Raw genomic sequence first — 57,671 nt, 5'->3', positions numbered from 1 at the left:
AGTTTTCGAGATTCATGTTGGGTTGCGCTGCGCTTAACCCAACGATCGCTTGACTTTTAAGACAGTCGCTACATCTAATGCAAAACTTTAGCCTTGCCACGTCACTACAAATTTAAGGTTTACTGTACAGTTTTGCGCTCACTCAACGCCGAATATATCCCAATAACTGTTTAATCTGGAGTTTAGACTAGTTTCGCACCAGGAACTAGTACCACAAGGCGGAAGTCAAAACTCAAAATGAAGACAGCATAAGGGTTTTGTTGATTTGGAATGGGTGGTTTATTTATGCCGTGCTGTACTAGTCTAAACTCCAGCAATAAATAATTCACAAATCAAAACCCCGTCTTCTTCAAGAAAACGGGGTTCTGCTAATATGAAATAAGTTCTACTTACAACCTAAAGACTCGCGAGTATCAACACCAGTTTTAGAATTTACACCACTAGCTTTAATACAGAGTTTTTTCACCTGCACACCATCTAAAACGGCATTCGTGAAATCTGCGCCAGTGACATCAACATTATTAAAAATAGAACGCAGCATCATGGCATCTGTTAACACTGCATCACTTAAATCAGTATTCTTAAACTGGGCTAGATAAGCAATACCATTACTGAAATCTACACCATGCAGATTTACGCCCTCCAACACAGTACCGTTAAACACCCCACCGCGTAGGTCAGCATTGCTAAAGTTAGCATTCTTTAAATCTACATTAGTAAACTCAGCACCAACTAAACTTTGACCAGTAAAATCCTTGGCTTGAAGTTCATCACCAGCCGAACGGGTAATGCTAGACGAACTAGCAGCCTCCGCCGACAGAGGACACAAAAATAAAACCATAGCTAAGACAAAACTAGCTAGCACTTGCCAATATTTCATAATTTCTTCTTAACAAAACTCAACACTCTCATTCAATATTAAACATCAGATGGGAGCGTTGAGTGTTGAGTGTTGAGTGTTGAGCGTTGAGTGTTGAGTGTTGAGTGTTGAGTGCTGTTAGCGGTAGCGCGGCGTTTAGCCGGTGCTGAGTGGGGAATGGGGAGTAACAATACAGTTTTTAGCCTCCAATTCCCAATCCCCATAGAAGTAGGATATATATTGAAGTGCGATCGCATAAGCAAAACTACCTGTGGCTAATCAACAAGAAACTGCCGAAACCTTAGCGCGAACCCCTTTATATCAACAGGGTGTAAAACTCAAAGCCCGCTTTACCAGCTTTGGTGGTTGGGAAATGCCGGTGCAATATAGCGGTATTTCGCGCGAACACGAAGCGGTGAGAAATAACGCTGGGATGTTTGATATTTCCCACATGGGTAAATTTACCCTCCAAGGTAAAAACCTGATTTCTCAACTCCAGGGTTTAGTACCTTCAGACTTGAGTCGTTTGCAACCAGGTCAAGCCCAATACACTGTATTATTAAACCCCCAAGGGGGAATCATTGATGACATCATCGTCTACTACCAAGGAGAAGATTCCACTGGTACACAACAGGTATTCATCATCGTCAATGCAGCCACCACCACCAAAGATAAAGCATGGTTATTACAGCACCTTGACCAAAACGAGGTCAAGTTTCAAGACCTTTCACCAGAAAAAGTTTTAATCGCTGTCCAAGGGCCAAAAGCCATCAAATATCTGCAACCCTTTGTCCAAGAAGACTTACAACCAATCAAAGCTTTTGGACACCTCCAAACCACAATACTAGGTAAACCCGCCTTTATTGCCCGCACAGGTTACACCGGGGAAGATGGCTTTGAAGTATTACTAGACCCAGATGTAGGGGTAGAGTTATGGCGTAGTCTCTCTAATGCTGGTGTCACCCCCTGCGGATTGGGCGCGAGAGACACCCTACGCTTAGAAGCAGCAATGGCACTTTACGGACAAGATATCGACGACACGACCACACCCCTAGAGGCTGGGTTAGGTTGGCTAGTTCATTTCGATACCAAAGGAGATTTTATTGGTCGGGCAATTTTAGAACAACAAAAAGCCGCCGGAGTGCAACGCCGACTCGTAGGTTTACAAACCCAAGGACGTAACATTGCCCGTCACGGCTATCCAGTGATTGCAGACGGTAAAGTAGTAGGAGAAGTTACTAGTGGTACTCTATCGCCTACACTGGGTTATCCCGTAGCTTTAGCTTACGTTCCCGCCCAACTCTCGAAGGTGGGACAGCAACTAGAAGTAGAAATTCGTGGTAAGGCATACCCAGCAAATGTAGTTAAACGTCCCTTTTATAAGTCGAAAAACAAGGTTTAGGGAGTGGAGACAAATCAAGTCAAAAGTCAAAATTAATTAACTGGGGGACTGGGACAAGGGAGGATGACTAATGACTATTGACTTATTTTGACCAAATTTTACAGCCGTTAAAATCCCCATACTTAAAAGTAGAGGATTTTAATTTTGAATTTTGAATTCCCCAAAGGGGTTGGCCTGCTAAATGTGTTGTAAGATACTCAAGCTTACTTGCTTAGTGTGATCTAAATTACCGTTAGAGCGATTGTTTTGATATTGCAGAGGAAGAGAGATGTCGTCGTTTGAATACCCTCAAGATTTAAAATATCTGGATACTCATGAATATGTGCGGCTAGATGGCGAAATCGCCACTATCGGCATTACAGAATTTGCCGTAGACCAATTAGGTGACGTGGTATTTTTGGAATTGCCAGAAATTGGTGATCTGATTACCAAGGGTGATACCTTTGGTTCAATTGAATCAGTCAAAGCTGTCGAAGACTTGAATGCACCAATAACCGGCACAGTTATAGAACGCAATGAAGCTTTGATTGAATCCCCCGAAGCCGTTGCAGATGATCCCTACGGTGAAGGCTGGTTCTTAAAATTGCGCGTCAATGACCCTGATGATGTAAATGATGCGTTGACTGCGGACGAGTATCGCGCTGAGGTGGAAGGGGAATAGGGGACTGGGGACTGGGAATTTTAGATTTTGCGGAAAGTTCTGTAGGCGGGTTTCCCAACCTAGGAACGCCACTTGCTACAAGCCGGGAAACCCGTCCAACGCAGTGGCTCAACTTTTCAAGACGGATTTGGGATTTTAGATTGAAACCCAATCCAAAATACTTGTACGCTAACGTAAATCCAAAATTGAATTGCCCACTCCCCACCACAAAGTGATGAAATTATCAATAAATCAATAGACTACTCCGACCTGTCAAGAGTATTTGTTGCAAAATATTAATTAGTTATATCTGGAGTATTAAGTTTGTGGTATCGTTTGCCTCTATTTCTCAGTCTAGCGATGAGCTACGCCCCACCGAAGGCGATCGCTTTCACCCTTCACTAGATAAAAAAGATAATTTTATACAAAGGCATATAGGCGTAAATTCTCAAGACATCCAGCAAATGCTTGAGGTGTTGGGATTATCTAGCCTAGATGATTTGATTGATAAAACAGTACCGACGGGAATCAGGCTGAATCAACCGCTACAGTTACCAGCCGCACAAACTGAGTACGCAGCACTGGCAAAGTTAAAACAAATTGCCGCAAAAAACCAAGTGTTTCGTTCATACATTGGTATGGGATATTACGACTGTATTACCCCCCCTGTGATTGGGCGTAATATCCTGGAAAACCCTGGTTGGTATACAGCTTACACCCCTTATCAGCCAGAAATAGCCCAAGGGCGACTTGAAGCACTGCTAAATTTCCAAACCATGATTATTGATTTAACGGGTTTGGAAATTGCCAACGCTTCATTATTAGATGAAGCTACAGCCGCCGCCGAAGCGATGACGATGAGTTACGGCGTGTGTAAAAATAAAGCCCATGCCTATTTTGTTTCCCGTGATTGTCATCCCCAAACTATCAATGTCTTGCAAACACGGGCGAAACCTTTAGGCATTGAAATTATTATCGGTGATCATCAGACCTTTGATTTTGCTCAACCAATTTTCGGGGCAGTTCTGCAATATCCCGCTAGTGATGGTACTATCTACGACTACCGCGCTTTTATAGAAAAAGCTCATGCTCAGGGTGCATTGGTCACGGTAGCAGCAGATCCCTTAAGTTTAACTCTACTCACCCCTCCCAGTGAATTTGGGGCTGATATTGCTGTCGGTAGCACCCAACGCTTCGGTGTTCCCTTGGGTTTTGGCGGCCCTCATGCGGCATACTTTGCGACTAAGGAAGAATACAAGCGGCAAGTTCCAGGGCGCATTGTGGGTGTGTCTAAAGATGTCCACGGTAAAACAGCTTTGCGTCTAGCTTTGCAAACTCGTGAACAACATATCCGCCGGGAAAAAGCCACCAGTAATATTTGTACTGCACAGGTGTTACTAGCAGTGATAGCGAGTATGTACGCCGTCTATCATGGGTCAGAGGGACTAAAAAATATTGCCGAGAATATTCATCGGCTAACTGCTATCCTGGCAGCAGGATTAAAGCGTCTGGGTTACAAGATTAATTCAGAAAATTTCTTTGATACTTTGCAGGTAGAGTTAGGAACACAAAACCTAGAAGCTATTCTTGCGGGTTGCCAAGCCAGAAATATTAATTTGCGTGTTTTCAATGATACTGCTGTCGGCATCTCTTTAGATGAAACCACCACCTTAGAAGAAGTCATTGAACTCTGGCAAATTTTTGCTTTGACTGATAACTTACCCTTCACCGCCGCAGAATTAACATCTGCGTCTCATCTCCCCTTCCCTCGTACTAGCAGCTACCTAACTCACCCCGTTTTCAACTGCTATCATTCCGAAACAGAGTTATTGCGTTATCTCCATAAGTTAGAAACTAAGGACTTATCTCTCACGACATCGATGATTCCCTTGGGTTCTTGTACCATGAAGTTAAACGCCACAGCCGAAATGATTCCGGTGACATGGGAGGAATTTGGCAAGATACACCCCTTTGCGCCAGCATATCAAACACGGGGTTATCAAATTCTGTTCCAACAATTAGAGGCGTGGTTAGGAGAAATCACAGGCTTTGCGGGAGTTTCCCTGCAACCCAATGCAGGTTCGCAAGGGGAATACACAGGACTTTTGGTGATTCGTCAATATCACGACAGCCGGGAAGAAGCGCACCGGAACGTTTGTTTAATTCCCACCTCAGCCCACGGTACAAATCCGGCTAGTGCGGTAATGTGTGGGATGAAGGTGGTAGCAGTCGCCTGTGATGCTAACGGTAATATTGACGTTGCGGACTTAAAAGCCAAAGCAGAAAAACATAGCCATGAACTGGCAGCTTTAATGGTGACTTATCCCTCAACTCACGGCGTATTTGAGGAAGCAATTCAGGAAATCTGCGCGGTAGTTCATAGTCACGGCGGCCAAGTCTATATGGATGGGGCAAATATGAACGCCCAAGTGGGTATTTGTCGCCCTGGTGATATTGGTGCAGATGTGTGTCACCTGAACTTACATAAAACCTTCTGTATTCCCCACGGTGGCGGCGGCCCAGGTATGGGGCCAATTGGTGTTGCGTCCCATCTTGTCCCATTTTTACCGGGACATCCGGTGTTGGGGACTAGGAAGAATGCAATGTCCAATTCCCAACTTGGTGCTGTGGCTGCTGCACCTTGGGGAAGTGCTAGTATTTTGGTGATTTCTTGGATGTATATTGTCATGATGGGTGCAGATGGGTTGACGGAAGCTACCAAAGTGGCAATTCTCAACGCCAACTACATCGCAAAGAAATTGGCAACCTACTATCCAGTGTTGTACAAAGGGCAGAATGGTTTAGTTGCCCATGAATGTATTTTAGATTTGCGCGCCCTCAAAAAATCTGCCAATATCGAAATTGATGATATCGCTAAACGCCTGATGGACTATGGTTTCCATGCTCCGACTGTCTCCTGGCCTGTCGCGGGGACAATCATGGTTGAACCCACAGAAAGCGAATCGAAGGCAGAATTAGACCGTTTTTGTGATGCGCTGATGGCAATTCGCCAAGAAATCGCGGAAATTGAGTCAGGTAAGATGGATGCTGAAGATAATCTCTTAAAAAACGCACCCCACACAGCCGCAAGTCTCATCGCTGGCGAGTGGAATCATTCCTATTCTCGTGAACAAGCCGCCTATCCTGCACCGTGGACACGCGAACATAAATTCTGGCCGAGTGTCGGCAGAATTGACGCGGCTTTTGGTGACAGAAATTTCGTTTGTTCTTGTCTACCAATGGATGCTTATCATTGACTTGATTGAGTGCTGAGTGCCGAGTGTTGAGTGCTGTGTGTTGAGTGCTGAGTGCTGAGTGCTGAGTGCTGAGTGCCGAGTGTTGAGTGCTGTGTGTTGAGTAAGGAGAAGAGTAAGCTGCTCAAAGCCCCGCTTCCGCTAACAGCACTGTTAACTCAGCACTTTTTCCTATTAACAATACCTTCGCCATTTTTTTGTAGCGGGGCGGAGCATTGTTGTGAATTGGTTCACAACCATTGTCCTCCTCGGAATCGTGAACGGGGAAATAAAATTCGCATGATGCTTTGAGAAGCTATAAATACTGATAACCAAACGACGCTGTAATGTAATACAAAAGCATCTAAGTCTATAGAATCTTTGGGTATAGGTGCTGGTAAAAAGCCAAAAATTTTGACTCCACAAAAAACAAATACTAATTCCCAAATACCAGCCAGGAGTTGATAGGCAGCTGGCCAGTCCCTATCCCAACGGAACTTTTGCAGATAGTTATAAAGTACATCCCACCCTAAACCGAAAATCGCAACATAGCCAAGTATCCAAAAATAGATAGAATCAGGAGGGCCGCCAATTAAACCCATTGCAAAGGGTAGAGATACTAGGACACCGACAGTAGATAGTAATAATAACCGAGTTTGCCAACGACCGAACAAAGTTGGAGTCATAAGCGTGCTGATGGCTGATTAGAGGAGATGCGATGGATCGCGTCTGTATAAGAGATGTGGGTATTGCTTTTCTAGGATAGTTCTAATTGGTACTCAAGTCGAGGGTGATAGGTTGCTAGTGCTTCCCAATTAACAACATCTTCTAACAAAGCTTGATAACCTAGGGTATTGGGATGAAGGCCATCTTCACTTAAGTGATGCTTGCACCAAGTATCACCGCGTGCCATCCAGCGATCAAAAATATCTAAATAGGGAATTTGCCGTTGGGTACAAGCTATTTTAGTGGCTTCTTTGTAGCGGTATTGATCGACATGATTGTAGTACAAACAATCTAGAAAAGGCATTTTAGCTTCATTGACGGGAACTACGCCCACAAATAATACAGGACAAAGTTGCTGTGCTTGGTCTAATAGTGTAGCGATTTCTGACTCAAATACAGCAAAGTCTGTATAGTTTTTGCCATTGGGACGGCCTAGGCGTGGTGAATCATTTACCCCTACAGAGAGGATAATTAAGTCGGGGACACGATTTCGCAGTTCACCGCGATGGCGAAATTCTACTTCTAATCTTTGTGCTACTTGCTGGGTGCGATCGCCTCTTACTCCCAAATTGTACAGGACATGACCAGAACTATTTGGCAACATCCACGATCGCCGCAATTGTTCTACCCAGCCCCCCTTTTCAGGGTCGCCAAAGCCGTATATTAAACTATCCCCCAGTGCGACAATCTTCAAAGGCTGACATTGATTTGGTGATAAAGACAGCTGCATTGAGGAAGGAACTGGTAATGTTTGCATCTTAAAAAAATTTATCTTATATCTTTACAAGATTCTATACATTTCTACACCATTAAACAGTATATTTTTTTATTTTTTCCGCCAAAATTTTACCTATATGCGGTATTGGCATTAATTAAATATGGAACTACTGCGTCTTTGCGCGGCCAATTCCGTATGAGGAAGCGCAGCAAGAAAGGTAATGAGACTGACATCAACAAGACTCCTACCCACCAACCAGAACGCAATTGTTCCAAAGTGTTGACGGCTGATGTCGTTGTTGTTTCAGCACCACCAGATAAAAATCCCATGCCCGATGCTAATAAATTATTCCAGGCATGGCAGGCAATGGGTACAATTAACGACCGGGTTTTGATGTACAAAACCCCCATGACAAGGCCAAATACAGATAATCCTAAAAAGTTGGCGTGTAAAACTCCAAATAAGATTGACGAAACTACCAAAGCGGAACGAAGACCCCATTTAGCGGCCCAACGCTGTAAGATAAAGCCGCGAAAGATAAATTCCTCGGTGATGGGGGCAATAACTACGTAAGCGATCGCTCCCAGCAGATTGTAAAATAGCGGTGCAGAGCTACGAGGCGCAGGATTGTTGGCAACTTGCTTGAGTAAGGCTTCGATGAAATTAGGTGCAACCCATGATAAAAGGGAAAACGACACTAGATAAGCACTAATGGAAAATAAAATCATCAACAAAACCAAACCTAATGTCGAGAACCATTTATAGTTCTTGGGGACACTTCCCATTAAATATTTAAGGTTAACGCCTGTGCGCTTAAAGTCTGCGAGTGTCCAGAGAGACAATGAACAAAATATCAGGATGTAGAGAACTAGTATTGAAGCTTGACTATTTAATTTTTGTCCGCTACCCTCCTGCACTAAGCCTTGTACTAAGCCAATACCAAAAGATATCAGCAAAAACTGCCAAAACAGGTAGCGAACTTTCAGTCTTTGGAATGGGTTATCTAGATTTTCATTCATCGGGATTAGGGACTGGGGACAAATCAAGTCAAAAGTTAAAAGTCAAAATTAAATGACTTCACTCACAACTCATTACTCATTACTCATTACTCAGCACTCATGATGGTGATTGATTCGACACCCACTTCAACCACTGTCCAAAAGAACTGAAGGGATTTAAACGATGGACTCCTGGCGCACGGGCGGAGGCGAGTCCATCGACGGCGACTAAGGCGGAGTATTGCAAACCGAGGAAACTATCAACGGCTGCATAGGGGCCACCGAGGGTAATTGCCCCGGCTACATACATTTGACCTTTAGCATTTCGCATTTCGGGGATTTCAAAGTTATTGGCGACAGCCAAGCGTCCCAGATAGTTTAGAGGTAGATTGTAATGCTTCACCAAATCATCTAATAGAGGATTGGCTTGCACTTTGGCATCTAAACCAGTGGCATCAACAATAAAATCAGCCACTAATTTCATTTGACCAAAGCCTTTCTCTTGGATTTGGCTGATAGTGCGGTTTTGTGCGTCCCTTTCTACTGTCAATACCTCCCCGAAGGTGATTTGATACCAACCTTCTTTTAAGCCATTTTCAGTAATTTGCTGCCAGTCTAGACGGTCGGCGGTGGTTGTACCACCCCAGTCTGAGAGTAAGCGTTTGCGTTCGTCTGGTGTGGCTTTTTCTAGCATGACTCGCAGTTCACCACTCCAACAGGATTTGGGCCAGTTGAAGGGTTGAAATTCGTAATGATTTTTGACTAGCCGTGTGGCTTTTTGGAATGTATTGCCTTGGGGTTTAGGCGATCGCATTAAATGCAAAACTGTAATATTGGGATTTTTGCGTCTGGCTTCATAAATGCGCTGCACAATCCGCGAAGCTACAATTCCCCGTCCCCGAATTAATACAGTTCCACCTTGGCGTTCTAATTGCTCATATACATGGTCGTGTACTTCATAAGCATTCACGACGGATTTAAAATCTTGATATTTTTCTCTATAAGCCTGCAAATCATCGAGAAACTGAATTGCTGGATACCCAGTAGCTAAATGTATATAACGACAAACGACAAAAGCGTGATTACCTTGTCCACGAGAATAGGCTACACAATATCTACCATCATCGGTTTTGCGAATTGCTCTGACTCGTCCATAACGATAAATTTGACTCCAGCCAATCCGTTTGGCTTCTCTGTCAATAGAATCAAAAACATTGGTTGCACGGGGAGTATAAGTTTCCGCAAAGGTTGGTTCTCCAAATACTTGCCATAAGTACCGCAATGCTGTGTTTGGCTTACCTTTAGTTAAGTCGTGCCAAGCTTCTCGCCAAGCATAGCTAGGCCAACCCCAAATATTATCAGGACACGAATCAGAATTAGACCGCAGTCTTTCATATAGAGGAATTTGGGAATTCAAACACAGCCGCTTATAACGAGCATAAGGTTCTGGTTCTAATCCCAAAGCCGCAATTTTTTCTGCACGTACACCGCTAATTCGCAGTAAATCAGACCAGATAAAACTCCCTAGTCCTCCCCCAACTGCCAAAAAATCATATTCATCTACAGGTAAACCTGTCGCGTGGAGTGCTTGGACAACAATCTGTTGTTCAGCTTGAAATGCCCGTGGGGGAAAATTACTTCCTAAAGGTGTAACAGGACGAGCTGGCGGTAAGCTCGGATCGGGGATATTAGTATGAGGATTAAATTGAATTAAAGAAGGGAGACTGGTGATTTGTGGACTGGCATTGTTACCCAAAGTCACCATCATTATATAGGGGCCAATTTGCAGCGTATCACCATTATTGAGAACACTACGCGGTTGGCGTTGACCATTAACAAGCACACCATTCACACTGCCTTGGTCAATCACTACAAATTGATTGTTTTCCCAGGTAATCAAAGCATGGTAACGAGAGATTTCATTACTATTGAACAACATTCGCGCAACGCGCTGTCCGTCCACTTCCGCAGGCAAACGAGCAAATTCTCGACCAAAAGCTATCGGCACATTTAACGTTGGTTCTCGCCGTTCCCCCGTTGTTGGGTCTTCCCAAGTCAATTGAATTTGTAGGTTAGTCACGTCGCTGCGCTCCGAATTTAAAATTCAAAATTCAAAATTCAAAATTAACTACCCCCAGATTTATCTGTGAGCTTAAATTAATGTTGTTTTATTTTTTAGTCGTTACAACACGTAATTACGAATTACGAATTACGAATTGCGAATTGATTTAATTCCCTGGTGCTACTAATACACTCACCGCCGCCGCTAAAGATGTACCACACCAATGACACCCTATGTGTAAATTTTCAATTGGGGATATTTTGTGGCATCTAGGACACTCTAAGCCGTAATTTCCTTGTGCTGGTGTTGGTGGATGGTTATGTATATGGGGTGTGACTGGCTGTTGTTGAGGCACTGGTGGCTGTTGTTGCAGAGGGGCTGTAACTTGACGATTTTGATGCACTGGTGGCTGTTGTTGTACAGGGGGTGTGAATTGGCGATTTTGATGCACTGGTGGTTGGGGTGGAGCTAAAATTGTGGCTGCAATAGTATTAATATTCACAGCAGTAACTTGGAGTTGTGCTTGTCCCAAGTAGATGATGCTACCTTGATTTAGAGGTCTTTCTCCTTGGATGAGTTGTTGTCCGTCTATAAGGGGAGGATTTTGCGATCGCAAATTTCTGATATAAAAACTTTGCTGCTGAGAATTAAAAAATACTTCTATATGCAGCCCAGATACAGTTGGGTTTGTCAAAACAATGTCACACTGGAGTGGATCTCTACCAATGCGGACAGTGCCAGGATTTTTACTTGGCTGTTGTTCGTAAATTTGCTGAGTTTTGTTTTGACCAGCATCATGCCACTGTAAAGTAAGTGCGTTCATTGTTCCAACTTGGGTAACTCGTATTTAGCTACTTCAACTACTTTCTGTGCGATTCCTAACACGATTGAGCGTTAGTAAGCAAGTTTTTAGAACAAAGTTCAACAAAATAATACGATGAGTTGTTACTATTATTACCTAGGTACTCACAAGAAAAATCAAGGTTTGGCGATCGCAAACATTAAAATAAGCCTTTTTTGCGTAACTCCTGTTTGTCACCCCTATCACCTGTAACCTGTAACCTGTCACCTATCAGATGCTAATTTATCAGCGATGCGAGTAGTTTCTGGCAACCGATATTTTGGTGTGCAACGTAATACGTAGTCAATAGCCGTGGGTAAACTGATTTTATGCCCACTGGAAACATACACAGGTTTTACTCCGGCGCGAGTTCTTAAAACTGCACCAATAGTTTCACCGTGATGTATTAATGGTTGCCAACTACCTTTGGTGTCTGGTAACTCTTCATGTTTACCAATAAGTAAGGATTTTGCGACCCCAATGGTTGGTATGTTGATGATGACTCCTAGGTGACTTGCTATACCTAACCTACGGGGATGAGCGATTCCCTGACCATCACACAAGATAATATCTGGTGTGGTTTGAATTTTTTCTAAGGCATCAAGTATTGCTGGTATTTCTCGAAATGATAAAAAACCAGGAATGTAAGGAAATGTAGTAGGACGGTATGCTAATTGGGTTTCGATGACTTGCAACTCAGGAAAACTCAGCACCGCCACTGCTGCACGGCTAATAGTACCATCGGCTTCAAAACCCATATCGACACCAGCAACGTATTTTACCTGTTGCGGCAATTCATCCTGTACAATTACTTGATTCCGTAATTCTTCTTGAATAGCGATCGCTCCTGCCAAACTCTGAGGCCAAGCATGGGGTTGATAAATCTTCATATTTTTAAGTAATAGTTAAAAGCTTTTTTCTAAAAAAGCTAATGATAACTGTGTATCTACAGTTGTCATTAATTTTAATTTGTTTGTACTTTCTGATAGAAGATGAACACGCATCCTGGTCAATTTATGAGGGAGACTCTGCGAGATATTACCCCCAAACTACTACAAATTTTTGACTTATTATTCCCAAAAGCTAAATCCCAATGATTGACAGCAATTTGTAAAAATTTGTAATGATTTGCTAGTCCGCAGTCATTGATGCTGAGATTCATCTCGATAGACAATTATTGCATAAGGAGAATAAAAATATGCGTAATATTCCAAATACCTCTAATGGTAAATTCAAATATGGTTTTTATTTAACTGGAGGGATATTCTTCTTGTTTTTAGCTATAATGCTCCGTCCATTTACAATTGTAAATGCGGGTGAACGTGGTGTATTGATGCAATTTGGTAAAGTCCAAGATCAGGTTTTAGATGAAGGACTGCATACGATTATGCCCCTTGTCACATCGGTTAAAAGAATTAGTGTGCGCGTGCAACAAAATACCTTTCAAGCTGATGCGGCTTCTAAAGACCTCCAACAACTGAAAACAGAATTGGCTATCAACTGGCACGTTGACCCCAGTAAAGTCAATAGAGTGTTTCAACAAGTCGGAGATCAACAACAAATAGTGACCAGCATCATCACTCCGGCTGTATCTGAGGTTTTAAAGGCTGCAACTGCAAAAAAAACAGCAGAAGAAATTATCACCCGCAGAACAGAATTGAAGGAGGAAATTGATAATAATTTAAAAAATAGACTTCAGGCTTACGGTTTAATAGTCGATGATGTTTCTCTAGTAAATTTTTCTTTTTCTCCAGAATTTAGTAGAGCCATTGAATCTAAACAGATTGCCGAACAAGAAGCTAAACAAGCAGAATTTATTGCCAAAAAAGCAACTCAAGAAGCTCAAGCTGATGTTAACCGTGCTAAAGGTCAAGCTGAGGCGCAAAGATTACAAAGGCTAACTTTAACGCCGGAGTTATTGCAAAAGCAAGCAATAGAAAAATGGGATGGCAAGTTCCCAATGGTTATGGGTGGCAATGGTTCACTACCATTGATTAATATTAATCCTAGTAGTTTGACTAGCAAAAATAACTAATAGATATCTGGTGAAAAAGTAGAGACGTAGCGATGCTACGTCTCTACTTGAGTTTCAGGTAACGCTAACATTAAGCAATATTTAGCACTTTACGTAAGATTGCTTGGTCTTCTAGCTTGACTTTTAAGCGACCATTTTCGACATCTCGAATCCAGCTTTGGCTTTTACCTGTGAGCTTGGCTAATTCTCGTTGAGAGAGATTTAATGTTTTTCGCGCCTGTAAAATCTGCTCACCAACTAAGTCATCTGTGGTGGGAGATTTACGTCTGACTCTAGCGGTGCGCCGTTGCTTTTTTTCTGATTCTGAGATTTGGCGTTCCCATTCTGGGGGTAATTCAAAAGCTAAAATCCGTGCATTCATTAAGAGATTCCACTTACCACGGGGGCCGGTGTCGGTGAGGCGGGTTTCGCCACCAGCATCATTAATCCAAAATTCCAATGCTTCATCAGGATCTTCGGGAATATCCATTAACTTTGCCCAGAGGGGTTGAATTTCTAGGGGATAGGTAATGGGGTCGAAGACGGGTTTAATGCCATGATGGTTGAGAATTTCCAAATCGCTTTCAAATGTCCGTAATAGACGTTTGCGTTCTTCTCTGTGTCGGGAAGCTAGGGAGACTTTTTCTTCTCCATAGGCGATGCGGAGCAAGGTAGGAACAGTGATGCGTTGTTCCTTACCCATTTTAGTTTTAAACAGCAACCACAGCATTAGCCTAACTGCGCCTTCATGTTGCTGCCAAATGCTCATGACTGTGGTTAAGACAGTTTTGGGCAGACTACCATATTGGTAGAATGAACTACGTTCTTTACACCCTTGTTTATTCAAGAAATATTGAGACCATATCCCGGCGCGGATTTTAAAAGTTAGTCCAATGAGATATTTGCATCCCAGGTCATCTTCTTGAAAGTGGTGTTGAATGTTAACTAAGTGCCACAAGCGACTATTTTTAACTGAAAACCCCTGGACTCGACCTTGTTGGGGCCAGTCGAGGGAAATAATCAGTGAACAAGCTTGCAGTACAAGGTTTTTCATTAAGGAAAGTTTGGCAATTTTACTTAGGTCCTTGCGTTTCTCCAGTCCTAAATATTTCTCTAGTTGTCGTTCGTCAATGGCAAATTCTTGCGCCCAAGGTTGATCTAAGGCTGTAGCATGAGCAGCAAAAATAAGATGGATACAAGCGGCGCGAATATCCAGAGTCTCAATTGCACTAATATCTTTGGCGTGTTCGCTGACTTTAAATGGATCTTGGATGTGAAAGGCGATCGCACCCCGTCCTTGATTAACTTGTCTGCTATAACAGAGATAGCCTGCTTCATCCTGTTCCCAATTGAGGGATGTACGCTGCGCTAATAGGTTGCAAGCTTCCCAAATAGCGATCGCAGAAGCAAATGGGTTATTCTTGCCATTAGAAAACAAGTCTGAACTGGTAGCATCTCTCGGTTCTATTTTGCATCTCCCCTTCTTCGCCTGCCACGGAATAGGAGATTTGGTTGGACAAGCTATTACACATTGCGGTTCAGGATAATAGCCTTCACAATTATTACAAAGACAAGGATCTATCCAATATTGATTGCCTTCTATTTTGATTGCACCCGTAGGACATTGGGGACGGCAGTTGTCACATCCAACGCAATTTTTGTTAGGAATTGTATAAGGCATATTGGCTCTTTTCCCACTTGAATCGTTGAGATGTTTGGCTTAAGTCTCCCCTGGATGTGTCCTGTTTATTTTGCATTTGCTACCTAGTTATTTATTCAGCAGGAAAAATATTCTTACTGGAATAATTGCCCACATCCATATTTAGACTTTGCACCCAATCAGAAGCTATTTTCAGCTATTAATTGGAGCTTAATTTTACTTCTTCATTAGATAAATATTTCATAAATATTTTGATGATTTTGTTCGTAATGAGCTTAGAAAAGGTTATTAAAAATTCAATAAAATTTAGTTGGTGAAAATTTTCATTGAACCTTAAAGCCTTAACCAAAGTATTTATATTGAATATTTAAGACCATAGTTATTCGATTTGTTAAGTTTATTAATAATTTGAATATTTAACTCATAGTAATAATCTGTCATGGCGATGACAAATTCGATGGGTGATGAAGTAATTCTTATGTTTATGATTTTTTCCATGATTGTGATTAAGGCATTGATAATCATTTAGCAAAAAATAGCTTTGCCGGAAGTATCTCTTTATAAATATCGAAAAAATCATTTTGTGTATTGAGATACAATTTATAGTCTAAAATATGTAATTATCAGCAATTTGCTAATTAATTGCATAACCTTATTAGTATTTTTATAGAGAATTACTTGTTGTGTTTGTATTTATTAATGCAATACGGTGTTGCTATTATTAGAGATACCACATCTAAATAAATTTTTAAGATAATAAATCCTGTATCATTCACGGACGGATAGTATGTTTAATATAAAGACAATATCAAATCATTAATCATAATTTTTTTCATTTAAGCATAAGCATATATTAGGGGCATATTTTTGTATACAATTAGCATTTATTGACTCTACAAATTAATCACTTAATAACAAAATAACTAGATAAAATTAAAGTAGGATGAATATTCAAGTACCAACAAGTTTATTGGCAGGATAGCCGGGAGTTTAGTCATGGCAGTAGTTACAGGATTGACATTTGGCGGCAAGACTTGGACACCTAAATTTGCTCAATCAATTAATAAGGACAAATGTATCGGATGTGGCAGATGTATTAAAGTATGTGGTTATTCCGTGCTGGATTTGAAAGCACTCAATGAAGAAGGTGAATTTGTGGATGATGAAGAAGATGATGAAATCGAGCGCAAAGTCATGGTAGTTTCTAACCCAGAAAACTGCGTTGGTTGTGAAGCTTGTGCGCGGATTTGTCCTAAAAATTGCTACACCCATGTTGCCTTGGAGAACTAAGGTGTATACCAAAGAATACTGTTAGTAGTGACATAAAAATACTCGGCAAGGTAAATAGAGGGGAATATTTTATACTTTACGAACGGTAAAAAGTTCGTAGAAAACAAATGCGTAAACCATTACTTGTTTACTATTAACAAATTCATACTTGCTATCACAACTAACAGTGTTCTTGATGGCATTAAGCACAAACATATTTGTTCGTCAACTTCACAATCTATTGTTAAGTTTTGGGGGTAAGATATGAAGATATCTGGAATAATTCCCCCGATTTTTATTTTCATAAGCTAGAACTTTAATAAGTGAAAAAAACATTATCTGGTCAATAATGTAAAAGCCTATAGCTGGGGAATAGGGACTATGTGTGATAAAGCAATGCTCAATACCCCATGCTCCGCGCCCAAAGCCCCTAATACCAATAACTAAAAAGCAGGTACTATGCAACAAATTCCTGTTTCATTATGGACTCTGATTGCTGGAATAGTAATTGGAGTAATCAGTCTGTGGATAGGTCAAAATCACAATCTATTGCCTGTACAAGCATCACTACAAGCACCCTTGGTAGACGAATTTTTTAATATTATGTTTACCATTGCTGTAGCCCTATTTTTGGTAGTAGAAGGCACGATTTTGATTTTCTTGTTCAAATATCGTCGTCGTCGGGGTGACAATACCGATGGTGTAGCGATCGAAGGTAACATCCCGCTAGAAATATTTTGGACAGCAATTCCATCACTGATTGTAATTTGCCTAGGTATCTACAGCGTAGATGTCTTTAACCAAATGGGAGGGTTAGAGCCTGGGAGTCATCCTAGTCATGCAGCTCACACCTCTGGAACGGCTATGGCTGGTACTCTGGATGATATGACAGCTAAAACTGCTCCCAGCATTGGGATTGGCGCATCTCCTACAAATCAGGCTAAACCTGCGGATTTGGTGGTGAATGTGACTGGTATGCAGTTTGCTTGGTTATTTGACTATAACAACGGCGTTAACTCTGGGGAACTGCACGTTCCTGTCGGTGCTGATGTGCAGCTTAATCTTTCAGCACAGGATGTAATTCACTCCTTTTGGGTACCTCAATTTCGGCTCAAGCAAGACGCAATCCCCGGTATCCCTACCGAATTAAGATTTGTAGCGACTAAACCAGGTACATATCCAGTAGTTTGTGCTGAACTTTGCGGTGGTTATCACGGTTCGATGCGGACACAGGTTATTGTCCACACACCAGAAGAGTTTGATAGCTGGCTGACAGAAAATCAGGTTGCTCAACAGGAGAATCTTCAACAAGCTGTTGCTGTTAACCCAGCGAATTTGTCTACATCAGAGTTTCTCGCACCTCATGTTCAACACTTGGGGATTGATGCAGCAAGTTTGGAGTCATTGGTCAATGTTCGGTAGAGACGCATAGACGCTCAGAGAGAGGCTTCTCAAAGAGATTAATCGCGTCTCGACAAGAGTCAATAGTCAAAAAATCGGTTATGACACAAGTAGAATTTCCACCATACAGACCATCAGATAAGGGACACAGTGTACATTTTCAACCGGCTTGGAAATGGCGGGACTATTTCACGTTTAACGTAGATCATAAGGTTATAGGCATCCAATATTTGGTGACTGCCTTTTTCTTCTACTTGATTGGTGGGTTGATGGCGATCGCAATTCGTACTGAGTTAGCCACGCCTGATGCAGACTTCATTGATCCAAATCTGTACAACGCCTTCATGACCAACCACGGGACAATCATGATTTTCCTGTGGATTGTTCCTAGTGCGATCGGGGGTTTTGGTAACTATCTCATCCCCTTGATGATTGGGGCGCGGGATATGGCGTTCCCGAAATTGAACGCGGTCGCTTTTTGGTTGAACCCACCAGCCGGATTACTACTTGCAGCGAGTTTCATTTTCGGTGGTTCTCAATCTGGTTGGACTGCTTACCCACCATTAAGTCTAGTCACCGCACCCATCGCGCAAAGTCTGTGGATTTTGGCGATCGTGTTGGTAGGGACTTCTTCAATTCTCGGTTCGGTGAACTTCGTTGTTACCATCCTGATGATGAAAGTCCCCAGCATGAAATGGGATCAATTACCTCTGTTCTGCTGGGCTATCTTAGCAACTTCTGTACTAGCACTGGTTTCTACACCTGTGTTAGCTGCGGGTTTGGTATTATTGCTATTTGACATCAACTTTGGTACTTCTTTCTTTAAACCAGATGCTGGTGGTAACGTCGTTATCTATCAACATTTGTTTTGGTTCTACTCTCACCCGGCAGTATATTTGATGATTCTGCCTATCTTCGGCATTATGTCCGAAGTGATTCCCGTCCATGCACGGAAGCCGATTTTTGGATATAAAGCGATCGCCTATTCTACTGTCGCTATCTGTGTTGTTGGCTTGTTTGTCTGGGTACACCATATGTTTACCAGTGGTACAGCAGGCTGGATGCGGATGTTTTTCACTATCTCAACTTTGATTGTGGCAGTTCCTACCGGCGTGAAGATTTTCGGTTGGGTTGCCACTCTCTGGGGTGGTAAGATTCGCTTTACCAGTGCCATGCTATTTGCGATCGGCTTGTTGTCGATGTTTGTCATGGGTGGTTTAAGCGGCGTGACAATGGGAACAGCACCTTTTGATGTTCACGTCCACGATACTTATTATGTGGTGGCACACTTCCACTATGTGCTGTTTGGTGGTTCTGTATTTGGGATTTATGCCGGCATTTATCACTGGTTTCCCAAGATGACAGGACGGAAGTTAAATGAGTTTTGGGGACGGATTCATTTTGTTCTGACTTTGATTGGAACTAATTTAACCTTCTTACCTATGCACAAGTTGGGTTTGCAAGGTATGCCTCGCCGGGTAGCAATGTATGATCCCCAGTTTGTGGATTTGAATGTGCTTTGTACTATTGGAGCATTTCTTTTAGGGTTATCGGTCGTTCCTTTTGCGCTCAATGTTCTCTTCAGTTGGCGCAAGGGAGAATTGGCTGGTGATAATCCTTGGGAAGCTTTGAGTTTGGAATGGACTACTAGTTCTCCTCCTGCGGTGGAGAATTGGGAGGTTTTGCCGGTGGTGACACATGGGCCTTATGAGTATGGTCATTCTTCGGAAGTAAGTGAGTAGTTAGCTCACGCTCCAGACGCAAAGGCGCAAAGAAGAGAGCGAAAGGGTGGGCTTTGTACCTACCCTAACTACTGGTGGAATGTTTCGCACTAGGAAAATATGAAAGAAACACTCCCCTTCTCTCTTCTCTGTAACCTGTAACCTGTAACCTGTAACCTAAGAGGTATGTATGACTGTAGTGACGGCGCATGAGGATCATGAGGCGCATCCTGATTTACGGGTGGTGGGGTTGTTGACTTTCCTCGCTTCGGAATCTTTGATGTTTGGTGGCTTTTTTGCTACTTATTTGTTCTTTCGGGGGACTACAGATGTTTGGCCTCCAGAGGGAACGGAGGTGGAGTTATTTGTACCAGCAATTAATACCGCGATTCTGATTTCTAGTAGTTTCGTCATTCACTTCGGTGATATGGCGATTAAGAAGAATAATGTCTGGGGAATGCGGTTTTGGTATTTCTTGACCGCTATTATGGGAGCAGCTTTTTTGGCTGGTCAGGTTTATGAGTACATGAATTTAGGGTACGGTCTGACTACCAATGTATTTGCTAACTGCTTCTATATCATGACCGGGTTTCACGGTTTGCACGTATTTATCGGACTGTTGTTGATTTTAGGAGTGTTGTGGCGATCGCGTCGTTCGGGTCATTATTCTGCAAGTAAGCATACTGGCATCGAAATGGCAGAAATGTACTGGCACTTCGTAGACATTATTTGGATTGTTCTCTTCACTTTGGTTTACATCATCACACGGTTTTGAAATTAGGGCATGGGGCATAGGGCATTGGGCATAGAAATCAACTTTAATGCCCTATTCCCTATGCCCATTTACCAAGGAACTGATCATGCACACTGACACAAATCAATTTTCCTGGTTTCAAGTTTCTGAAGATGTCAAAAAGTTATTAATTTTAGCTGCACACCATTGGGAAAATACTTCAAAATCAGAAGAATACATCCAACAAGCTTTAGCTATAACTGGGGAAAATACCGATGTTTTAGTAGCAGCTTATAGATTTTTCTTTTATAAGAATAATTATTCTTTGGCATTGCGAACAACTAGCCAATTATTAGATAAAATTAAGGAATCAGAGAAATTTCCTGATGAGTGGGAGCAGCTTAAACCAATCTTAGTTGATCGGCAGGAAGAAGCACCTATCAGGTTGTACTTAAATGCTTATGCCGCTACAGGATTGGTATTAGCAAAGTTAGGGGAAATCGAGCGAGCTAAAGAAATCAGCATGAGAGTTAAAGAAATTGACTCAAAGCAAGATTTCGGAGCAGGAATCTTACTGGATGTTTTAACACGTCCAGCAGAAGAAGATGATTAATACAGTGAACAGTCAACAGTTATCAGTTAATACTCTACAACCATGAATAGTTTTTCATTCTTTAACGCATCTTCCTACAACGCTCTATCTGCATCTTCTAATAACAATAACCTGTTTCCCTCTAAGGTTGTTGTGCCAACATTTTCTAATGAACCTCTTCCTAATCTTGTTACTCCCGTGTTGGTTTTTTCCCAATTCTCTCAACAAAGATTTTAAATATTATGCAAGGTAGGGATTGGCTCTTGACAGGAGACGGTCAATATCAAGCGTGTAAATCAGCTAGAAGTTGGAATTTATTGCAAGAGAATTATCGTCTATATCGGTTTTTAACTGAGATAGAAGATGTTCTTGATGGTGTAGAGGATGAATCGATTCGTCTACCCGAAATCCGAATGCTGGTGAGACGCTTGATTGTAAATTCTTACTGGGTGCAGAGTCAGTATTTAGAGCCTTCCCCTACAACCGGAATATCTGTTCTACTGTTATATGATGAATTGGGTTTCCCATTAACAGTACAAACAGTTACATTCGCACCAGGAAGCATATCTAATATTCACAATCATGGAACATGGGGAGTAGTAGCAGTATTAAAAGGACAAGAAAAAAATACTGTTTGGCGACGCACCCAAGACCCAGAATTTGCAGACAAAATTGAGCCGACGGGAGAAATTATTCTATCGCCTGGAGATATTATCAGCTTCACTTCCGATGCAATTCATAGTGTAGCAGCAGTAGGTGATGAACCAACTGTCACTTTTAATATTTATGGTGAAACTGACCCCAAACAAAGATTCGAGTTTGATGCAGTTACCCATACCGCCAAAAAATTTTAATTCGTAATTGCAATTACGAATTACGAATTACGAATTACGAATTACGAATTACGAATTATTAGGAGATACTGCAATGGCTAGAGTAATTTTCTATGAAAAACCTGGTTGTAAGGGTGGTACTCGACAAAAGGTTTTGTTAACTGCGGCTGGACATGAAGTTGTAGCTTATAACTTATTAACTGAACCTTGGACTTTGGAACATTTGCGGTCATTTTTTGGCGATCGCCCTGTAACCGAGTGGTTTAATCCTTCTGCACCCAAGATTAAGTCTGGTGAGATAGTTCCAGGAAATTTAGACGAACAAACCGCCTTATTTCTCATGTTGAGAGAACCTCTGTTGATTCGCCGTCCTTTAATCCAAGTAGGCGATCGCCGTGAGGTAGGTTTTGATGTCGAACAACTAGATGCTTGGATTGGCTTGAAGCCTGTAGATGAATCCTTCCGCGAAATGAGCGAAAACCTCATGAGTCAAGATTTACAAGGCTGCGCCCACGGTCACGGACACAGTGATGGTCATCACCACGATCATCAAGGTAATTGCAACCATCACGGTCAACAAGAACACCACCGTCAAGGTTGTAATCATTAGCAGATGAGGGTGCAGAATGTTTAATTAATTAAGGCAGTGTGAGTTGATTTTACCAAGGAGCGATCGCTCCTTGGTACAGAGAGTTAGTAGTTGAGAGTAGAATGGATTAATTTATCAGTAAGCACACTGATCTCATAAATTTGCACACTGATCTTCTTTACTACCTTGGACAATATTGCTACCACCAATCGGCTTAGGAGCATTTTCCTTACACTGCAAATTGCCATTAATGCGATTTTGCCGAATTGTCACCCCTCCAGTATTTTGAAAAGCTTGTAAATTTCCGCCAATCTGGTTTTGATTAGCAACTAGTTGTCCCGAATTTGACTCAAACTGCACATCTCCAGTGATGCGTGTACTCACCACACGAGCAGCACTACCTTGCTTGACTTGGATGCTTCCACCCACGGTAGCACTAGAATTGACTTCCACTAGTTTTGCTCCCTCTGCTTGAATATTGCCATTTACTTTTACACCTATGGCCTTGAGGGTTGCGCTGCGTTCGACAACAATATTTCCTTTAACAGTGGTTTTACTGAGAGTGCAAGTTTTACCTTGAGGTACTTTTACATTATCAACGGTAATTGCACCTAAGTTTCCTTGGCAAATAATCTCTTCCGCGATCGCAATGTGAGGGAACATTAGACTCGTGCTGAGTCCGATCAATGTCATTGAAACACCCGAAATTGCTTTTAGTATCATGATAAAAGTTTCTGCGACAACAGTTATCAATGTCGCATCGATACATGAAAAACACTTAAATAATTCATGAGAAAAAACTCATCAATTAAAGTCAGACAATTGAAAAATTTTTACCCATCCCCATTAGACATCTTGTGAAAATATTGTAGAGACGTAGCAATGCTCTACTCTAAACGTGATACGCTGTAATTACTATTTGCTTGTCTAGAGAGTATATCGACTCTACCCTAGGGAATTGATTGTGAATCCACCAGACTTTTACTCTGTTACCTTTAGCTGGTGCGCTCCCAGATTTAGAATATCCTGCACCAAGCATTAATGATTCAAATGTACTGGCATCCAGTATTGTACTAGTGAAGTTTGGTAAACCCTGTATCTGGTGTTTGTTTAGGGTCATAACTACCCTGGTAAGTCGTTAGTATTTTATATCCTGGTAATACTAAAGCAAAACCAGCAGAGCTATGAATTTCTCCGGGATATCTATAAGGTTCATCATCTGGTATGTCACCACCAAGACGCAGAATAAAACCTCCGAACCATAGATACAAGCCAGGGATCAGCAAATCCATGCTGTAAGCTATTGCTCTCATTCTCTCCTTAGTAGAAGAATTTGAAGATAAAACTTCTTTTGAAGACGACCAGAACTTTGTGACAAATGACATGGGTCTAAATTCCCTTTACAGGGAGAAAGCAATCAAAAATCGCTTGGATTTGATATGCGTGAATCAAAATTGATGCACCTATCCCTACACATTCTATTGTGACGCACAAAAAATAACAAGTTAAATGAATACAGTGAAACAAGTGAGAAATTTTTACCCAGTCCCCAGCTTTGCAATTTTGGATTTTAGATTGAATAATCTAAAATCCAAAATCTAAAATTTCCAGTCCTTAATCAATAGTCAAACCCTGAAACATAGCTGTACTCAGATAGCGTTCACCGAAGGAAGGCTGAATCATGACGATTAATTTTCCCTGGTTCTCTGGACGTTTACCTACCTGAATAGCTGCACACAAAGCCGCACCGGAGGATATACCAGAGAGTAAGCCTTCTTCTTTGGCTAACCGCCGTCCGTAACTCATGGCTTGATCGTCGCTAACTCTAATCACTTCATCAATTAGTTCCAGACGGAGGACATCGGGGACAAAGCCTGCGCCAATACCTTGGATTTTATGCGAACCGGCTGCACCGCCAGAGAGGACGGGACTATTACTGGGTTCAACTGCGATCGCCTGAAAACTCGGTTTACGTTGTTTCAGCACCTCTGCAATCCCAGTAATCGTTCCCCCAGTCCCTACCCCTGCAATTAAAATATCGACTTCGCCGTCTGTATCTGTCCAAATTTCTTCGGCGGTGGTTTCTCGGTGAATTTTGGGGTTAGCTGGGTTACGGAACTGTTGGGGTAGATAAGCGTTAGGAGTGTTAGCCACAATTTCTTCAGCTTTGCGAATTGCTCCCCGCATACCCTCAGCCCCTGGTGTTAATTCTAAGGTTGCACCATAGGCTTTGAGCATTGCTCGTCTTTCTTGGCTCATGGTTTCTGGCATAGTCAAAATTAACTGATAGCCACGAGCTGCCGCTACCATTGCCAAAGCAATTCCTGTATTACCAGAAGTAGGCTCTACTAAAATAGTTTTTCCTGGCTCAATTAAACCTTCGGCTTCTGCTGAAAGAATCATACTTACTCCAATCCGGTCTTTCACAGAAGCAGCCGGATTCATGCTTTCTAATTTGACAACTATTCTGGCAACTACTCCTTCCGATTGAGGAATTTTATTGAGTTGAACTAATGGAGTTTTACCAATTAGTTCTGTGACATCTTTAGCAATTCGCATAAATTTACTCCTAAAAATCTTACATTTACAGGTCTGTACTTATAATTTTCAGTTTATAACAATGAGTTTAAATACTTTGAATTTACTAATAGGCGTATGTGTGAGTATGAGTCATGTAATCTCACTTAAGCACAAAATTTGTGAGCAAAAAGCAATTTGATGACATTTTCGCAGCGATTTATATTGCCATAAGCTTCCTAGTGAAACTTTCTTTATCAAGCTAATGTCCAATAACCAATAACTCTAGAAATTACTGTTTATTTGAGCAGCATTTTTAATTCATTATGCTCAATTGCTTAATTAACAAGAGAAACATGACTCATTTATAAAAATTTAATAGTTTTTTTTGAGTTATTTGTATATACTCACCAATAAATAGAATTTGCTTGAGTACAACTTTTTTGCTTCAACTACTCAAGCAAAATCACCCTAAGATGTCTGCCCAATGAGGTTTTAGTCTGATTTAATAAATACTAGAACCCTATCTGATTAATGCTAGTACCCAGCCCCAAAAATACTAGCACCCTTACCCCAAATTATTTTTATAACCCTCAATATCTAAGGGTTTTCGGCTTTGAGTACAAACTTAATAACTTTAATAATCTTAATCTGAGACCCCTAAAGCATAGGCGAGAAGAGCAACTGATATAAAACGTATAGGATTTACGCAGAGATTCCCCTCTACCCCCCGAAATTCAATGGGTTAAACCAGCGAACTAGGGGGGACTTCTTAATCATTAAAAAGCGATTGGTGAACAATTCTCTGTAAAAGTAGCTATCTCTGATAACGAGAATACTTTTTTGTGGATTTCCATTTATTCACAGCGTAAGTTTATTATTTTTCTGTATCATTCACCCCTTTATTATCCAAATTATATCTTACGTTTTTTACTCTTCATGTATGGAATTATTACGATATTTAATTTGGTGATGCTGACTATCTAGCAAGGGGAGCAAAGATGAAATCTAAACTGCTCAATGTTCTCACTGTTTGTCTAGTTGCTTTAGTGGTAATATCTCCTGGGCTAATAGTGTTGAGTTTAGTTTGGGAAAAACACACAGAGTTCGTTAGAACACAGAAATTAGTCCCAGATGTTAATAAAATTAATCCAGTACATGATCAAGCAATAACTGGTAACAAATCATCTCCATCTCAAATTGTTACTCCATTACCTGCTCATCAAGGTGTAAATCAAGTGGTAACTATTGCTGAAAGTTACAAGCTTGCTATTATCATCCAATGGTTTATTGTATTAATTCCTCTTTTTATTGGCTTAGGAATTATTATCCATGACCGTTATCTTGTTTATCGGGCTGCCATGTTAAAAGAACAAGTGGAAATGTTAGAAAGACTTTGGCAGCAAAGTATAGAACAATAGATTTGAGGATTCTAATGTCAGTATCTATTTTAAAATTCTGACTTATCCCTAAGAATTAATCGTCAACATAATCATTCAAAAAAGCACTATGAAAGAAGTCAAAGAAGAACGCCAAACGTCTTATTTTAATTTAATTGATGAATTGCTACAATGTCCTAATGGACAAGAACCAGAAATTTTAGAAGCGAATAAAGAATTAATTGATGCTAATTTTGTAGAAACGATTGTACAAGTAGCAACTACATTTGCCCATCAAGGTAATCAAGATGGTTCAAAATTTCTCTTTTTTCTAGCTCGTGAGTTAGCAAAATATTTAGGTTTATATCCTGATTTCCAACAACCTGAAAATACTAATACTGAAGCTGCAAATAAGGAGTAACAATGCTACTTACTGCAACTGATGCTGGACATATAGCATTAGAGTTTCTGTTGGCAGACTGGAATATTTCCGTAGATTATCGAGACTGGTTTGCTATCTTAAATTCTCGGTTAGTAGGTGAGAGTTGGTACATTGTAGAATTGAGTGTGGCGGGATTTCCTGATCGGTGGTACGTTCAAGTATATGATACGGGAGAATGCGACCCAAACTATACTTTTAAGTCTCCTATTAGTAGCTCTGAGGGATTTGTAGATTTAGGTAATTTACCTGAGATTATAGCTGAAGTCTTATTTGCAGAGCGAAAATCTAGATAAGAACTTCAAAAATAAGCATTATAACTAAGCTGAATCAGCTTTCATTATTTGAGGTGTTACTTTGAAAAAGTCCACCTCATTTTTTATTTATTTCAAGATTTTATTTCCAATAATTCATTATTTTGTCATCATTAAATAACAAATATGTGTTATATTAATTAGAGTGATGGACGCTACAGAAATATCAATTCCAATGATTACGGAAGATATATTAGCTAAAGAATTCACAAGAGTCGTCACTCAATATTATCCAAAAGTTGGGGAATTATTAGACGGGTGTCATGTGAAAGTCATCACCTGTTTTTGGGGGCGACCTGCCAGACGCTTGCAATATATAGGCATTTATTGCTCTGATGATATGCTTCCTCATGTGCAAGCTCACAAAGAAATACTGCGAGAATTAGCTGAAAATATGGGATTAGTGCAAGTCGTCTGCATGAATGCCAAGCGATTATTGCGAGATCCCCTATCGAAGCTTAAAGATAATGATCCACGTCTATGGTTGGAGTTACATATGGTAGCAAAATAGTCAGATTATGTAAAAGTCAAAAGAATTAAGACTACTTGATTGAAAACTCAATCATTGGGGATGTAGTCATCTGTCGGGACAAAATCAAGAAATTCCAGGACGAATTAAATCTAGGTACATTGGCGTTCAAACTTACTTCATTCAACCTAGCCAAGAATCAAGAGAGTTTGTTGCGCTACAACCAAAAGGTTAGAAATTATGTCTAAAATCAACCAGCTTCCTCCCGATGATTTGCCTCCAAATGGGGTGACAAAAGAGGATGGAATGCTGCATCTGGAACTAGAACAGTCTATTGGCAGATGCTTTTATCTAGCTTGCGATCGCATTACCCAAGCATTATTATCTAATTGCCAGTGGTATCTCACCAAAAAAGACACGATGATCATGCTAGTGATTGACTGTCCTGATATAGTCTCTTACTGGCACATTGTCAGCAATATTCCGCAGCTAGGCAATAGACTCGAAAGATTTACTAATAATGCCAAAATTCGCGTTTACCCCCCTTTTGGTAAAGGCGACCCCTTGGAAATTAGTGTCAATGAAATTTCAGCTTACCGAGATTGGCTATAGAGTGCTAGGCAATCTTGTTGGTATAATTACACCCGGCTTTCCCAGCGAAAGTCCGGGTTTCTTGTATTTCAACTCCTAAAAGATAGAGAGAGTAGGGATTTTAGGTTCAATTTCTTTCATTTTTTACTAGTGTGTAGCGGCTCTAGTTTACTATTGATAATAAGTTCATAAGAAGTTAAAAGTGATTATTTTTGACACAAATACCTTTTCTGTGATAAAAATTTTTATTCGGTATGTTCGTGATTTTTCTGGCTCAATAAACAGTTTAAATTAAAACATGAATAACTAATTATATGGCAGGAGATTTAGATTTAAAATTATTAGATGATTTAAGTCATACAATTATCCCTCAACAACCTCTACTCACCAGTAAAGAATCTGGATGGCGAAATGGTTTCCTAGCTTATTACCAACATCCAGGTGCAGAAATTTGTCAACATACTATTCCATATTATGTATTAGAAGTCATTGATCAAAATTCTTCCTCACATCACGAACGCCGCTTAGGTAATAATTTTTTATCTTATCAAATTAGTGGAGGCGAAATTTACTTTTGTCCGGCTCATACTAATCACTGGACAAGTTGGGAAGAACAACTTAATTTCACACTCATGGCTTTTGAACCCAGATTATTTGAACAATTAGCTAGTGAAACTTTTGCTTATAATCAAATCGAATTTCTTCCTCAATGGCAAATATTTGATCCAGTAATTCAAACTATAGTTAGCGCACTCAAAGCAGATTTAAATGTTGGATGTCCAGCCGGTCGCTTGTATGGTGAATCATTTGTAACGGCTCTCATGATTCATATGTTCAAGGAATTCACTACATCAAAACCAAACTTCACTGAATATCATGGAGGACTACCAAAATACAAACTTAAACAGGTTTTAGATTATATTCAAGCTCATTTATCTGAAGATATTTCACTAGAGGATTTAGCAAAAATTGCTGGGATTAGCCAATTTTACTTTGCGAGATTATTTAAGAAATCAATACAAATTCCACCACATCAATATATTATTCGACAACGTGTAGAATTAGCCAAGCAATTACTCAATGACTAAGAATACAACATTACAGAAGTCGCTTTAGAGTGTGGTTTTGCACATCCAACTCATCTCAGCCGACATTTTCGCCGCTTAGTTGGGATGTCTCCTAGTGATTTTAGAAAGTTATAGCAAGAATGTGCTGCTGTTGGCAAAAATAGGCGCGACTTGATTAGGGGGATATAGATAGAGTTTGAATTGTTCAAATCTGAATGATTCACGTAAGTATATGATGACTACACTTAAAGCCACAATGATGGAAATCAATGGGGTTCAATACTATGTGAGAGATTCTGGCGCAGGGAAAGAAAGCGTTTTGTTAATTCATGGTTGGCCTGATGATGGTAATTTATGGCAACATCAAATCACTGCTTTATTAGAGAATGGCTATCGTGTGATTTGTCCAGATTTACTTGGTTATGGTTTAAGTGCAGCACCTACAGATGTAAATCGATATCAATTAGCTAATTTGGTCAATGATATGATTAGACTTTTAGATAAATTAGAAGTTGGAAAAATACACTGTATCGCTCATGATTATGGTGCTGTAATCGGTTGGGAACTAGCTGCACACACAAATAAATTAAAAAGCTATACCGCTATGTCTGTAGGCCATTTAGCAGAATTTTTCAAAATATCTCATGAGAATTTCCAATTTCAGTGGATTTACTTTTTAAATATCCATGATATTGCACCTCAATTATATCGAGTCAAGAATGGTTATTTACTTCGTGAAGTTCTGCGTAGTCATCCCCATCGAGAGGAAGTCCTCAATAATACTCTAAAACCAGGTGTATTAGAAAATATGCAGCGACTAGAAAAAGCAAATCCTGTACCTAATTATTTGCTAGCTGTTCTAGGTGGAGAGTTACCTGAACCTGTTCAAATTCAAGTTCCTACTTTTGGTATTTGGAGTAGTCAAGATGAGGTTTTATGGGAATCACAGATGCAGAATTCTGGAAGATACATATCAGCAGAGTGGCAATATGAAAAGATTGCAGATACAGGACATTGGTTTATGCTTGAGCAACCAGAGCAAACAAATAAATTACTATTGAATTGGCTCAAGAAGCATTCTTAGTTTAATCATCCTATTGTTGATGTAGTTTAGGGAATGGAAGCTAAATTATGGTCTACAGTTCCCATTCCTAAACGAGTACGAATTTCACTTACTTGAAAATCCCAAAACTGATCCCATTTTTGAGCTATTAGTTTACCAGGAGTCTGAGAACCTAGCCTATAACCGCGAGCTATTTCTGTCATTAAATCATTAAAATTTTTTGGTTGATAAAGACTAATCATTACCATACCAAAACTTACTAACATCACACTGATAGGAATGGGAATCTGAGCTAAAACAAATGCTTGTAATCCAATTTCTCCAATCGCATCAGTGTCAAATCCCGCGACTACATGATAAATATCATGGGTAGAACGCCACAGCATTTTGAGGTAGGAAATATCATCAACGACAGGGACTTTTTTGAAAAAATAAGGGTCGAAACCTCTAGCTTTCATTTCTCTGGCGTAGATATGACCTAACGTTCCCTCTGGAAGTTTGGCTAATTCATCTAAATCCAAAGGTGCAGGAAGCCAGCGTTCTTGGAATAAGGTGTTGACTTCTGGAATTTTTTTTAATTCATTAACTGCTAACTGTGCCATTTCTGTTTGGTCAAGTGCATCCTCAAAGTCAAATATGGGGTCAGTATTACCATTTCTGGGCTTTAAGGCACTAGCCGCTAAAAATTGTATATAGGCGAGGAGTCCTTTATCATTGTTGTAGTTAATTACATTATTCATGGTGATTTTGCCAGTGTAAGACTTACGCACTAATTTCCAGAGGAAATATGTACTTCAAGTTTTGGCAAACTAATCACAATTTTCATGAGTCCCCAGAGGTATTTATGGCAATATTGAATTTTCTTTTCACTTCACAGTTTAAAACTTTTTCTGTCAGCCATTTATACCAAGTATCTAGTCCTGCACCTGTAGTTGCAGACACCTGAAAAATTTGCATATTCGGATTAACCTGTTGTGCGTATTCTATACAACGCTGCACATCAAATTGTACATAAGGTAACAAGTCGATTTTGGTGAGAATCATAATCTCACTGGCGCGGAACATATGCGGGTATTTAATTGGCTTATCTTCCCCTTCTGTGACAGAAAGAATGACTACTTTTGCCTGTTCTCCCAAATCAAATAAAGCTGGACAAACTAAATTTCCCACATTCTCAATCATCAAAACTGAGTTTAGCGGTGGATTGAGTTGTTGCAAACCTCTTTCTATCATCGAAGCATCTAAATGACAACCTGTCCCTGTGTTGATTTGCACAACTTTACAGCCTGTCTCTTTGATTTTTTGAGCATCATTAATTGTTTCTTGGTCGCCTTCAATGACAGTTATAGGTAATTGATGTTTTAAATCATTGATAGTACGAGTTAAAAGAGTTGTCTTACCCGCACCGGGGGAACTCATTAAATTTAATGCGAGAATATTACGACCTTTAAACCAGCCGCGATTTTGGGCTGCTAGGAGGTTATTTTTTCCTAAAATCTCTTGTTCTAAAGATATAGTTGTCCCATGAATTTTGGCGTGAATTTGTGGTGCTTCACGGACGTGATCATGGGAGTGTTTAATCACAGTACCATCTGATAAGGTGTGGGTATGATGATGGTGATTATGTTCCATTTCACCTGTTTCTAAATTAGTGATTTTGCCGTCAGCATCATCAGAACAACCGCAGGTTACACACATACTTCCTCAACCTCTATCTCTTTAATTTTTAATTCTTCACCAGTGATTAAATCTAAGTGAACGCTACCACATTTACATATACCAAATGGTTTATCGAGAGCAATTTTTGCACCACATTGGCGACATTTTGCTAAACCAGGAATTTCTATAATTTCTAATGTTGCACCTTCCAAAATTGTACCTTGAGTACAAATATCAAAACAAAATTTGATAGCATCAGGCATAATCGCAGAAAGTTTGCCAATCTCTAATGAAACTCGGCTTACTTTTGAGCCTTGAGCATATTCATTAACGATCGCAACAATATTTTGAGTAATTCCTAGTTCGTGCATGACATGAAATGCTCTACTTATTATCAACAAATTCGTGGTAATTGATCGCCAACTAGCATATCAACAATTCTTTCTGTACCAAAGGCAGTTTTTAATAAAACTACTCCTGGGGGTGAATCAATAACCTCACCAATAATACACGCATCTTTACCAAATGGGTGAGATTTCATTGCTGATAAAACTGTTTCGGCTTTTTCACTCTTCACCGCTAATACTAATTTACCTTCGTTGGCTAAATATAAGGGGTCTAATCCCAATATTTCACACATTCCTTTGACTTCTTCGCGTACAGGGATAGATTTTTCTTTGATGCGTATCCCTACGTTAGAAGTTAATGCAAATTCATTTAAAACTGTTGCTAAACCTCCCCGTGTCGCATCCCTCATGGCGTGAACTTCAGGACAAACATTGAGGATAGTTGCGACTAATTCATGTAGTGGCTGACAATCACTTTCTATGTTAGTATCTAACGCTAATTCCCCACGGGCGATTAAAATCGCTGCGCCATGATTTCCTAATTCACCATTTATAATTATGGCATCGCCGGGTTGAATATTGTGGGCGGAAATATTAACTCCTGTGGGGATAATGCCAATACCAGTCGTGTTAATAAATATTTTATCAGCCGCACCACGATGAACAACTTTTGTGTCACCAGTGACAATTTGCACGCCTGCTTTTTGGGCGGCTGTTTTCATACTGGTGACGACGCGCCGTAATGTTTCTATTGGTAATCCTTCTTCTAGAATTACACTACAGGTTAAATATAAGGGTTTAGCACCACTGACAGCTAAGTCATTGATTGTGCCGTTTATTGCTAGTTCTCCGATATCGCTACCAGGAAAAAATAAGGGGTCTACAACATAAGAATCTGTGGTAAAAGCGAGTCTATCTCCTTGTTGTAGCAGGTGAGATAAATTAAAGCTGGCTTGGTCTTCTAATTGGGAAAGAATGGGATTATCAAAACTGCTGACAAAGATATCATCTATTAAGTCACGCATGGATTTTCCACCGCTACCATGTGCGAGAGTGATGTGAGTATCTCGTACTTTGGCTGGGCGACGGCGGGCTTGTTCGATTTTTTGAAATAGGGGATTTGGTGTTAGTTTTGTTTTTGAAATATCCATTTTTAATAATTCGTAATTAAGAAGTTTTGATTATTAATTTTATGTAAGGTGCGTTATGCTTTCGCTAACACACCCTACTATTTTTTAATGCTATCTGCCTGTTTCGTCGTGTCTACCACGATGGCGATCGCAGTGTAAAATACCATTTACAGCCCAGTTTTCTCGCTCAAACTCATCTATGTGAATGGTTATCCATTCTGGTTTGGTATCTAATGCTGCAACCATTGCATTGGTAATGGCTTCTACTAAATGCCGTTTTTTTTCGATGGAATGTCCTCTGGCAATTTTGACGGTAACAATTGGCATACAATTTTTCCTCGCAGTGTTGTTGTGTGACGTTTATCGCCACTTTTATGGAGGTTATGAAGAGATAGTCACTTTTGGCTTTTCGACTGCTTGATTTTGCATTACAGTCGAGAATCTGCCATATTTATAGTATGCTGCACACGCGCCTTCGGAAGACACCATACAAGTCCCAATGGGTGTTTCGGGAGTGCAGGCTGTACCAAATACTTTACACTGCCAAGGTTTTAGCACTCCTTTCAGAATTTCGCCACACTGACAGGCTTTATGGTCGGCAACTTTTTGGTTAGGAAGAGTGAATTTTGATTCAGCATCAAATTGGGCATATTCTGGACGAATTTTTAAGCCGGAATAGGGGATTTCATTTAAGCCTCGCCATTCAAAAGTTTCGCGGACTGCAAAAACTTGATTCATGGCTTTTAATGCTACTTGATTACCTGCTTTTTGTACTAGTCTGTTATATTGATTTTCGACTTCACAGCGATTTTCTACTAATTGCTGTAATAACATCCAAATTGATTGGAGAATATCTAACGGTTCAAAGCCGGAAATAACTATGGGTTTATGATATTTTTGGGCTATAAATTCATAAGGGTCAGTGCCAATTACCATGCTGACATGACCAGGCCCGACAAATCCATCTAGTTGTAAATCGGGGTTATCTAATAATGCTTGTAAGGCGGGAATCACCAGGACGTGATTACTAAACATACTGAAGTTTAGAATGTTTTCTTCAGCTGCTTGGAGAATGGTAAAAGCTGCACTAGGGGCGGTGGTTTCAAAGCCTAAAGCGAAGAAGACAATTTCTTTATCGGGGTTGTTTTTGGCAATTTGCAGGCTATCTAGGGGGGAGTAAACCATGCGAATGTCTGCGCCTTGGGCTTTGGCTTGCAGGAGGCTATGTTTAGAGCCGGGGACGCGCATGGTGTCGCCAAATGTGGTTAAAATGACGTTGGGGTTTTGGGATATAGCGATCGCATCATCTAATCTCCCTTTGGGCATGACACAGACTGGACAACCAGGCCCGTGAATTAGTTCAACATTATTTGGTAAGATTTCTTCGATACCGTATTTAAAAATAGAATGGGTATGCCCGCCGCATACTTCCATAATTTTGATATGTTTGTCTAATTGGTAACTTAGTTTTTCAATTTCACGCCGTAAGGCTGCGGCTTTTTCTGGTTCTCTAAATTCGTCTACGTATTTCATGGGTTGGGGACTGGGAGATATTAGTTACTTATTTCTGCTTGGAGTGTGGCAATTTCTTGGAGAATTTTTAAGGTTTCGGCTGCTTCTTGTTCATTGATTCTGTTCATGGCAAAACCTACGTGAACTAATACCCAATCTCCTACGCATGATTCGGGGGGATGTTGTTCGTCAATGATGCAGGCGATGTTAATTTGACGTTTTACTCCAGCAACGTTGACTATGGCTAGTTTTTGGTTAATGTCGGTGATTTCGGTGATTTGTCCGGGGATTCCTAAACACATTTTTATGTTCCTTGATGATGGGGAATGAAGAATTTTTTCACGCAGAGGCGCAGTGAGCAGTCCGTTGGGCGGCTGTGCCGACTTGAAGGAACTGCGAACCCGGAGGGAGACGCGGAGAGAATGAGAGGGTTTTTTTCTTGGGGTATTTAGGGATTTTTAATATTAGTGAGTTTTTATTGAGTTTGCGGCTGCAATTATTGCTTGTCCTAGGGATAAATTACCGTCGTTTGTAGGGACTAGGCTGTGGGTTAGTAGGTTGATTTTTAATTCTTTTAACTGTTTGGTTACTAACTGTAATAAAATGGTGTTTTGAAATACTCCGCCTGTGAGGATGACTTGATTAATGAGGTTTTCTTGTCGCAGATGTTTCACCATCTCTACAACGACGTTAGCTAAACTTTTGTGAAATTTTGCAGCAATGACTTGTTGAGGAGTTTGCTGCTTGAGGTCGTTGAGCAGGAATTGCCACATGGGGTGGGGGTCTATACAATAAATACTATCGGAAAAGACAAAATTAAAGGGATAGATTGCCTTTTCTTCATTATTATTTAAGGTAGGTAGATCAACTATAGCTTCCATTGCGATCGCAGCTTGTCCTTCATAGCTACATTCTTCTGGACAAATCCCGATAGCTGCTGCTACAGCATCAAATAGCCTTCCTACTGAGGAAGCTAAGGGGGCGTTAATGCTTTTTTCTACAAGCTGATTCAACAGTTTTATGGGCTTTTGATTTAGAAATTGTAATATTTCTAAATCAGTATATTCTTGTTGGCAATCTTCCCAAAGATTAGCTGCGATTAAATGGGCGTAGGTATTACGCCAAGGCTGATAAATTGCTTGTTTGCCGCCAATCATTGCGACTGGTTTAAATGTGGCGAGGCGTTTAAACTGGTGGTAGTCTGCTAAGAGAAATTCTCCTCCCCAGAGTGTACCATCTACTCCATAACCTAAACCGTCAAAGGCAATACCTAAAACTGGGGATGTATCTAAAGGAATGCTATTTTCTGCCATACAAGCGGCGATATGGGCGTGATGATGTTGAATGGAATAAAGTTGGAGATGGTTAGCTGTGGCGAGTTCTCTACCAAGTTTACTAGATAGATATTCAGGGTGTAAATCAACTGCGATCGCTTGTGGTTGATGTGCAAATAAATTTAAATATAAACTGAGGGTATCTTGGTAAGTACCAAAGGCTGCCGCATTTTCTAAATCTCCTAAATGTTGAGAAAGAATTGCTTCGCCTTCTCGTAAGAGACAAAAAGTATTTTTTAACTCGCTACCCATTGCTAAAATTTGGGGTACATTGTGAAATCCCGGTGGTAATTTTAGCGGTGCTGGTGCATAACCTCTAGCGCGGCGAATTGTTTGTAATTTATCGTCTACAACTCGCACAACGGAATCATCTACTCTGTTCACAATCTCCCGATTATGTAAGAGAAAATAATCAGCAATGTGAGCTAATTTTTGTCTAGCTTCACCGTTATCTATACATTGTGGTTCATCACTAAGATTACCACTGGTTAATACAATGGGGCGATTCATCCGCCGCAAAATTAAATGATGTAGGGGCGTATAAGGTAGCATGAAACCCAGTGTATTTTGCCCCGGTGCTACTGAAGGGGCGATAGATTTCTGAGTGTGTTCTTTAATTTTGACTTGATTTGTTCCCAATCCCTTTTTTTGCAACAAGACAATAGGCGCAGCCGGACTGGTTAATAACTCCCGTTCCCTATCGTTAACAATGCAATATTCTTCAATAATTTGAATATCCCGCGCCATTAAAGCGAAGGGTTTATCATAGCGTTTTTTTCGCTGACGTAATTTCTGTACAGCTGCTTCTTGTGTCGCATCACAAGCGAGATGAATACCGCCTATACCTTTAATAGCGACAATTTCACCCTTTTGCAGCAATGTACAAACAGCGTCCACATCATCCAACATAGAAAACATGGAAGCCGTCACCGGTTTACCATCAGCCCGTTCTAACCAAGCTTGAGGGCCACATACATGACAGGCTACAGGTTGGGCGTGAAAGCGGCGATTTTCCACATCGTGGTATGAGTTCTCACATTCGGGACACATGACAAACGCAGACATACTGGTGTTGCATCTGTCATAAGGAATGGCGCGAATAATACTCAAACGGGGGCCGCAATAAGTACAATTCGTAAAAGGATAACGGTAAAAGCGGCTAAAGGGGTCAAAAATTTCTTGCTGACATTGAGGACAGGTAGCAGCATCAGGGGCAATTTCCGTTCTAGATACACCGCTAACACTATCAGTAATAACAAAATCATCAAAGTGCAATTCACCTTGATAGGAAGTTCTCACAAGTTCCGTAATTTTTCCTAATGGGGGACATTCCTGCTGTAATCTGGTGACAAATTCTGTTAAAGCTGCTGCACTACCAGCTACCCGAATTAACACACCTTCCCCATCATTACAAACATCCCCCCGCAAACCGCAGGCTTTCGCCAAACGATAGACAGTAGGGCGAAATCCTACCCCTTGTACAGTACCGCGAACTCTAATTTCTTCCGTTGTCATATACCTAAGCGGCTTTCCTCTCCGTGTTCTCAGTGTCTCTGTGGTTCAATCACTGCCTAAAATTCCCAAAGCAAAATCCGATTATTCCCCGAATCAGAGATTATCGCCGTCTTCCCACAAACTTTTACTCCATAACACCAATTTAAGCTGTGGCGTGTTGGCATTCCAAAGTTACGATTTTCACTTTTAGTTTGAAAAGTATCTTGTCCAGCAATCCCATCTGCAACTACACCCTGCAAAGATAATATTGACTCTGGCTGCTTCCATCCTAACAACCGAGAATTAGCAGTATCTGCCACTAACAACCATTCCCCATTTGCCGCTACCCCATAAGGCATACTCAAACTACTAGCACTAGGAAAATAAACGCCCTGGTTTATCTCCACAACATCAAAATTTTTCTGTCCTAAAACCACCGCACAAGGGGTATTATTTTCTGTTGGTATCCCCTGCCAAATCATCACTCGATTATTACCCGCATCGGTGACAACTAAATTATCATTCCAAATAGCAATATCATGACACCAGCGCATACTCGCCGCCGTGGGAGAAGCCCCGCCATTTTCATTACGAGATGTCATATCTGGCTGTCCCAGAACTATATCAGCAGGCTGACCATTTTCTGTAGGTAATTGTTGCCAGATTAATAATCTTCGATTACCTGTATCCGCTACAAATAACTTACCTTGATGATATAAAATACCATAAGGCCAGTGCATAGTATTAGCCGCAGCTTGTTGACTACACCGATTAGATTCGTTATCAATAAAATTAGCTTGTCCTAATACTAAATCGGCTGGAACATTGCTATCTTCCGGTAACTTATGCCAAATTAAAACCCGATGATTCCAGGCATCTGCTACCGCTAAACCTTCCCCATACACACAAATTCCTGTCGGTACGCTAACAGTATTTCTGCCTGGTGTACCTTTAGCATTTTGTCCCTCATGGTAAAAGTCTGGTTGTCCAATTACCCAATCAGCCGGTTGATTATCTCTTGTGGGTAAATTTCGCCATCCTAATAACCGATGATGTCCCGTATCTGATACCCATAATGACCCTGTTTCAGATACTAAACAAGCACTACGGGGGCCAAACATTGTAGTAGGAGTTGGTGCTAAGGGAGTTACTAATAATTCTGGGTTGAGAACATCACCTAAAATTACCTTTGCACCTGGAGATAAAAATTTATTAGTCATTAGTTATGAGACGCATAGGTGGGCATTGCCAAAAAGTCAAAAATAAGGGTTTGAGCAGAAGTGTTGAATGTTAAGATTTTGAGGATATTGCTCAAGTCGTGCATTGGTATTGGTGATACCAAATTCGAGTAGTTAATGACTTTATTGTCAATAGACAAGCAAATTTTTCTAGGCAGAACACAAAGATTGTAAAGTTGTGTTGCGAGATTCAACACTTCTGGGGTTTGAGCAAATCTCAAGCAATGCCCACCCTTTAACAATTCAAAATTCAAAATGATGCTCGTTCGCCCTTGGCGTGCCGTAGGCAAGACTCTCCGACAGGAGAAGCTATGCCGTTGGCGAAGCCTCTCGTAGAGAAGGCTTTACGCTGCGCTAACAACATTCAAAATTAAAGACAGTTGGAGTCGGGGATTTAAACCCCAACTCAACTGATACTACGTGTAGACGTAGGGGTCTTAAAACCTTGAATTTACGATAAAAATTGTCTGTCTTTAAATACTTACCCTAATTTCTGCTGTCACTTCTTGCAAAGCTTGGGCAACGGCTGCCGCTTGTTCTGTTTGTTGATGTTGGCTGAATATTTCCCAAGCTTCTTGATAGTAATTACGGGCTTGTAAAAGATTTTGAGGATTACCTAACTCTGGTTTTTCTGGGTCATCAGGTAAATTAAATAAAGCGTTAGCTTTATTAGCGATTGTGTTAGCGTACTCTAAAGGTGTATCCTGAGAATTACGCACCTTTAAAGCTTCATTATAAGCTGCGATCGCCTGTAAATTATTCTCTACAGGATGGGAACTGGGTAAATATTGCAGCGCATTACCCAAGTTGTTTTGCAACATCGCATATTCCCTGGGGTGGTTAATTAAGTTAATCTGTTGCAGGGCGGCCTCAAACGTCTGTACTGCCAAGCCTTCACAGAGATTTTGCTGTTCCGAACCTCCAGACATCGAAAGGTAAGCGATCGCAATATTATTAGACAAAATAGCGTATTCTTGAGGATAATCCTGACTAGTAAACACCCGCATCGCTTCATGGTAAGCTGCGATACTGTCTGTTATCTTGGCCAAACTAAAAGGCACTAAAGACTGTAACACCAGCCCCAAATTCATCTGTGCTTCTGCCACTTCTGCCGGTACAGCTAATTGCTGTAAAACAGGCAACGCCTCCTCATAACCTGCCTTCGCCTGTACCAATAATTCTGCCCCCACATCGGGAATCGACCTTAACGCCCCTGCCATCCCCGCTTGAGAACGGGCTTTCCAAAGAGGATAATCTGCATCACAAATTTTATTAGCCTGTTGATATAACTCAACCGCATTCCATAAATCCTGGGCAGTTTTGGGTTTTTTCTGTAAACCTTGTGCCAATTCAATCAGCATCTGAATTTTTTCTTGTGTCGTTGCTGATTCCGATGCAATGGCTGCAAGTGCAGCTTTAACTGTTGAATCTGTAATGCTGGGTATCATCTAAGGTTAATTATGTTCAATGAAAGAGGAAAAGGTCGATACACTTAGATGCAAACAACTATATTATTGCCAAATTTTGACTGTTTATTGCCCTGAATACTGTGAGAATAGCTACTATTTTTTGGCAGTAATTGGAATTGCCAGTATTTTAACTCCCTGGTTTTCAAAATAATGAGGCAATTTTAACCAAAATTTTGACTATTTCCAGAAATATAGGGGACAGGTGACAGGGGATAGGGGACAGGTGACAGGTGACAGGTGACAGGTAATAGGAAATAGGCTTTGACGTGTTTGTGCTACTGCTTAACCACAATGGGGGCTTTGAACAAAATCAGCTTGGGGGAGAGAATAGGGTATTGGCAACTCTTTTTCATATCTAATACCCCTTCAAAATACAACACAAATGTCTCTGATAAAACCTCCGCGCCCTACCCTGCGGGAACGCCTAACAGCAAATGCGTTTAAAATTAAGCCCTAGATGTCGGCTTCAAAAATAGCCATGCCACAAAAAATGTAGCGGCTGTAAATAGTTGCGTCAAATCCAATGCAGATAGATAGCCATCAGCAAAGGATGCAATACTGCGGTCAGTTATGCCAAACACCCAAGAGGAAAGGCCGAACAGCCAAATGCCATTCTTGAGATTACCTACGAATTCCTGAGAATCTGACTTTGGCTGGTCTTTCATACTCCTGTACTCCTTTGCTAGAAAATTCACCGATTTTTGAAAAATGCTTGCTATCTTGAATTTTTTGAACTCCCAACCCTGGATTTATACTTATACTTAATATTAATAAATATTTCATGGACTTGACAGCACTGCCAAAAGATACATATGTAAATCTTGACATTCTTCCTTTGGTTCTGTTTACTTCGCACTGTCAAAATCCAGACAAAATCAGGCTGGAGATACTCCACACTGACAAGACAAATTCAGTTAAATAAAAAGATGGTAAAAATAACAGATAAATCAATGGCTGCAACCCAGTTAAATAATTTGCCTAACACAGCAAAGTTAGAAAACAAGACTACGCCAGAATTAGGACTGGTTTGTATTACTGCGGATAAAAAAGTTCGCTTTCGGACAATGACACGCACACGCTACCTAAAACTATCCTTGAGTCAGCGTGAAACTGCGTTGAAAGAAATCTATCAACATAACTTGCAACGGTTGCATGATGCCCTTTCCTTTTGTGAAGAGAACAAGATTCGCCTATATCGAATGACTTCAGCCTTGTTTCCCCTCAATGATATGGAAGACGAAATTGGGGCAAATATTTTAGAAGCAATGAGTGCTGATTTAGAAAAAATCGGTCAAAAAGCCCAATCCTTGCACATCAGAATGGTACTACACCCAGATCAATATGTAGTGCTGAGTTCTGAGTCTCCCGAAATAGTCCAAAACAGCATCAAAATCTTAGCGAGACACGCCCAAACCCTAGATTTATTAGGCTTACCTCGTTCACCTTGGTCATTGATGAATATTCATGGTGGCAAATCCCAACGTAGCGAACAACTAATCAAAGTCATCTCCGAATTACCAGCCAACATCAAAAACCGTTTAACACTAGAAAACGACGAATACGCCTACAGTGCCGAAGAAATTTTAGCAGTATGCCAACAAGCTAAAATCCCGATGGTATTGGATGCCCATCATCATATTTGCCATGAAAAACTAGACAGTTACAATCATCCCAGCGTAGATGCCATGTTTTACGCAGCCAGAGAAACCTGGACACAACCAGACTGGCAACTAGTACACATTTCCAACGGTGAACAAGCATTCAACGATAGAAAACACAGCGATTTAATCACCGCCATGCCCAACATATACCACCAAGCCCCCTGGATAGAAATCGAAGCCAAAAAAAAAGAAGTCGCAATTTCACATCTGCGCTCATGGTGGCTTATGGGACAATAGGCTCAACCTCAAACACTCTCTGCGCCTCTGCGCCTCTGCGTGAGAAAATCATAAGACTATGGCGATCGCAATCGATTTTGGTACAAGTAACACAGTCATTGCTCGTTGGAATCCCGTCACCCAACAGCCCGAAACCCTTACCCTCTCAGGCTTATCCATCCAACAAAGCCTCAACCCCCCATTAATTCCCAGCCTAGTGTACGTTGAAGATGCCAACCAAGGTAAAATCATTGTAGGGCAACAAGTACGCGATCGCGGTCTTGACCTCAAAAGCGACACCCGATTTTTCCGCAGCTTCAAACGGGGTATTGGCTCAGATATTCAAGGCTTCCTCCCAGAACTAGACGGACAAACCATCACCTTTGAACAAGTAGGACAATGGTTTCTCACCCAAGTCATTCAACAACTCGCACCCCAAGAAGGCGGCTTAGATTCCCTAGTCTTAACCGTCCCCGTAGATAGTTTTGAAGCCTATCGCTATTGGCTAGGTAAAGTTTGCCAAGCCCTCCCCGTTGAACAAGTGCGGATGCTAGACGAACCCACAGCCGCCGCTTTAGGCTATGGTTTAGCCGAGGAAGAAAATCTCTTAGTCATTGATTTCGGTGGCGGGACATTAGATTTATCCCTCGTCCAGTTAAATAAAAGTAGCCAAGCCAACACCAAACCTGTAGGCTTTCTCCTCAAATGGGGTAATAAATCCCTAGCGGAAGACTCCAAACAAAAAGTCAAAACCGCCCGTGTTTTAGCCAAAGCTGGGCAGAATTTAGGCGGTACAGATATTGATAATTGGTTAGTAGATTATTTTGCCAAAACCCAAGGATTAGCCGTCAGTCCCCTCACCATGCGACTAGCTGAAAAAGTCAAAATTCAGCTATCCAGCCAAAACCAAGCCAGCGAGGTTTATTTTGATGATGAAACCTTTGAAAGCTACGAACTGGAATTAAACCGCGACACCCTCGAAAATATCCTCAAAGAACACGCCTTTTTTGAGCAATTAGATGAGTCAATGGCCAATCTATTGCAGCAAGCACGCCGCCAAGGAATTGAACTCTCGGACATTAACGCCGTGTTGTTAGTGGGTGGGACTGTGCAATTACCAGCAGTGCAGACATGGGTGAAGCAGTATTTTGCACCCGAAAAGATTCGTTCCGAACGTCCCTTTGAAGCGATCGCCCAAGGCGCATTACAACTATCCCAAGGCGTAGAAATCAAAGATTTTCTCTACCATAGTTATGGTGTACGCTATTGGGATCGTCGTAACCAACGCCATAGTTGGCATCCCATTATTAAAGCTGGACAAGGCTACCCCATGAGTCAGCCTGTAGAGTTATTCTTGGGTGCTTCCCTAGAGAATCAACCCAGCATAGAGTTGATTATTGGCGAACTCGGCGCGGAAACAGGGGGTACAGAAGTGTATTTTGATGGCGATCGCTTAATTACTCGCCGCCTGGATAGTGGTGTCACCAGCGTCAAACCCTTGAATGAGCAAGCAAAAACCATTGCTCAACTCACACCGCCTGCTTTTCCAGGGAGCGATCGCATTAAGATTATGTTTCAAGTTGATCAGCAAAGGTTTTTAAGAATCACCGTTGAAGACTTATTAACCAATGACACGCTATTAGAAAATCAACTTGTAGCTCAGTTGAGTTAAGTAGTTACTCATTGGTAGTTTGAGACTGGTGCTTTCGATTCATGTATTCACCATAGAGCTTGGTTAAGGGAGTCGCACTTAAGCCTTGAGCAAGAATAGAAGCACAAATCATCAGGCTGCAAACTAACCAAACCTCCTCTACTCTAACTTGCTGTACTGAATAACCAGCGTAAAAAATAGCAGCCACACCAATCGGGCCAAACCAGCCAACAAACAGAGCTTCTTGAAGATTATGAATAGGACGAATGTAGTGATGGAGTAACAAAATTGCGGGTATTCTTCGTAAAAACAATATGGCTACTACCAATAAAATTAAATTCCACCATCCCAATGCTAACCATTCCCGCCAAGGAATAGTTAAGCCCAACAAAATAAAAATCGGTAAAGTAAAAAAGCGGTTAATTGCTTCTTGAATGTTGTCTTCCTCTGCTCTCTCTTTACCACTAACAACATAACTAAAAGCCAAACCAGACACAAATACAGCCAGAATCCCATCTGAGCCAAGTAACTTAGCAGCACCTAATACTGTCACACTCAGAGCAATTGTGTAACTCAAAAAAGATTGCTGCTCAATTGTTCCTTTACGTTCAGCCAATTCTAAGAGATAACCTGCTATGTAACCAAACACTATGCCAAACAGAACAGCTATACCAACTTCCCATAAAACGACATGAATCAACCAGTGAGATAGCACATCACCGGAAGAAGGCTTTAGCATCAGGATACACAACAATACAAAAGGATAAGCCAAGCCATCATTAGCACCTGACTCAGCCGAAATGATGTGTCGCAAACGTCTTGGAAGGTTATCTTCAGCTACAACACCTGTAACAATAGAAGTTGAGACAATGGGGTCAGTTGGTGTAATTGTTGCCCCTACTAACATTGCCTCCCAAAAAGGTATTTTTAAAATCCAATAGACGATTAAACCACTGATTACCCACATCATGGGCATGACCAATCCTAAAAGGATTGCCAAAGGTTGCCAATTACGGAAAACATAATTTTTAGGTAGTCGCAGGGCTACCCCCATCAAGCCAATCGCTAATGTAAAACGGGCAGTTTGCTCTAATAGTTGTTCCTGTGGTATTCCCCAAGCACTGGGATTCACTAATCCCAAACCGATAGGCCCCAGCAATAACCCCAATAGGAGAGCTGTTAAAGGGTCGCTAGTCCACCAATTTCGGCGGAAATAGTCAGATAACAGTCCCAGAAATAGAACGATCGCACCAATGGCTGTAACTACAATATTAAGTTCATCCAATTTCAGTCACCAAATGCTGATGGATTAGGGTTTTTTACTACTAGAGAATATTTTTAAGCGATCGCCATTCTGAATTACATCCATCTTGAGGAGAAAACTTGGAAAATGCAAATATGGCAATAGATATAACCTAATATTTAAATCCATTGCATAGGGTCTAGTTGGTAGTATTTTTTCAGTAGCTCATAAAGTGCTGGATGTAGTTGCAATAATTGCTGTGGCTTTTCAAAGAAAGTCTCAGTTGACACCGCAAAAAACTCTGCGGGATTTGTTGCACCATAACTATCAATGACAGTCTCAACACCTTGCTGCACATCATGACAAAGTTGTTGATATTCTGCCGTCATTACCCTAGACCAAATCCCATAATCTAACTGACCTGACAAAATAGGCACACCTTCAGCTTTACCATCTTCTTGATCTAACTGATGAGCAAATTCATGCAGCACAACATTATGTCCATCTCTCCAGTTGTGAATATCTCCTTGTACCTGCTGCCAAGATAATATCAATTGGTCTTTAGTCCATGATTCACCTAATCTGGCATCACGTCTTTCTTCAACAATATAATTATCAATAGCAACAGTTTGATTAACAAAATATGTACCAGGATAAATCAAAATTGAACGCAATTTAGGAAAGTATTCACCGCGCTCATTCAGTAGTAGTAAACAGGCAACAGCAGCAATAGTTAATTTCATCTCTTCCGTTACCTGTAATCCTCCACAACCAATGAATTCTTTTTCTGCTAAGAAAACTTGCATATGTCCCTGAAGTCGTCGCCGTTCTGCCGGAGAGAGGCGTAGATAAATAGGTAAATTATTTTCAGCGATCGCATTCCACAAAGCAGGAAACATCCGCTTTTGCATACGGCTTCTGCGTTTTTTCCTCAAAACGGGACTGAGAAAAATGACAGTAATAATCAACCCAATAATTAGAAAAATAATAATTGCTTTAAACATTGCTTGTTAGTGCTGATTACTATCTATCTATAAAAATCAGATGTTTTGGAATACACATAAGAACTACATCTAGGTCTTGGTGGGCAAAGCCCACCAAAAATTACTGTAATTACGAATTACGAATTACGAATTACAAATTAAATATCTCCCCCCACTACCACATCTCGAATTCGTAAACTAGGGCCACCACAACCTACAGGTAAACCATTTTGCCCACCTTTGCCACAACCGCCGGATTCATCCCAGTAGAAATCATCGCCAATAGCTTCAATATCTGCCAAAGTTTGAAAAACATTACCCGAAAGCGTCACATCTTTGACTGGTTCAGCAATCTCACCATTTCTAATCATCCATGCCTCCCCCGCGCTAAAGGTGAACATTTCCCCATTCGTCATTCCACCCAGCCAATTGCGGGCGTATACTCCTTCTTTAATACCCGTAAATAAATCTGCAACTGGCGTTTTACCCCGTTCAATCCAAGTATTAGTCATGCGGACAATCGGGTTATAGTGATAATTGAGACAGCGAGCATTACCTGTTGGGCTTTCCTCTAACTTGCCTGCGGTTTCACGGGAATGTAAACGACCAACTAAAATACCATCTTTAATCAGTTGAGTAGTAGTGGCTGGTGTCCCTTCATCATCATAAAAATAGCTACCGCGATGACCTTCTGGGGCTGCACCATCAAAAATTTGTAGTTCTTCCGGGCCAAATTGCCGTCCGATGGTCATGACTTCCAGTAAATCGGGGTTTTCGTAAGCCATATCAGCTTCCGAAAGATGCCCAAAAGCTTCGTGAACAAATAAGCCCGTCAGAATAGGGTCAATCACTACAGTGTAGGTATTTCCCTTGACTGTCGGTAAAGATAAGGCAGCAACAGCCCTTTGTGACGCACTTTTTACCTGTTCATCCAGATTCATTAAATCTTCGTAAGCTTTGCGAGAACCTGTAGTTTCCCTCCCAGTTTGGACAGTTTCGCCATTTCTGGCGGTGGCTGCAAAGCGCATTTCCATGTCTACCCAAGATTGATTGATGAGAGTCCCTTCTGAGGTAGCAAGGATAATTCTTTGGGAACTATCGCTATAACGAACCGAGGTAGTAGTGATGCGATAATCTTCAGCCTTTAATAGTTCAGTATAGCGATCGCACAATGCCTTTTTCTGCGAGAGGGTTACTTGACGCGGATCTTTCCCTGTCAATGGAAGAGTGCATACTGCTTGCACCGGGTCAATAGAAGCAAGTAAAGTTTCTTCATCACCTACCATCCGTGCAGCAGCCACTGCTTCCTCAATGCGTTCCTTAATGGTAGAAAGCTGATTAAAACTGCTTAACCCCCAGCCACCTTTATAACAAGCGCGGATATGTCCACCACTAGAGATTCCTTCACTAAGGGTTTCCACCTTGTCGCCACGTAACAAGATATCTGTCCCTTCTGATTCTTCTAAGCGAATCATCAAATAATCTACACGGGATGAGTAGCGGGCGATGAGGTCAGAAAGTAAATTTTGTGCGTCAGCAAGTGTAGTCAACATTTCTCGGTAGTCACCAGACAAACTGCATTTATTCTGCAATTATTTGGGTGATATTTGCTATTTATACCTAATTGCATTCAAAAATTTTAGTTTTGGCAGTGTAGGTTTTTAATAAAGTAATCAGTGATGACTGTAAAACTAACGGACGAATCATAGTTTCATCAACCCTTACACCCCTACACTGATAAAGAATACAACAGAGTAAAAATACTAACTATGATTGCAACTTGGTATCAATAATACAGTCTGCCTTTAACAGCGTGAAATTTCCCGTCTCTAAAACAGAACAATACTTTGTTAATGTTGCTAACGCTGGAGTAGTGTTCTTAGACAAATTGCTAACAGCCTCAGTAAAGACTGGCTGAAAACTTTTCAACCAAGTTTTACTCGTAAGATACTCAACTTTAAAGGATGTACTTTCTACCAGCCAGAAATCGACTCCATATTTTTGAATTAGTTGTTTTGCTGGTGTTAAATCCTGGCTATATTGGGCATGAATCAAATCAATAGTGCGTTGGCGAATCTGAGAGTAGTAACCTAAATGGAAAGGCAAAGCATATTCTCTACCCACCAAAATAGGTCTTTGAGCAAAAGTTGGAATGTTATCAGCCTCGTCTGCAAGAGTAGCAACTAGACTATTTTTGGGTTGCTGTTGTAAAAATTTATATAATACTGATGCTGTAGATTGCCTATAATCGCTAGTGGGAAAGCGTCCCGAAAAGTTAGGGTACAGCAACAGAACAATTGCTAAAGTCACGGCTAATGCCGGTTGCCAAAGTTGGCGTTTTTTCCGATAAGTCTGGAATAACCAATCTAAGATTACAGTTAAGGTAATACCTGCAGCAATAGCCATCACTATTCGCAAAGTATGCACTGTGTAGCGAGTAGGAAAAAACAACTTGAGCAGGAAAGTATGGGCAGCAAAAAACAATATCAACGATACGATAATAATCTGTAGCAATATTTTGACTTCAGTATTGACAATTCTGACGAGAGGAAACTTGTCAAGTTTTCGTTGCACCATTGGAAAGAACAACCCCATCCAAATCAGAGGAGGCATTAATGGGGGCAAGATTCCACTATGTTGTCCAATCAACCAAAATTTCGCAGAATTATAGTCAAAAAAAGGATGTCGTCCTTCTGTCCACAGTTCTGGCATCATCCAAGCTTGAGTAGCAGTGACGACGGGGCTAAACTCAGATGAAGCTAAAATATAGGGTGACATTACTAGAAATGCTAATACCGCAATAGCAACTAGCAAAAAATAATTATGTCGTAACCGAATAAATAAAATACCTAGACAAATAAATAATAGGGGAGGATAAAATAATCCAGACAGCATAATAATCAGGCAAATAATTAACCAAGAACTCCTAATTAGATAATAGAAAAATGCCAAAAGCAACGGATAGACAAAAGACCTAGGTGTGGCAGAAACTAAGTCAGATTGAAACCAGAGACTTTGGTTGAGCAACAAGGTAGTAATAAATGCAGCCCCTGGTACTGGAAAAATTTTTAGAGATAAATAAAAACAATAGATAGTAACAATCAAGCCCAAAAAGATGGGTAGAATTTTACTTAGCAAAAGAGGATTGATGCCTAAATTAGCCATCACTTTATATAAAGTGGCATATCCTAATGGTGTAATCGATTGAAAATAATCTGCGATCAAATCATTGTGAAATAATTCTGGATCTACAAACTGTTGCATCCAAAATACATATTCTCGTGCATCATCTTGAGCAACATACTCAGTTTTGAAGGCTCTTTGTAGTCCCAAAATGCCATAGAATAAGGAAAATCCTAAACTCAGAGTTAAAGGCAATAAAATCAATCTCCAATGGCATTTATCACCAGAAGTAGAAGCAGGATTAATTGGTGTGGTGAAAAACTTATGCAGATACATGAAAAACATTATTAATCATATAATTAAATGTTTGTAGTAAGGACTTTAGTCCTTTCTTCCGGTAAGCAAGCATCATGTACAGGAAATAGCTATTCGCGCAGCGTTCCCGTAGGGTAGCCCTGACTAAGAAATCAATTACAGAAAGTTGTTGCTTATTCAAAAACATACTTTTCCGCTACCTTCCAATAGCGGGAGAATCGCTTGAGATCAATATGCCCATCGTAATCAAAGAATGGTTCAACTTCAAACACCTCTAGGTTTAAAGAACGCTCAATTTCATCGCAGATATCATTAAACCGAGGACTAGGGCTATCGGTTGTCGCTACCAATTCAGCATTATGTTCTTGAGCAAAAGCTAAAATTTCTTGCGCCACATTACCGCGACGAATTTCTACGGGTAACTCTAACAAGCATTCATAAATAAAAGTCAGCCGTTTGAGGCTGAGTTGCCATTCTTCTATTAAAGCACCATCCCAAACCCAAATAGCCGGCGCATCCGGGTATGCTTGTAAAGCTGGGTTATGAGGACTTAAACAATCACCGTGTATCCAAATAATTTTAGTCATTAGTTATTATTTTTCTGTCACCTGTCACCTGTCACCTGTCACCTAATTCCCTACCTCCTCCCCTTTTGCCAACTTTGACTATTGGGTTTTTTGGTAAATTCTCCTTTGGGAAAAAGTCGCTGTTCTAATTCTTCGTAGCTACCTTCAAAATCACAATAACCGTAAAGGGGACATTTTTGACAATACACCCCTTTGGTGTAGCGTTCTAAGTTTTCACGGTTGAAAAAATAAGGTTTATGACTGAAGGTGCTAGCTACCCACTGCCAAGACATATTATTACTAGCAGGATCACCGTCTAATAGGTGTTCTAGAAACCATTTTGCACCTGCTTGCCAACGAATGCGCCGCCAATGGACAACATAAGCTGCTAACCACATCCGCATATGATTATGTAGGTAGCCAGTCTCGCGTAATTCTTGGCTGAAGTTGTCTATGCAAACTAAGCCTGTAGTACCTTCTTTGATGTTTTGGGGTAACTCTGCTGCGTATTCGGCTATGGTGTAGCCGTTTTTGTATTCTTCTTGGTCTTGGCAAATGTTATTTCCTAGCTTGGCATATAATCTTTGCCAGTAGTCTCGCCAACCTAATTCGTTAATTAGTTTTGTCGCATCATCACGGTGTTGGACGTTATTAAGTACATAATCACGAATTTCTCGCAAGCTTAAAACGCCATAACGAATGTAGGGCGAAAGTTTGGTTACATCGCCTGTTAAAAAATTACGTGTTTTGGCGTAGGATGCTGGATTGATTTTGTGTAAAGCTGTTTCGGCTGCTTTCCTTCCTCCCAGTGTGTTGCTAACATGATCATCACGTTCTGCGGCTTGGGGGAATTGTTCCCGTAGATAGGCTATTAATTCATCTCGACTAGCAAATTCACGCTGCATAAGTTACTCATTTACAATGTTAATGCGGCAACGGCTATGTTAATTCCTGACTTAGTTATGTTAATGCCGTGATGGTAATGTTAATTCCTGACTTGGTTATGTTAATGCCGCGACATTGGTGACAAGTTAGGGCTGTAAGTCTTTTGTCAAGAGGCTTTCAGGGAATTGTGGAAAAAAAACTGGTCAGACCCTCGTTGAAGATCGGGAAAAGGAGCGACAATCAACTTAACATTTGGTTTTCGTTTCTGTTTGATAATACCTAAATCTCGATTGTGGGGGTCAACAAAATACTTAATAGACTTGTCCACAAAAGATAAAAAGCTTACTATGAAAGCGTTACACGAACTATAACTGGGATGAAACACTAATTAGGGCTGAACACAAAAATAAGGTTTTGGGGATAAAAATATCAAAATTATTAAAGGTTTTAAGAAACATAGCTTTCTAAATAAGAAAATCTAAAGGCGGATAATTCAAAGATCATGACTTAGTATAAACGAATAATTTAGATGTAATCTAACTAATCCACATACTGCCATTATCACCTGATTATAACGATGTCGAGCTAAACGAAATCTATCACTAGCTACTCGAAAAGTTTTGACTCTACAGATGAGATGTTCAACACCAATTCTTCTTGATGATAATTTCTGATTTTCTTCTTTTTGAATATGATTTTGCATGGCATTGATGCGCCGAATATTATCCACACCAACACGCTGACGGAAAATCTCAGTGATATTCAAGACAAGAATCGTTTTGATGTCATCTTGGCAAATCCGCCATTTGGAGGGAAGGAACGCAAGGAAGTACAGCAGAATTTCCCCATTAAGACAGGGGAAACGGCGTTTCTGTTTTTGCAGCATTTCATCAAAATCCTGAAGATGGGCGGTAGGGCTGCGGTAGTAATCAAAAATACATTCCTGTCAAATTCGGATAATGCTTCACGGGCGTTGCGTCAAGAGCTTTTGAGTAGTTGCAATTTGCACACGATTTTGGATTGTCCCAATGGGACTTTTATCGGAGCGGGGGTGAAAACGGTGGTGCTGTTTTTTGACAAAGGAAAGCCCTTCTCCTTCGGAGACGCTAACGCGAACGACTTGGTTCAGGGAACGCCTTTATTTTCTCAGGGAAAACCTTCAACTCAGGGAATGGCTACTCAGAAAAGTTAACCATTGGAGTTATATTGCGATAGTTCTTACTCAGGCTCGTAAAGGTATAAAACATCCACCCATACCTTTTGCCTCTTAATCCTTTTTTAGTGGGGGAAAGTGAACAACTACAAATATTCTTTTTGCGACATTAAATAAAAAAGATGCTGATTCCAAATTTAGTATATTCTTCACCAGAAAAAAGAAAACAGCTCGATAGTCTCCGACCGATGGTCGGTCATCGCCTGTCTTGTAAACTATTTTTTATCATTCTCCTTTAGGTAGATTAGAGAATATCCATAAGACAGTATATTTGGATGAGTTAACACAAAATGGAGCAAAAATCTTCATGCTTAATAAGTAAACTTCATTACAAAATTTTCAATTCAGATTCAGTTCTATTTCACTTGTTTTGTAGGTTTGCTGTCAGCTATGTCATCCCCTGATTCTCACACTGATTTTCCAGACAATCTTCCTCGTCCATCCTATGAGCCACCCCCCGAAAACTCGCGGGGGCTGCGGCTATTGCTAGCTGGTATCTTACTGTTAGTAGGTGGAACAGCAGTAGTTTGGCGATTACTGACTCCCATTAACCAAGCACCATTAGCTGCCAATGCTAAATCATCAGGGGTACGAGTTAAAATATCACCAGTACAAATAGGCACAATTGAAGACAGTACAGACTTTGTTGCTAGTCTAGAATCCCGGCAATCTGTGAAGCTACAACCGAAAATCCCAGGGCAAGTTACCCAAATATACGTCAGATCAGGAGATGCGATCGCCGCCGGTACAGTTGTGATGCAAATCGACCCCAGACAGCAACAAGCCGCATTTATAGGTAACGATACCGCCGCCGATGCAGCTAAAGCTCAGTTAGAAAATGCTTACGCCACACTCAAATCACTAGAAGCAGAAAGGTTATCGAAGCTAGCAGATTTAAGCCTAAATCGGCAAGATTATCAAAGATATGCCAGTTTAGCAAAAGAAGGGGCAGTATCTCGACAAACTAGGGATCAATCAGCCAACAGACTAGCCATAACTACAGCTAGTCTTAACGCCATAGATTCCAGGATTCAAGCTCAAAAAGCCAACATTGCCCAAGCTCAAAAAAGTTGGCAGCAAGCCCAATCTAATACTGCTCAACAACAACTCCAGTTGCAATACTACAGAATTACTACCCCCTTGACGGGTACTGTGGGCAATATTCCTGTAAAACTGGGTGATTTTGTCAATACATCTACACAACTAGTCACTATCACTCAAAACCAACCATTAGAGGTTAATGTTTCCGTCCCCCTAGAACGCGCCTCCCAACTGCGTAAGGGAATGCCGGTGGAGATTATGAACGCGCAAGGTCAAGTTTTGGGTACAAGTCGGGTATTTTTCATTGCTCCTAATGCTACTAACGATACCCAAACTATCCTGATGAAAGCACTGTACACTAACTCTAATAATCAACTCAGGGCAGACCAATTAATTAGAGCTAGAGTGATTTGGAGTCAGAGAACTGGTGTTTTAATTCCTACTACAGCCATTTCTCGCATCGCTGGTAACACCTTTGTCTATGTAGCGCAAACGGAAACATCACCGCAAGGCATTTCTCAATTAGTCGCCCGTCAAAAACGGGTGCAACTAGGTGATATTAGACGCAATCATTACCAAGTTCTATCAGGATTGCAGCCACAAGACAAAATCATTGTCTCAGGGTTGCTTAATCTCCAAGACGGTGTGCCGATTGTTCCTGATTCTCTGTAGTATTGGGGATTGGGGAAAAATTAATTCAAAATTCGAAATTCAAAATTGAATTGCCCAAATACCCAATCCCCAATCCCCAATCCCTAATTCCCATTCCCCAATGTTCGTCAACTTCTTTATTAAACGACCTGTATTTACCAGTGTCTGCGCTATTATTATTTTTTTTGTGGGTGCAATTAGTATCCTAACGCTACCAACAGATAGATATCCAGAAATTAGCCCTACACAAATTATTGTTAATGCTAACTACCGTGGTGCTAGTGCGGAAGTTGTAGAAAAAACAGTTACGAATGTCTTAGAGAGCCAAATAAATGGTGTACAAGGCATGAAGTACATGACTTCTAGCAGTAGTAATGATGGCGGTAGTATGATTACTGTCACCTTTGATGGATCACGGGATAAGGACATTGCGGCTGTTGATGTGCAGAATCGCGTCTCTCTGGCTCAGTCACAGTTACCGGAAGCGGTGCAGCGTACTGGTGTGACTGTCAGCAAGCACTCTAATAATATTTTGCTGGCAATTGGACTATATAGCGATCGCCAAGAATATGACAATCTATTTTTAAGCAACTACGCCGACTTATATATAGTAGATGCCCTGAAAAGAATTAATGGTGTCAGTGAGGCGCGGATTTTTGGTGAACGCCGTTATGCAATGAGGTTGTGGCTTGACCCCAATCGCTTGGCTAGTCGTAAATTGACCGCCCAAGATGTAATTGATGCACTGGATGAACAAAATATCCAGGTGGGTGTAGGGCAAATCGGACAGCCACCAATCCCAGCCGATCAGATGTATCAAATTGACCTGACGGCAGCTAGTAGATTAACGGAAGTTTCAGAATTTGAGAATATCATTCTGAAAACAGGTGCAGATGGCTCACTGATTACATTTAGGGATATCGGACGGGCAGAATTGGGAGCAGAAAACTATAACTCCTTTCTGCGCTTTCGGGGTAAGGAATGTATAGGGATTGGCATATTTCCGCTTCCTGGAAGTAATACTTTGGAAGTGGCTGAGGCGGTTAAAGTTGAAATTGCACGCTTGGCTAAAAGCTTTCCCCCAGGGATGGAATATCAAGTGGCATTTGATACGACTGACTTTGTGAAAGAGTCTTTAGGGGAAGTGGTGACAACACTATTAAAAGCGATCGCACTGGTTGTCTTGGTAATTTTTATTTTCCTCCAAGACTGGCGGACTACCCTCATTCCTGTCATTACCATCCCCGTATCATTGATTGGCACTTTCGCTTTTATTAAAGTTTTTGGCTTTTCCATCAATACTTTGACGCTATTTGGTCTGACCTCAGCTACAGGGATGGTAGTTGATGATGCCATTATCGTAGTCGAAAATATCTCCCGCTTAATTCAAGACCGGGGAATGTCACCGCGTCAAGCTGCTGCCGCAACTATACAGGAGTTATTTGGATCTGTAATTACTAGATCATTAATTTTAATGGCAGTATTTGTACCAGTGGCATTCTTCCCCGGTTCGACTGGTCTGATTTATCGTCAGTTCGCTTTAACGATCGCCTTTTCTATCACCATTTCTACCTTTTTAGCTGTCACCCTCACACCGACTTTAGCGGCTGTATTACTACGAACTAAACCCAAACCACGGGGGATATTTGGCTGGTTTTTTGGACGAATTAACTGGTTTTTCGATTATATACAAAGACAATATGCGCGATCGCTGCATTTCTTCAACCGGATGAGAGCGATCGTTATTGGTCTATTTATCGCCGCCTTAGCATTAACAGGCTGGCTGTATCTCACCGTCCCAACAGCATTTATCCCTGATGAAGACCAAGGTTATTTCATCACCATTATTCAAGCACCGGAGGGGGTTTCCATCAACTACACCAGCAAAGTCATGGCGCAGGTTGAAGCCGAAATCCTGAAACTACCAGAAATTACTGGTACTTTTGCCGTCGGTGGTTTTAGTTTTAGTGGGAACACAGCTAATAGTGGCGTGATTTTTAGTACCCTCAAACCGTGGAGCGAACGTCAGCAACCAGGACAATCAGCAGACGCGATAATTAACAAGTTGCAGGGAGTATTTTCTAATATCTCCGAAGCGCGAATTTTCCCTGTTAATCCTCCATCAATTGACGGCTTAGGCAGTTTTAGCGGCTTCCAATTTCAACTGCAAGATAAATCAGGGACTACTAGCTTAAACTCCATGTTAGAAGTCATGGGACAGATCATTACAGAAGGTAATCAGAACCGAGGATTACAAGGTGTGTTTAGTACCTTTAATGCCAATACACCGCAGATGTTAATTGCAGTAGACCGCAATAAAGCTAAGGTCTTGCAAGTGCCGATAGATAATATCTTTAAAACCTTACAAAGTTACTTAGGTTCGCAATACGTCAACGACTTTAATTTTCTCTCGCGGACTTATCGGGTATATGTGCAAGCCGATGCTAAGTTCCGTTCTGAGCCTGGGGATATCGGTAAATTATATGTGCGTTCCCAGACTGACCAAATGATTCCCCTGAGTAACTTAGTCAAGTTAACCCCCACCACCGGGGCGCAAACCATCAATCACTATAACCTGTTCCGGTCGATAGAAATCAACGGTGGGGCTGCTCCTGGCTACAGTTCAGGTCAAGCGATCGCCGCAATGGAACGCCTAGCCCGACGAGTATTACCAGCCAGTATGGGTTACGAATGGTCAGGGATTACCACTGAAGAACAAACATTTAGTAGTCAAGCACCTTTAATTTTTGGTTTAGGCTTGGTGTTTGTGTTTTTGGTATTAGCTGCAAAGTACGAAAATTCTGTAGACCCCTTGATTATTATGTTGTCCATCCCCTTAGCTATTTTGGGAGCGTTAATAGCCCAATCGCTAAGGGGATTGAGTAACGATGTATTTTGTCAGGTGGGGTTAGTAATGTTGATTGGCTTGGCTAGTAAAAACGCAATTTTGATTGTGGAATTTGCTAATCAATTACGTGCTGAAGGTCTGAGTATCACCAAAGCCGCCATCCAAGCAGCGCAAGAACGCTTACGGCCGATTCTCATGACGGCTTTATCTACACTATTGGGGGTTTTTCCGCTTTTAATTGGTGTCGGTGCAGGTGCGGCTAGTCGTCAATCTTTAGGGACAGCAGTATTTGGCGGAATGTTGGTGGCTACTTTCTTCAGTTTGTTCCTCGTGCCGATTTTGTACATCGTGATTGGTAAAATGCGCGATCGCATCAAACCGAGCGGTAAGCCTCCCTTCACAGATTCCAGTCAAGAAGACAAAACTCCTTCTGTTACCCACCGTTAAATTTAACCTTGGCGTAGTAACTTAATAGTGAATAATTTTTGGATTACCAAAACATGACAAGATTAGTATCATGACAGATTTAGCCCGAAAAATGGCAATTATCACAGGTGCATCACAGGGTATTGGACGAGCGATCGCCCTGACATTAGCTCAAAAAGGTGCATCTGTAGTTGTTAATTATGCAGGAAGGGCAGATAAAGCCCAGGAGGTTGTAACTTTTCTTGCGAGTGATGCAGCACGATGGATCACTGGGCAAAACATTCGCGTGAATGGTGGGATTGTCTGAACCAAACAATAGCCTTTATTCATGCCCTCTCAACTTTAGAACAAGAACATTCCTGTTTGGAACGAGAACATTCCTGTTTAGAGCGAGAACATCCTTGTTTAGAGCAAGAACATTCCTGTTTAGAGCAAGAACATTCCTGTTTAGAACGAGAATATTCCTGTTTAGAACGAGAATATTCCTGTTTAGAACAAGAACATTCCTGTTTAGAACAAGAACATTCCTGTTTAGA

56 protein-coding genes and 2 pseudogenes are annotated in these 57,671 nt (G+C 41.0%); 27 read left to right on the top strand and 31 right to left on the bottom strand.

Annotation, left to right across the window (positions count from 1 at the left end):
- Positions 1–182 precede the first annotated feature (182 nt).
- Genes ACM0OR_RS17165 through ACM0OR_RS17155 form a run of 3 tightly spaced genes read right to left on the bottom strand, consistent with a single transcriptional unit; the run spans position 183 to position 1,116 of the window.
- Positions 183–329 carry a hypothetical protein gene (locus ACM0OR_RS17165; protein ID WP_414577625.1) on the bottom strand — a complete coding sequence of 49 codons (147 nt, stop codon included), beginning with the start codon at positions 327–329 and terminating at the stop codon, positions 183–185.
- Positions 330–385: 56 nt separating this feature from the next.
- Positions 386–880, bottom strand: a complete 495-nt coding sequence (locus ACM0OR_RS17160) for a pentapeptide repeat-containing protein (RefSeq protein WP_414577623.1) — start codon at positions 878–880, stop codon at positions 386–388.
- A 38-nt stretch (positions 881–918) separates the two neighbouring features.
- Positions 919–1,116: a hypothetical protein gene (locus ACM0OR_RS17155; protein WP_414577622.1), complete on the bottom strand. Its 198-nt coding sequence runs from the start codon at positions 1,114–1,116 to the stop codon at positions 919–921.
- Positions 1,117–1,130: 14 nt separating this feature from the next.
- Between ACM0OR_RS17155 and gcvT the strand changes: the two genes are divergently transcribed.
- From gcvT to gcvP, 3 genes are all read left to right on the top strand, one after another.
- On the top strand, positions 1,131–2,261 hold the full coding sequence (gene gcvT / locus ACM0OR_RS17150; RefSeq protein ID WP_414577620.1) for a glycine cleavage system aminomethyltransferase GcvT: 1,131 nt from the start codon (positions 1,131–1,133) through the stop codon (positions 2,259–2,261).
- A gap of 268 nt (positions 2,262–2,529) precedes the next feature.
- Positions 2,530–2,922 (top strand): glycine cleavage system protein GcvH, encoded by a 393-nt coding sequence (gene gcvH, locus ACM0OR_RS17145; RefSeq protein WP_190703776.1) that lies wholly within the window; start codon positions 2,530–2,532, stop codon positions 2,920–2,922.
- A gap of 305 nt (positions 2,923–3,227) precedes the next feature.
- Positions 3,228–6,158, top strand: coding sequence for an aminomethyl-transferring glycine dehydrogenase (gene gcvP, locus ACM0OR_RS17140; RefSeq protein ID WP_414577619.1), 2,931 nt, complete (start codon positions 3,228–3,230; stop codon positions 6,156–6,158).
- A gap of 227 nt (positions 6,159–6,385) precedes the next feature.
- Here the strand turns inward: gcvP and ACM0OR_RS17135 are convergent, their stop codons facing one another.
- The 6 genes from ACM0OR_RS17135 to nfi form a co-directional block, all read right to left on the bottom strand.
- Entirely contained in the window at positions 6,386–6,820 is a 435-nt protein-coding gene (locus ACM0OR_RS17135; protein WP_414577617.1) for a hypothetical protein, read from the bottom strand.
- A gap of 71 nt (positions 6,821–6,891) precedes the next feature.
- Positions 6,892–7,617 carry a GDSL-type esterase/lipase family protein gene (locus tag ACM0OR_RS17130; RefSeq protein WP_323268642.1) on the bottom strand — a complete coding sequence of 242 codons (726 nt, stop codon included), beginning with the start codon at positions 7,615–7,617 and terminating at the stop codon, positions 6,892–6,894.
- Between the two features lie 89 nt (positions 7,618–7,706).
- A complete protein-coding gene (locus ACM0OR_RS17125) occupies positions 7,707–8,597 on the bottom strand; it encodes a lysostaphin resistance A-like protein (RefSeq protein ID WP_414577615.1) in 891 nt (296 codons plus the stop codon).
- A 97-nt stretch (positions 8,598–8,694) separates the two neighbouring features.
- Positions 8,695–10,656, bottom strand: coding sequence for an FHA domain-containing protein (locus tag ACM0OR_RS17120; protein ID WP_414577613.1), 1,962 nt, complete (start codon positions 10,654–10,656; stop codon positions 8,695–8,697).
- Positions 10,657–10,804: 148 nt separating this feature from the next.
- The gene (locus tag ACM0OR_RS17115; protein ID WP_414577611.1) at positions 10,805–11,461 is read right to left on the bottom strand and encodes an FHA domain-containing protein; all 657 of its coding nucleotides are present in this window, start codon (positions 11,459–11,461) and stop codon (positions 10,805–10,807) included.
- Between the two features lie 242 nt (positions 11,462–11,703).
- The gene (nfi, locus tag ACM0OR_RS17110; protein ID WP_323268638.1) at positions 11,704–12,369 is read right to left on the bottom strand and encodes a deoxyribonuclease V; all 666 of its coding nucleotides are present in this window, start codon (positions 12,367–12,369) and stop codon (positions 11,704–11,706) included.
- Positions 12,370–12,677: 308 nt separating this feature from the next.
- Between nfi and ACM0OR_RS17105 the strand changes: the two genes are divergently transcribed.
- The gene (locus ACM0OR_RS17105; RefSeq protein ID WP_414577610.1) at positions 12,678–13,514 is read left to right on the top strand and encodes a prohibitin family protein; all 837 of its coding nucleotides are present in this window, start codon (positions 12,678–12,680) and stop codon (positions 13,512–13,514) included.
- Positions 13,515–13,584: 70 nt separating this feature from the next.
- Here the strand turns inward: ACM0OR_RS17105 and ACM0OR_RS17100 are convergent, their stop codons facing one another.
- Entirely contained in the window at positions 13,585–15,174 is a 1,590-nt protein-coding gene (locus tag ACM0OR_RS17100) for a helix-turn-helix domain-containing protein (protein ID WP_414577608.1), read from the bottom strand.
- A 975-nt stretch (positions 15,175–16,149) separates the two neighbouring features.
- Here ACM0OR_RS17100 and fdxB point away from each other — a divergent pair.
- The 7 genes from fdxB to ACM0OR_RS17065 all read left to right on the top strand — a co-directional run bounded on the left by fdxB (position 16,150) and on the right by ACM0OR_RS17065 (position 22,312).
- Positions 16,150–16,443 (top strand): ferredoxin III, nif-specific, encoded by a 294-nt coding sequence (gene fdxB, locus ACM0OR_RS17095; protein ID WP_190704963.1) that lies wholly within the window; start codon positions 16,150–16,152, stop codon positions 16,441–16,443.
- A 438-nt stretch (positions 16,444–16,881) separates the two neighbouring features.
- Positions 16,882–17,844 (top strand): cytochrome c oxidase subunit II, encoded by a 963-nt coding sequence (locus ACM0OR_RS17090; RefSeq protein WP_323268634.1) that lies wholly within the window; start codon positions 16,882–16,884, stop codon positions 17,842–17,844.
- Between the two features lie 80 nt (positions 17,845–17,924).
- Positions 17,925–19,565, top strand: coding sequence for a cytochrome c oxidase subunit I (gene ctaD / locus ACM0OR_RS17085; RefSeq protein ID WP_414577607.1), 1,641 nt, complete (start codon positions 17,925–17,927; stop codon positions 19,563–19,565).
- 169 nt (positions 19,566–19,734) lie between these two features.
- Positions 19,735–20,319, top strand: coding sequence for a heme-copper oxidase subunit III (locus ACM0OR_RS17080; protein ID WP_190704955.1), 585 nt, complete (start codon positions 19,735–19,737; stop codon positions 20,317–20,319).
- Positions 20,320–20,404: 85 nt separating this feature from the next.
- Positions 20,405–20,890: a hypothetical protein gene (locus ACM0OR_RS17075; RefSeq protein WP_190704952.1), complete on the top strand. Its 486-nt coding sequence runs from the start codon at positions 20,405–20,407 to the stop codon at positions 20,888–20,890.
- Positions 20,891–21,111: 221 nt separating this feature from the next.
- Entirely contained in the window at positions 21,112–21,723 is a 612-nt protein-coding gene (locus ACM0OR_RS17070) for a cupin domain-containing protein (protein ID WP_414577604.1), read from the top strand.
- Between the two features lie 73 nt (positions 21,724–21,796).
- Positions 21,797–22,312, top strand: coding sequence for an ArsC/Spx/MgsR family protein (locus tag ACM0OR_RS17065; RefSeq protein WP_190704943.1), 516 nt, complete (start codon positions 21,797–21,799; stop codon positions 22,310–22,312).
- 132 nt (positions 22,313–22,444) lie between these two features.
- On the opposite strand, the gene ACM0OR_RS17060 is transcribed toward ACM0OR_RS17065, so the two are convergent.
- From ACM0OR_RS17060 to cysK, 3 genes are all read right to left on the bottom strand, one after another.
- Entirely contained in the window at positions 22,445–22,954 is a 510-nt protein-coding gene (locus ACM0OR_RS17060; RefSeq protein WP_323268629.1) for a hypothetical protein, read from the bottom strand.
- Positions 22,955–23,364: 410 nt separating this feature from the next.
- The gene (locus ACM0OR_RS17055) at positions 23,365–23,604 is read right to left on the bottom strand and encodes a hypothetical protein (protein WP_323268628.1); all 240 of its coding nucleotides are present in this window, start codon (positions 23,602–23,604) and stop codon (positions 23,365–23,367) included.
- 301 nt (positions 23,605–23,905) lie between these two features.
- Complete coding sequence (gene cysK / locus ACM0OR_RS17050) at positions 23,906–24,850, bottom strand: cysteine synthase A (protein WP_414577602.1); 945 nt, start codon at positions 24,848–24,850, stop codon at positions 23,906–23,908.
- Between the two features lie 959 nt (positions 24,851–25,809).
- Here cysK and ACM0OR_RS17045 point away from each other — a divergent pair.
- The 9 genes and pseudogenes from ACM0OR_RS17045 (at position 25,810) to ACM0OR_RS17005 (ending at position 30,151) form a co-directional block, all read left to right on the top strand.
- Positions 25,810–26,229 (top strand): hypothetical protein, encoded by a 420-nt coding sequence (locus tag ACM0OR_RS17045; protein WP_414577600.1) that lies wholly within the window; start codon positions 25,810–25,812, stop codon positions 26,227–26,229.
- Positions 26,230–26,317: 88 nt separating this feature from the next.
- Positions 26,318–26,608 (top strand): hypothetical protein, encoded by a 291-nt coding sequence (locus ACM0OR_RS17040; RefSeq protein ID WP_190704935.1) that lies wholly within the window; start codon positions 26,318–26,320, stop codon positions 26,606–26,608.
- A 2-nt stretch (positions 26,609–26,610) separates the two neighbouring features.
- Positions 26,611–26,922, top strand: coding sequence for a hypothetical protein (locus ACM0OR_RS17035; protein WP_190704933.1), 312 nt, complete (start codon positions 26,611–26,613; stop codon positions 26,920–26,922).
- Between the two features lie 166 nt (positions 26,923–27,088).
- Complete coding sequence (locus tag ACM0OR_RS17030) at positions 27,089–27,451, top strand: hypothetical protein (protein WP_190704930.1); 363 nt, start codon at positions 27,089–27,091, stop codon at positions 27,449–27,451.
- Between the two features lie 29 nt (positions 27,452–27,480).
- Positions 27,481–27,657: pseudogene (locus tag ACM0OR_RS17025) on the top strand (LLM class flavin-dependent oxidoreductase); the annotation flags it as partial.
- A complete protein-coding gene (locus ACM0OR_RS17020; protein WP_414577598.1) occupies positions 27,650–28,021 on the top strand; it encodes a hypothetical protein in 372 nt (123 codons plus the stop codon). The pseudogene ACM0OR_RS17025 and the gene ACM0OR_RS17020, both read left to right, overlap by 8 nt.
- A gap of 293 nt (positions 28,022–28,314) precedes the next feature.
- Positions 28,315–29,088, top strand: coding sequence for an AraC family transcriptional regulator (locus tag ACM0OR_RS17015; RefSeq protein ID WP_414577596.1), 774 nt, complete (start codon positions 28,315–28,317; stop codon positions 29,086–29,088).
- A gap of 9 nt (positions 29,089–29,097) precedes the next feature.
- Positions 29,098–29,202, top strand: coding sequence for a helix-turn-helix domain-containing protein (locus tag ACM0OR_RS17010; protein ID WP_414577629.1), 105 nt, complete (start codon positions 29,098–29,100; stop codon positions 29,200–29,202).
- A 97-nt stretch (positions 29,203–29,299) separates the two neighbouring features.
- Complete coding sequence (locus tag ACM0OR_RS17005) at positions 29,300–30,151, top strand: alpha/beta fold hydrolase (RefSeq protein ID WP_414577595.1); 852 nt, start codon at positions 29,300–29,302, stop codon at positions 30,149–30,151.
- A 26-nt stretch (positions 30,152–30,177) separates the two neighbouring features.
- Here the strand turns inward: ACM0OR_RS17005 and ACM0OR_RS17000 are convergent, their stop codons facing one another.
- From ACM0OR_RS17000 to ACM0OR_RS16950, 11 genes are all read right to left on the bottom strand, one after another.
- Positions 30,178–30,870: a Coq4 family protein gene (locus ACM0OR_RS17000; protein WP_414577593.1), complete on the bottom strand. Its 693-nt coding sequence runs from the start codon at positions 30,868–30,870 to the stop codon at positions 30,178–30,180.
- Positions 30,871–30,952: 82 nt separating this feature from the next.
- Positions 30,953–31,828, bottom strand: coding sequence for a hydrogenase nickel incorporation protein HypB (hypB, locus tag ACM0OR_RS16995; RefSeq protein ID WP_414577591.1), 876 nt, complete (start codon positions 31,826–31,828; stop codon positions 30,953–30,955).
- The gene (hypA, locus tag ACM0OR_RS16990; RefSeq protein WP_414577589.1) at positions 31,819–32,160 is read right to left on the bottom strand and encodes a hydrogenase maturation nickel metallochaperone HypA; all 342 of its coding nucleotides are present in this window, start codon (positions 32,158–32,160) and stop codon (positions 31,819–31,821) included. Before hypA ends, hypB begins: the two co-directional genes overlap by 10 nt.
- A gap of 23 nt (positions 32,161–32,183) precedes the next feature.
- Positions 32,184–33,287: a hydrogenase expression/formation protein HypE gene (hypE, locus tag ACM0OR_RS16985; protein ID WP_414577588.1), complete on the bottom strand. Its 1,104-nt coding sequence runs from the start codon at positions 33,285–33,287 to the stop codon at positions 32,184–32,186.
- Between the two features lie 90 nt (positions 33,288–33,377).
- Positions 33,378–33,593 (bottom strand): tautomerase family protein, encoded by a 216-nt coding sequence (locus ACM0OR_RS16980; RefSeq protein WP_190704907.1) that lies wholly within the window; start codon positions 33,591–33,593, stop codon positions 33,378–33,380.
- 54 nt (positions 33,594–33,647) lie between these two features.
- A complete protein-coding gene (hypD, locus tag ACM0OR_RS16975; RefSeq protein ID WP_414577586.1) occupies positions 33,648–34,799 on the bottom strand; it encodes a hydrogenase formation protein HypD in 1,152 nt (383 codons plus the stop codon).
- A 20-nt stretch (positions 34,800–34,819) separates the two neighbouring features.
- The gene (locus tag ACM0OR_RS16970; RefSeq protein ID WP_323268619.1) at positions 34,820–35,080 is read right to left on the bottom strand and encodes a HypC/HybG/HupF family hydrogenase formation chaperone; all 261 of its coding nucleotides are present in this window, start codon (positions 35,078–35,080) and stop codon (positions 34,820–34,822) included.
- A gap of 162 nt (positions 35,081–35,242) precedes the next feature.
- Positions 35,243–37,627 carry a carbamoyltransferase HypF gene (gene hypF, locus ACM0OR_RS16965; protein ID WP_414577584.1) on the bottom strand — a complete coding sequence of 795 codons (2,385 nt, stop codon included), beginning with the start codon at positions 37,625–37,627 and terminating at the stop codon, positions 35,243–35,245.
- A gap of 56 nt (positions 37,628–37,683) precedes the next feature.
- Positions 37,684–38,826 carry a hypothetical protein gene (locus ACM0OR_RS16960; protein ID WP_414577583.1) on the bottom strand — a complete coding sequence of 381 codons (1,143 nt, stop codon included), beginning with the start codon at positions 38,824–38,826 and terminating at the stop codon, positions 37,684–37,686.
- Positions 38,827–39,317: 491 nt separating this feature from the next.
- Positions 39,318–40,292: a hypothetical protein gene (locus tag ACM0OR_RS16955; RefSeq protein ID WP_414577581.1), complete on the bottom strand. Its 975-nt coding sequence runs from the start codon at positions 40,290–40,292 to the stop codon at positions 39,318–39,320.
- Positions 40,293–40,759: 467 nt separating this feature from the next.
- A complete protein-coding gene (locus tag ACM0OR_RS16950) occupies positions 40,760–40,978 on the bottom strand; it encodes a hypothetical protein (RefSeq protein ID WP_414577579.1) in 219 nt (72 codons plus the stop codon).
- A gap of 285 nt (positions 40,979–41,263) precedes the next feature.
- On the opposite strand from ACM0OR_RS16950, the gene uvsE reads away from it, so the two are divergent.
- Positions 41,264–42,211 carry a UV DNA damage repair endonuclease UvsE gene (uvsE, locus tag ACM0OR_RS16945; protein WP_414577627.1) on the top strand — a complete coding sequence of 316 codons (948 nt, stop codon included), beginning with the start codon at positions 41,264–41,266 and terminating at the stop codon, positions 42,209–42,211.
- 58 nt (positions 42,212–42,269) lie between these two features.
- Positions 42,270–43,862, top strand: a complete 1,593-nt coding sequence (locus ACM0OR_RS16940) for an Hsp70 family protein (RefSeq protein WP_414577577.1) — start codon at positions 42,270–42,272, stop codon at positions 43,860–43,862.
- 4 nt (positions 43,863–43,866) lie between these two features.
- Here ACM0OR_RS16940 and ACM0OR_RS16935 read toward each other — a convergent pair whose 3' ends face one another.
- The 7 genes from ACM0OR_RS16935 to ACM0OR_RS16905 all read right to left on the bottom strand — a co-directional run bounded on the left by ACM0OR_RS16935 (position 43,867) and on the right by ACM0OR_RS16905 (position 51,659).
- Entirely contained in the window at positions 43,867–45,126 is a 1,260-nt protein-coding gene (locus ACM0OR_RS16935; protein WP_414577575.1) for a cation:proton antiporter, read from the bottom strand.
- A 137-nt stretch (positions 45,127–45,263) separates the two neighbouring features.
- Positions 45,264–46,088: a zinc-dependent peptidase gene (locus ACM0OR_RS16930; protein ID WP_414577573.1), complete on the bottom strand. Its 825-nt coding sequence runs from the start codon at positions 46,086–46,088 to the stop codon at positions 45,264–45,266.
- Positions 46,089–46,225: 137 nt separating this feature from the next.
- A complete protein-coding gene (locus ACM0OR_RS16925) occupies positions 46,226–47,620 on the bottom strand; it encodes a TldD/PmbA family protein (protein WP_414577572.1) in 1,395 nt (464 codons plus the stop codon).
- A 214-nt stretch (positions 47,621–47,834) separates the two neighbouring features.
- Positions 47,835–49,535, bottom strand: a complete 1,701-nt coding sequence (locus ACM0OR_RS16920) for a hypothetical protein (RefSeq protein WP_414577570.1) — start codon at positions 49,533–49,535, stop codon at positions 47,835–47,837.
- Between the two features lie 143 nt (positions 49,536–49,678).
- Positions 49,679–50,092 carry a hypothetical protein gene (locus tag ACM0OR_RS16915; RefSeq protein ID WP_414577568.1) on the bottom strand — a complete coding sequence of 138 codons (414 nt, stop codon included), beginning with the start codon at positions 50,090–50,092 and terminating at the stop codon, positions 49,679–49,681.
- 50 nt (positions 50,093–50,142) lie between these two features.
- On the bottom strand, positions 50,143–50,976 hold the full coding sequence (locus ACM0OR_RS16910) for an FAD-binding domain-containing protein (RefSeq protein ID WP_414577567.1): 834 nt from the start codon (positions 50,974–50,976) through the stop codon (positions 50,143–50,145).
- A 473-nt stretch (positions 50,977–51,449) separates the two neighbouring features.
- The gene (locus ACM0OR_RS16905) at positions 51,450–51,659 is read right to left on the bottom strand and encodes a transposase family protein (protein ID WP_414577565.1); all 210 of its coding nucleotides are present in this window, start codon (positions 51,657–51,659) and stop codon (positions 51,450–51,452) included.
- Here ACM0OR_RS16905 and ACM0OR_RS16900 point away from each other — a divergent pair.
- The 5 genes and pseudogenes from ACM0OR_RS16900 to ACM0OR_RS16880 form a co-directional block, all read left to right on the top strand.
- Positions 51,648–52,148 (top strand): HsdM family class I SAM-dependent methyltransferase, encoded by a 501-nt coding sequence (locus ACM0OR_RS16900; protein ID WP_414577563.1) that lies wholly within the window; start codon positions 51,648–51,650, stop codon positions 52,146–52,148. The two genes, ACM0OR_RS16905 and ACM0OR_RS16900, sit on opposite strands and share 12 nt — an antisense overlap.
- 411 nt (positions 52,149–52,559) lie before the next feature.
- Positions 52,560–53,882, top strand: a complete 1,323-nt coding sequence (locus ACM0OR_RS16895) for an efflux RND transporter periplasmic adaptor subunit (RefSeq protein ID WP_414577562.1) — start codon at positions 52,560–52,562, stop codon at positions 53,880–53,882.
- A gap of 100 nt (positions 53,883–53,982) precedes the next feature.
- Positions 53,983–57,156 (top strand): efflux RND transporter permease subunit, encoded by a 3,174-nt coding sequence (locus ACM0OR_RS16890; protein WP_414577560.1) that lies wholly within the window; start codon positions 53,983–53,985, stop codon positions 57,154–57,156.
- Positions 57,157–57,226: 70 nt separating this feature from the next.
- Positions 57,227–57,370 (top strand): annotated as a pseudogene (locus ACM0OR_RS16885) (SDR family NAD(P)-dependent oxidoreductase); the annotation flags it as partial.
- A 26-nt stretch (positions 57,371–57,396) separates the two neighbouring features.
- On the top strand, positions 57,397–57,671 hold a 275-nt coding region (locus ACM0OR_RS16880), incomplete at its 3' end, for a hypothetical protein (RefSeq protein WP_414577558.1).

This window comes from Anabaena sp. CCY 9402-a (genome assembly GCF_963920945.1).
Classification (GTDB): Bacteria; Cyanobacteriota; Cyanobacteriia; order Cyanobacteriales; family Nostocaceae; genus Trichormus; species Trichormus minutissimus.
This window is presented reverse-complemented; position numbering and strand designations above follow the sequence as displayed.

Excerpts from the sequence above, each read along its gene's own strand:
- ACM0OR_RS17160 (WP_414577623.1), bottom strand. The coding sequence starts at position 880 with ATGAAATATTGGCAAGTGCTAGCTAGTTTTGTCTTAGCTATGGTTTTA.
- ACM0OR_RS17155 (WP_414577622.1), bottom strand. The coding sequence starts at position 1,116 with ATGCGATCGCACTTCAATATATATCCTACTTCTATGGGGATTGGGAAT.
- gcvH (WP_190703776.1), top strand. The coding sequence starts at position 2,530 with ATGTCGTCGTTTGAATACCCTCAAGATTTAAAATATCTGGATACTCAT.
- ACM0OR_RS17135 (WP_414577617.1), bottom strand. The coding sequence starts at position 6,820 with ATGACTCCAACTTTGTTCGGTCGTTGGCAAACTCGGTTATTATTACTA.
- ACM0OR_RS17130 (WP_323268642.1), bottom strand. The coding sequence starts at position 7,617 with ATGCAAACATTACCAGTTCCTTCCTCAATGCAGCTGTCTTTATCACCA.
- ACM0OR_RS17125 (WP_414577615.1), bottom strand. The coding sequence starts at position 8,597 with ATGAATGAAAATCTAGATAACCCATTCCAAAGACTGAAAGTTCGCTAC.
- ACM0OR_RS17115 (WP_414577611.1), bottom strand. The coding sequence starts at position 11,461 with ATGAACGCACTTACTTTACAGTGGCATGATGCTGGTCAAAACAAAACT.
- nfi (WP_323268638.1), bottom strand. The coding sequence starts at position 12,369 with ATGAAGATTTATCAACCCCATGCTTGGCCTCAGAGTTTGGCAGGAGCG.
- ACM0OR_RS17105 (WP_414577610.1), top strand. The coding sequence starts at position 12,678 with ATGCGTAATATTCCAAATACCTCTAATGGTAAATTCAAATATGGTTTT.
- ACM0OR_RS17100 (WP_414577608.1), bottom strand. The coding sequence starts at position 15,174 with ATGCCTTATACAATTCCTAACAAAAATTGCGTTGGATGTGACAACTGC.
- fdxB (WP_190704963.1), top strand. The coding sequence starts at position 16,150 with ATGGCAGTAGTTACAGGATTGACATTTGGCGGCAAGACTTGGACACCT.
- ACM0OR_RS17090 (WP_323268634.1), top strand. The coding sequence starts at position 16,882 with ATGCAACAAATTCCTGTTTCATTATGGACTCTGATTGCTGGAATAGTA.
- ctaD (WP_414577607.1), top strand. The coding sequence starts at position 17,925 with ATGACACAAGTAGAATTTCCACCATACAGACCATCAGATAAGGGACAC.
- ACM0OR_RS17080 (WP_190704955.1), top strand. The coding sequence starts at position 19,735 with ATGACTGTAGTGACGGCGCATGAGGATCATGAGGCGCATCCTGATTTA.
- ACM0OR_RS17075 (WP_190704952.1), top strand. The coding sequence starts at position 20,405 with ATGCACACTGACACAAATCAATTTTCCTGGTTTCAAGTTTCTGAAGAT.
- ACM0OR_RS17070 (WP_414577604.1), top strand. The coding sequence starts at position 21,112 with ATGCAAGGTAGGGATTGGCTCTTGACAGGAGACGGTCAATATCAAGCG.
- ACM0OR_RS17065 (WP_190704943.1), top strand. The coding sequence starts at position 21,797 with ATGGCTAGAGTAATTTTCTATGAAAAACCTGGTTGTAAGGGTGGTACT.
- ACM0OR_RS17060 (WP_323268629.1), bottom strand. The coding sequence starts at position 22,954 with ATGTTCCCTCACATTGCGATCGCGGAAGAGATTATTTGCCAAGGAAAC.
- ACM0OR_RS17055 (WP_323268628.1), bottom strand. The coding sequence starts at position 23,604 with ATGAGAGCAATAGCTTACAGCATGGATTTGCTGATCCCTGGCTTGTAT.
- cysK (WP_414577602.1), bottom strand. The coding sequence starts at position 24,850 with ATGCGAATTGCTAAAGATGTCACAGAACTAATTGGTAAAACTCCATTA.
- ACM0OR_RS17045 (WP_414577600.1), top strand. The coding sequence starts at position 25,810 with ATGAAATCTAAACTGCTCAATGTTCTCACTGTTTGTCTAGTTGCTTTA.
- ACM0OR_RS17040 (WP_190704935.1), top strand. The coding sequence starts at position 26,318 with ATGAAAGAAGTCAAAGAAGAACGCCAAACGTCTTATTTTAATTTAATT.
- ACM0OR_RS17035 (WP_190704933.1), top strand. The coding sequence starts at position 26,611 with ATGCTACTTACTGCAACTGATGCTGGACATATAGCATTAGAGTTTCTG.
- ACM0OR_RS17030 (WP_190704930.1), top strand. The coding sequence starts at position 27,089 with ATGGACGCTACAGAAATATCAATTCCAATGATTACGGAAGATATATTA.
- ACM0OR_RS17020 (WP_414577598.1), top strand. The coding sequence starts at position 27,650 with ATGTCTAAAATCAACCAGCTTCCTCCCGATGATTTGCCTCCAAATGGG.
- ACM0OR_RS17015 (WP_414577596.1), top strand. The coding sequence starts at position 28,315 with ATGGCAGGAGATTTAGATTTAAAATTATTAGATGATTTAAGTCATACA.
- ACM0OR_RS17005 (WP_414577595.1), top strand. The coding sequence starts at position 29,300 with ATGATGACTACACTTAAAGCCACAATGATGGAAATCAATGGGGTTCAA.
- ACM0OR_RS17000 (WP_414577593.1), bottom strand. The coding sequence starts at position 30,870 with ATGAATAATGTAATTAACTACAACAATGATAAAGGACTCCTCGCCTAT.
- hypB (WP_414577591.1), bottom strand. The coding sequence starts at position 31,828 with ATGTGTGTAACCTGCGGTTGTTCTGATGATGCTGACGGCAAAATCACT.
- hypA (WP_414577589.1), bottom strand. The coding sequence starts at position 32,160 with ATGCACGAACTAGGAATTACTCAAAATATTGTTGCGATCGTTAATGAA.
- hypE (WP_414577588.1), bottom strand. The coding sequence starts at position 33,287 with ATGGATATTTCAAAAACAAAACTAACACCAAATCCCCTATTTCAAAAA.
- ACM0OR_RS16980 (WP_190704907.1), bottom strand. The coding sequence starts at position 33,593 with ATGCCAATTGTTACCGTCAAAATTGCCAGAGGACATTCCATCGAAAAA.
- hypD (WP_414577586.1), bottom strand. The coding sequence starts at position 34,799 with ATGAAATACGTAGACGAATTTAGAGAACCAGAAAAAGCCGCAGCCTTA.
- ACM0OR_RS16970 (WP_323268619.1), bottom strand. The coding sequence starts at position 35,080 with ATGTGTTTAGGAATCCCCGGACAAATCACCGAAATCACCGACATTAAC.
- hypF (WP_414577584.1), bottom strand. The coding sequence starts at position 37,627 with ATGACAACGGAAGAAATTAGAGTTCGCGGTACTGTACAAGGGGTAGGA.
- ACM0OR_RS16960 (WP_414577583.1), bottom strand. The coding sequence starts at position 38,826 with ATGACTAATAAATTTTTATCTCCAGGTGCAAAGGTAATTTTAGGTGAT.
- ACM0OR_RS16955 (WP_414577581.1), bottom strand. The coding sequence starts at position 40,292 with ATGATACCCAGCATTACAGATTCAACAGTTAAAGCTGCACTTGCAGCC.
- ACM0OR_RS16950 (WP_414577579.1), bottom strand. The coding sequence starts at position 40,978 with ATGAAAGACCAGCCAAAGTCAGATTCTCAGGAATTCGTAGGTAATCTC.
- uvsE (WP_414577627.1), top strand. The coding sequence starts at position 41,264 with ATGGCTGCAACCCAGTTAAATAATTTGCCTAACACAGCAAAGTTAGAA.
- ACM0OR_RS16940 (WP_414577577.1), top strand. The coding sequence starts at position 42,270 with ATGGCGATCGCAATCGATTTTGGTACAAGTAACACAGTCATTGCTCGT.
- ACM0OR_RS16930 (WP_414577573.1), bottom strand. The coding sequence starts at position 46,088 with ATGTTTAAAGCAATTATTATTTTTCTAATTATTGGGTTGATTATTACT.
- ACM0OR_RS16925 (WP_414577572.1), bottom strand. The coding sequence starts at position 47,620 with ATGTTGACTACACTTGCTGACGCACAAAATTTACTTTCTGACCTCATC.
- ACM0OR_RS16920 (WP_414577570.1), bottom strand. The coding sequence starts at position 49,535 with ATGTTTTTCATGTATCTGCATAAGTTTTTCACCACACCAATTAATCCT.
- ACM0OR_RS16915 (WP_414577568.1), bottom strand. The coding sequence starts at position 50,092 with ATGACTAAAATTATTTGGATACACGGTGATTGTTTAAGTCCTCATAAC.
- ACM0OR_RS16910 (WP_414577567.1), bottom strand. The coding sequence starts at position 50,976 with ATGCAGCGTGAATTTGCTAGTCGAGATGAATTAATAGCCTATCTACGG.
- ACM0OR_RS16900 (WP_414577563.1), top strand. The coding sequence starts at position 51,648 with ATGATTTTGCATGGCATTGATGCGCCGAATATTATCCACACCAACACG.
- ACM0OR_RS16905 (WP_414577565.1), bottom strand. The coding sequence starts at position 51,659 with ATGCAAAATCATATTCAAAAAGAAGAAAATCAGAAATTATCATCAAGA.
- ACM0OR_RS16895 (WP_414577562.1), top strand. The coding sequence starts at position 52,560 with ATGTCATCCCCTGATTCTCACACTGATTTTCCAGACAATCTTCCTCGT.
- ACM0OR_RS16890 (WP_414577560.1), top strand. The coding sequence starts at position 53,983 with ATGTTCGTCAACTTCTTTATTAAACGACCTGTATTTACCAGTGTCTGC.